The sequence below is a fragment of the Pseudomonas sp. HMSC065H01 genome (assembly GCF_001815235.1).
GTDB lineage: Bacteria > Pseudomonadota > Gammaproteobacteria > Pseudomonadales > Pseudomonadaceae > Pseudomonas > Pseudomonas aeruginosa.
The window spans coordinates 727-55,109 of record NZ_KV819930.1; the positions used below are offsets into that span (position 1 = coordinate 727).

Annotated in this window: 52 protein-coding genes, 2 tRNA genes, 1 pseudogene and 1 riboswitch; of the genes and pseudogenes, 32 read left to right on the top strand and 23 right to left on the bottom strand. The window is 65.8% G+C overall.

Going from position 1 to position 54,383, the window contains the following annotated elements:
- Positions 1-3,088 (bottom strand): annotated as a pseudogene (gene cdrA, locus HMPREF3014_RS27110) (two-partner secretion system adhesin CdrA); the annotation flags it as partial.
- Between the two features lie 320 nt (positions 3,089-3,408).
- Between cdrA and HMPREF3014_RS27115 the strand changes: the two are divergent.
- The 5 genes from HMPREF3014_RS27115 to HMPREF3014_RS27135 all read left to right on the top strand — a co-directional run bounded on the left by HMPREF3014_RS27115 (position 3,409) and on the right by HMPREF3014_RS27135 (position 8,537).
- Positions 3,409-4,380 (top strand): 2-hydroxyacid dehydrogenase, encoded by a 972-nt coding sequence (locus HMPREF3014_RS27115; protein WP_003146034.1) that lies wholly within the window; start codon positions 3,409-3,411, stop codon positions 4,378-4,380.
- 109 nt (positions 4,381-4,489) lie between these two features.
- On the top strand, positions 4,490-5,488 hold the full coding sequence (locus HMPREF3014_RS27120; protein WP_003117439.1) for a class I SAM-dependent methyltransferase: 999 nt from the start codon (positions 4,490-4,492) through the stop codon (positions 5,486-5,488).
- 94 nt (positions 5,489-5,582) lie between these two features.
- On the top strand, positions 5,583-7,046 hold the full coding sequence (locus HMPREF3014_RS27125; protein WP_023087815.1) for an amino acid permease: 1,464 nt from the start codon (positions 5,583-5,585) through the stop codon (positions 7,044-7,046).
- Between the two features lie 138 nt (positions 7,047-7,184).
- Positions 7,185-7,308: riboswitch (yybP-ykoY riboswitch) on the top strand.
- 90 nt (positions 7,309-7,398) lie between these two features.
- Positions 7,399-7,977, top strand: a complete 579-nt coding sequence (locus tag HMPREF3014_RS27130) for a TMEM165/GDT1 family protein (protein ID WP_003094926.1) — start codon at positions 7,399-7,401, stop codon at positions 7,975-7,977.
- A gap of 116 nt (positions 7,978-8,093) precedes the next feature.
- The gene (locus HMPREF3014_RS27135) at positions 8,094-8,537 is read left to right on the top strand and encodes a nuclear transport factor 2 family protein (protein ID WP_003099368.1); all 444 of its coding nucleotides are present in this window, start codon (positions 8,094-8,096) and stop codon (positions 8,535-8,537) included.
- A gap of 9 nt (positions 8,538-8,546) precedes the next feature.
- Here HMPREF3014_RS27135 and HMPREF3014_RS27140 read toward each other — a convergent pair whose 3' ends face one another.
- The gene (locus HMPREF3014_RS27140) at positions 8,547-9,572 is read right to left on the bottom strand and encodes an NAD-dependent epimerase/dehydratase family protein (protein ID WP_003121034.1); all 1,026 of its coding nucleotides are present in this window, start codon (positions 9,570-9,572) and stop codon (positions 8,547-8,549) included.
- 143 nt (positions 9,573-9,715) lie between these two features.
- Positions 9,716-10,537: a M48 family metallopeptidase gene (locus HMPREF3014_RS27145; RefSeq protein WP_003099360.1), complete on the bottom strand. Its 822-nt coding sequence runs from the start codon at positions 10,535-10,537 to the stop codon at positions 9,716-9,718.
- 162 nt (positions 10,538-10,699) lie between these two features.
- On the opposite strand from HMPREF3014_RS27145, the gene HMPREF3014_RS27150 reads away from it, so the two are divergent.
- Complete coding sequence (locus HMPREF3014_RS27150) at positions 10,700-12,838, top strand: methyl-accepting chemotaxis protein (RefSeq protein WP_003099358.1); 2,139 nt, start codon at positions 10,700-10,702, stop codon at positions 12,836-12,838.
- A 2-nt stretch (positions 12,839-12,840) separates the two neighbouring features.
- Here the strand turns inward: HMPREF3014_RS27150 and HMPREF3014_RS27155 are convergent, their stop codons facing one another.
- Entirely contained in the window at positions 12,841-13,455 is a 615-nt protein-coding gene (locus HMPREF3014_RS27155) for an SOS response-associated peptidase (protein ID WP_009875816.1), read from the bottom strand.
- 424 nt (positions 13,456-13,879) lie between these two features.
- Between HMPREF3014_RS27155 and HMPREF3014_RS27160 the strand changes: the two genes are divergently transcribed.
- Positions 13,880-14,584 (top strand): MgtC/SapB family protein, encoded by a 705-nt coding sequence (locus tag HMPREF3014_RS27160; protein ID WP_003457052.1) that lies wholly within the window; start codon positions 13,880-13,882, stop codon positions 14,582-14,584.
- 12 nt (positions 14,585-14,596) lie between these two features.
- Here the strand turns inward: HMPREF3014_RS27160 and HMPREF3014_RS27165 are convergent, their stop codons facing one another.
- Together HMPREF3014_RS27165 and HMPREF3014_RS27170 are read right to left on the bottom strand one after the other, a co-directional pair.
- Entirely contained in the window at positions 14,597-14,860 is a 264-nt protein-coding gene (locus HMPREF3014_RS27165) for a putative signal transducing protein (RefSeq protein ID WP_009875815.1), read from the bottom strand.
- Entirely contained in the window at positions 14,860-15,042 is a 183-nt protein-coding gene (locus tag HMPREF3014_RS27170; RefSeq protein ID WP_003094945.1) for a CPXCG motif-containing cysteine-rich protein, read from the bottom strand. Before HMPREF3014_RS27170 ends, HMPREF3014_RS27165 begins: the two co-directional genes overlap by 1 nt.
- A gap of 97 nt (positions 15,043-15,139) precedes the next feature.
- On the opposite strand from HMPREF3014_RS27170, the gene HMPREF3014_RS27175 reads away from it, so the two are divergent.
- Positions 15,140-16,300, top strand: a complete 1,161-nt coding sequence (locus tag HMPREF3014_RS27175) for a 1-acyl-sn-glycerol-3-phosphate acyltransferase (protein ID WP_003099351.1) — start codon at positions 15,140-15,142, stop codon at positions 16,298-16,300.
- Positions 16,301-16,420: 120 nt separating this feature from the next.
- Here the strand turns inward: HMPREF3014_RS27175 and HMPREF3014_RS27180 are convergent, their stop codons facing one another.
- A complete protein-coding gene (locus tag HMPREF3014_RS27180; protein ID WP_003114705.1) occupies positions 16,421-16,699 on the bottom strand; it encodes a hypothetical protein in 279 nt (92 codons plus the stop codon).
- A 283-nt stretch (positions 16,700-16,982) separates the two neighbouring features.
- Here HMPREF3014_RS27180 and HMPREF3014_RS35335 point away from each other — a divergent pair, with 283 nt between their 5' ends.
- Positions 16,983-17,189, top strand: coding sequence for a hypothetical protein (locus HMPREF3014_RS35335; protein WP_003094951.1), 207 nt, complete (start codon positions 16,983-16,985; stop codon positions 17,187-17,189).
- Between the two features lie 57 nt (positions 17,190-17,246).
- On the opposite strand, the gene HMPREF3014_RS27190 is transcribed toward HMPREF3014_RS35335, so the two are convergent.
- Positions 17,247-17,834, bottom strand: coding sequence for a YajG family lipoprotein (locus tag HMPREF3014_RS27190; protein ID WP_003094953.1), 588 nt, complete (start codon positions 17,832-17,834; stop codon positions 17,247-17,249).
- Between the two features lie 841 nt (positions 17,835-18,675).
- Between HMPREF3014_RS27190 and mqo the strand changes: the two genes are divergently transcribed.
- Positions 18,676-20,199 carry a malate dehydrogenase (quinone) gene (gene mqo / locus HMPREF3014_RS27195; RefSeq protein WP_003099345.1) on the top strand — a complete coding sequence of 508 codons (1,524 nt, stop codon included), beginning with the start codon at positions 18,676-18,678 and terminating at the stop codon, positions 20,197-20,199.
- 51 nt (positions 20,200-20,250) lie between these two features.
- On the opposite strand, the gene HMPREF3014_RS27200 is transcribed toward mqo, so the two are convergent.
- The 5 genes from HMPREF3014_RS27200 to HMPREF3014_RS27220 all read right to left on the bottom strand — a co-directional run bounded on the left by HMPREF3014_RS27200 (position 20,251) and on the right by HMPREF3014_RS27220 (position 22,891).
- The gene (locus HMPREF3014_RS27200; RefSeq protein ID WP_003094957.1) at positions 20,251-20,664 is read right to left on the bottom strand and encodes a VOC family protein; all 414 of its coding nucleotides are present in this window, start codon (positions 20,662-20,664) and stop codon (positions 20,251-20,253) included.
- Positions 20,665-20,932: 268 nt separating this feature from the next.
- Entirely contained in the window at positions 20,933-21,223 is a 291-nt protein-coding gene (locus tag HMPREF3014_RS27205) for a PA4642 family protein (protein ID WP_003099343.1), read from the bottom strand.
- An 82-nt stretch (positions 21,224-21,305) separates the two neighbouring features.
- On the bottom strand, positions 21,306-21,791 hold the full coding sequence (locus HMPREF3014_RS27210; RefSeq protein WP_003094962.1) for a hypothetical protein: 486 nt from the start codon (positions 21,789-21,791) through the stop codon (positions 21,306-21,308).
- A 67-nt stretch (positions 21,792-21,858) separates the two neighbouring features.
- Positions 21,859-22,332 carry a WbuC family cupin fold metalloprotein gene (locus HMPREF3014_RS27215; protein WP_003094965.1) on the bottom strand — a complete coding sequence of 158 codons (474 nt, stop codon included), beginning with the start codon at positions 22,330-22,332 and terminating at the stop codon, positions 21,859-21,861.
- Position 22,333: 1 nt separating this feature from the next.
- On the bottom strand, positions 22,334-22,891 hold the full coding sequence (locus tag HMPREF3014_RS27220; RefSeq protein ID WP_003094967.1) for a hypoxanthine-guanine phosphoribosyltransferase: 558 nt from the start codon (positions 22,889-22,891) through the stop codon (positions 22,334-22,336).
- Between the two features lie 167 nt (positions 22,892-23,058).
- On the opposite strand from HMPREF3014_RS27220, the gene upp reads away from it, so the two are divergent.
- The 8 genes from upp to HMPREF3014_RS27260 all read left to right on the top strand — a co-directional run bounded on the left by upp (position 23,059) and on the right by HMPREF3014_RS27260 (position 31,110).
- Positions 23,059-23,697 carry a uracil phosphoribosyltransferase gene (gene upp / locus HMPREF3014_RS27225; protein WP_003094968.1) on the top strand — a complete coding sequence of 213 codons (639 nt, stop codon included), beginning with the start codon at positions 23,059-23,061 and terminating at the stop codon, positions 23,695-23,697.
- Between the two features lie 2 nt (positions 23,698-23,699).
- The gene (locus tag HMPREF3014_RS27230; protein ID WP_003094970.1) at positions 23,700-24,983 is read left to right on the top strand and encodes a uracil-xanthine permease family protein; all 1,284 of its coding nucleotides are present in this window, start codon (positions 23,700-23,702) and stop codon (positions 24,981-24,983) included.
- 333 nt (positions 24,984-25,316) lie between these two features.
- On the top strand, positions 25,317-25,865 hold the full coding sequence (locus HMPREF3014_RS27235; protein ID WP_003099340.1) for a Csu type fimbrial protein: 549 nt from the start codon (positions 25,317-25,319) through the stop codon (positions 25,863-25,865).
- A 47-nt stretch (positions 25,866-25,912) separates the two neighbouring features.
- A complete protein-coding gene (locus HMPREF3014_RS27240; RefSeq protein WP_003099339.1) occupies positions 25,913-26,428 on the top strand; it encodes a Csu type fimbrial protein in 516 nt (171 codons plus the stop codon).
- Positions 26,428-26,970, top strand: coding sequence for a Csu type fimbrial protein (locus HMPREF3014_RS27245; protein WP_003099337.1), 543 nt, complete (start codon positions 26,428-26,430; stop codon positions 26,968-26,970). Before HMPREF3014_RS27240 ends, HMPREF3014_RS27245 begins: the two co-directional genes overlap by 1 nt.
- A gap of 18 nt (positions 26,971-26,988) precedes the next feature.
- Complete coding sequence (locus HMPREF3014_RS27250) at positions 26,989-27,777, top strand: fimbrial biogenesis chaperone (RefSeq protein ID WP_003099335.1); 789 nt, start codon at positions 26,989-26,991, stop codon at positions 27,775-27,777.
- A gap of 16 nt (positions 27,778-27,793) precedes the next feature.
- On the top strand, positions 27,794-30,166 hold the full coding sequence (locus HMPREF3014_RS27255) for a fimbria/pilus outer membrane usher protein (protein ID WP_023087816.1): 2,373 nt from the start codon (positions 27,794-27,796) through the stop codon (positions 30,164-30,166).
- Positions 30,163-31,110, top strand: coding sequence for a Csu type fimbrial protein (locus HMPREF3014_RS27260; RefSeq protein ID WP_003099330.1), 948 nt, complete (start codon positions 30,163-30,165; stop codon positions 31,108-31,110). The genes HMPREF3014_RS27255 and HMPREF3014_RS27260 overlap by 4 nt, the downstream gene beginning before the upstream one ends.
- Position 31,111: 1 nt before the next feature.
- On the opposite strand, the gene HMPREF3014_RS27265 is transcribed toward HMPREF3014_RS27260, so the two are convergent.
- The 3 genes from HMPREF3014_RS27265 to HMPREF3014_RS27275 all read right to left on the bottom strand — a co-directional run bounded on the left by HMPREF3014_RS27265 (position 31,112) and on the right by HMPREF3014_RS27275 (position 34,701).
- Positions 31,112-32,485, bottom strand: coding sequence for a spinster family MFS transporter (locus HMPREF3014_RS27265; protein WP_003099328.1), 1,374 nt, complete (start codon positions 32,483-32,485; stop codon positions 31,112-31,114).
- A 279-nt stretch (positions 32,486-32,764) separates the two neighbouring features.
- A complete protein-coding gene (gene hemH, locus HMPREF3014_RS27270) occupies positions 32,765-33,787 on the bottom strand; it encodes a ferrochelatase (RefSeq protein WP_003161397.1) in 1,023 nt (340 codons plus the stop codon).
- Positions 33,784-34,701 carry a TIGR01777 family oxidoreductase gene (locus HMPREF3014_RS27275; RefSeq protein ID WP_003457067.1) on the bottom strand — a complete coding sequence of 306 codons (918 nt, stop codon included), beginning with the start codon at positions 34,699-34,701 and terminating at the stop codon, positions 33,784-33,786. Before HMPREF3014_RS27275 ends, hemH begins: the two co-directional genes overlap by 4 nt.
- A gap of 413 nt (positions 34,702-35,114) precedes the next feature.
- On the opposite strand from HMPREF3014_RS27275, the gene HMPREF3014_RS27280 reads away from it, so the two are divergent.
- From HMPREF3014_RS27280 to phrB, 4 genes are all read left to right on the top strand, one after another.
- Positions 35,115-36,098, top strand: coding sequence for an NAD(P)/FAD-dependent oxidoreductase (locus tag HMPREF3014_RS27280; protein ID WP_003099318.1), 984 nt, complete (start codon positions 35,115-35,117; stop codon positions 36,096-36,098).
- Positions 36,099-36,250: 152 nt separating this feature from the next.
- Positions 36,251-37,207, top strand: coding sequence for a DUF523 and DUF1722 domain-containing protein (locus HMPREF3014_RS27285; RefSeq protein ID WP_003099314.1), 957 nt, complete (start codon positions 36,251-36,253; stop codon positions 37,205-37,207).
- A 9-nt stretch (positions 37,208-37,216) separates the two neighbouring features.
- A complete protein-coding gene (locus tag HMPREF3014_RS27290; RefSeq protein WP_003094990.1) occupies positions 37,217-38,116 on the top strand; it encodes a MerR family transcriptional regulator in 900 nt (299 codons plus the stop codon).
- Positions 38,113-39,558 (top strand): deoxyribodipyrimidine photo-lyase, encoded by a 1,446-nt coding sequence (gene phrB / locus HMPREF3014_RS27295; RefSeq protein WP_003121048.1) that lies wholly within the window; start codon positions 38,113-38,115, stop codon positions 39,556-39,558. Before HMPREF3014_RS27290 ends, phrB begins: the two co-directional genes overlap by 4 nt.
- Before the next feature lie 125 nt (positions 39,559-39,683).
- On the opposite strand, the gene pagL is transcribed toward phrB, so the two are convergent.
- From pagL to hemA, 6 genes are all read right to left on the bottom strand, one after another.
- Complete coding sequence (gene pagL, locus HMPREF3014_RS27300; RefSeq protein WP_003099307.1) at positions 39,684-40,205, bottom strand: lipid A 3-O-deacylase; 522 nt, start codon at positions 40,203-40,205, stop codon at positions 39,684-39,686.
- Between the two features lie 133 nt (positions 40,206-40,338).
- On the bottom strand, positions 40,339-41,136 hold the full coding sequence (murI, locus tag HMPREF3014_RS27305) for a glutamate racemase (protein WP_003099300.1): 798 nt from the start codon (positions 41,134-41,136) through the stop codon (positions 40,339-40,341).
- On the bottom strand, positions 41,126-41,884 hold the full coding sequence (locus HMPREF3014_RS27310; protein WP_023087817.1) for a molybdopterin-synthase adenylyltransferase MoeB: 759 nt from the start codon (positions 41,882-41,884) through the stop codon (positions 41,126-41,128). The genes murI and HMPREF3014_RS27310 overlap by 11 nt, the downstream gene beginning before the upstream one ends.
- Complete coding sequence (gene prmC, locus HMPREF3014_RS27315) at positions 41,878-42,708, bottom strand: peptide chain release factor N(5)-glutamine methyltransferase (RefSeq protein WP_003121049.1); 831 nt, start codon at positions 42,706-42,708, stop codon at positions 41,878-41,880. Before prmC ends, HMPREF3014_RS27310 begins: the two co-directional genes overlap by 7 nt.
- A 1-nt stretch (position 42,709) precedes the next feature.
- On the bottom strand, positions 42,710-43,792 hold the full coding sequence (prfA, locus tag HMPREF3014_RS27320) for a peptide chain release factor 1 (protein WP_003114692.1): 1,083 nt from the start codon (positions 43,790-43,792) through the stop codon (positions 42,710-42,712).
- A 17-nt stretch (positions 43,793-43,809) separates the two neighbouring features.
- A complete protein-coding gene (gene hemA / locus HMPREF3014_RS27325; RefSeq protein WP_023087818.1) occupies positions 43,810-45,078 on the bottom strand; it encodes a glutamyl-tRNA reductase in 1,269 nt (422 codons plus the stop codon).
- Positions 45,079-45,221: 143 nt separating this feature from the next.
- Between hemA and lbcA the strand changes: the two genes are divergently transcribed.
- From lbcA to HMPREF3014_RS34510, 10 genes are all read left to right on the top strand, one after another.
- Positions 45,222-46,994 (top strand): proteolytic complex protein LbcA, encoded by a 1,773-nt coding sequence (lbcA, locus tag HMPREF3014_RS27330; RefSeq protein WP_025982305.1) that lies wholly within the window; start codon positions 45,222-45,224, stop codon positions 46,992-46,994.
- A 4-nt stretch (positions 46,995-46,998) separates the two neighbouring features.
- The gene (lolB, locus tag HMPREF3014_RS27335) at positions 46,999-47,616 is read left to right on the top strand and encodes a lipoprotein insertase outer membrane protein LolB (RefSeq protein ID WP_003095005.1); all 618 of its coding nucleotides are present in this window, start codon (positions 46,999-47,001) and stop codon (positions 47,614-47,616) included.
- Position 47,617: 1 nt separating this feature from the next.
- Positions 47,618-48,466 (top strand): 4-(cytidine 5'-diphospho)-2-C-methyl-D-erythritol kinase, encoded by an 849-nt coding sequence (gene ispE / locus HMPREF3014_RS27340; RefSeq protein ID WP_009875808.1) that lies wholly within the window; start codon positions 47,618-47,620, stop codon positions 48,464-48,466.
- A 36-nt stretch (positions 48,467-48,502) separates the two neighbouring features.
- Positions 48,503-48,577 (top strand) — tRNA-Gln (locus tag HMPREF3014_RS27345).
- A 55-nt stretch (positions 48,578-48,632) separates the two neighbouring features.
- Positions 48,633-49,574, top strand: coding sequence for a ribose-phosphate pyrophosphokinase (locus HMPREF3014_RS27350; RefSeq protein ID WP_003099281.1), 942 nt, complete (start codon positions 48,633-48,635; stop codon positions 49,572-49,574).
- 116 nt (positions 49,575-49,690) lie between these two features.
- Positions 49,691-50,305, top strand: coding sequence for a 50S ribosomal protein L25/general stress protein Ctc (locus HMPREF3014_RS27355; protein ID WP_003099279.1), 615 nt, complete (start codon positions 49,691-49,693; stop codon positions 50,303-50,305).
- Positions 50,306-50,346: 41 nt separating this feature from the next.
- On the top strand, positions 50,347-50,931 hold the full coding sequence (gene pth / locus HMPREF3014_RS27360) for an aminoacyl-tRNA hydrolase (RefSeq protein ID WP_003099278.1): 585 nt from the start codon (positions 50,347-50,349) through the stop codon (positions 50,929-50,931).
- 40 nt (positions 50,932-50,971) lie between these two features.
- The gene (ychF, locus tag HMPREF3014_RS27365) at positions 50,972-52,072 is read left to right on the top strand and encodes a redox-regulated ATPase YchF (protein WP_003099270.1); all 1,101 of its coding nucleotides are present in this window, start codon (positions 50,972-50,974) and stop codon (positions 52,070-52,072) included.
- Between the two features lie 179 nt (positions 52,073-52,251).
- Positions 52,252-52,328 (top strand) — tRNA-Met (locus HMPREF3014_RS27370).
- A gap of 136 nt (positions 52,329-52,464) precedes the next feature.
- A complete protein-coding gene (locus tag HMPREF3014_RS34510; RefSeq protein ID WP_023087819.1) occupies positions 52,465-53,349 on the top strand; it encodes a hypothetical protein in 885 nt (294 codons plus the stop codon).
- Here the strand turns inward: HMPREF3014_RS34510 and HMPREF3014_RS27375 are convergent.
- A complete protein-coding gene (locus HMPREF3014_RS27375; protein ID WP_023087820.1) occupies positions 53,326-54,327 on the bottom strand; it encodes a phage integrase in 1,002 nt (333 codons plus the stop codon). The genes HMPREF3014_RS34510 and HMPREF3014_RS27375 overlap by 24 nt on opposite strands.
- Positions 54,328-54,383: the final 56 nt, after the last annotated feature.

Below are 54,383 nucleotides of genomic sequence, written 5' to 3' on the forward strand. Positions count from 1 at the left end.
CGCCGTTGAGCACGGCACCGGCGGTATCGCCGCGCTTGAGACCGGAGACCTGGTAGGTCAGCGCCGGATCCAGGTCGCCGTAGACCTTGGTCTTGGCATCGGCGATCACGTTCAGTTGTGCCGGGGTGATGCGCAGGTCGTTGCCGACGTAGCTGAGGGTGTAATTGGCCGTGTTGAGGCCCAGCCCGCCCTGGAGTATCCCGTAGTTGCCGACGTTCTCCCCGGCCACCCGGCCGAGGTTGCCGCTCAGCACGCCAGCGGCGGTATCGCTGTTCTTCAGGCCACTGACCTGGTAGGTAAGGGTCGGATCGGCGTCGCCATAGACCTTGGTCTTGGCGTCGGCGCTGACGATCAATTGCGCCGGCGTGACGGTCAGCTTGCCGTCCTGGCGCACCAGTTGGTAACGCTGGCTGAAATACTCGCTGCCATTGGCGTTACCGGTGATCGCGTACTGCCCGACGTTCGACGCCTGGGTCGCCGTGGTGCTGGCGGTCGCCTGGTAGAGGTCGTTGAACTGGCTGTTGACGTAGGCGTCGATGGCGTTGATGCCGGACATCGTGGCCGTCAGAGTCGGATTCACATCACCGTAGACGCGGGTAGCGTCATTGGCGGTCAGGGTGGCGGTCTGCTGGCGGGAAAGGATGTCGCCGGCAGTGGTGGTGGTCTTGAACATCTCCACCTGGGCGCGCTCGGCGAAGCTGTTGAACGCTCCCTCGCGCATGAACAGGTCCAGGCGGGTATCGACGCGGCTGGTCTTGCCGCCGAGGCCGAAGATCAGTTCCTCGGTCAGGCCGGTGCCGACGTCGTACTGCAGCTCGTCGGTCACGCCGATCACGCCGCCGAAGCCCTTGACGCCCCAACTGGTGCCCCAGTTTCCGGTCCAGGTGGTGACGCTGCCGTTGCCGGCGGCGACGGTGAACCCGCTGGGCGCACCGCCGTTCGGGGTGGCGGTGACGTTGCTGCCGTTGACCTGGTAGCGCAGGTTGGTCACCAGATAGTCCGACGAGTCGTTGGTCGGGAAGCTGGCGGAACCGCTGACCCGCCGATAGGGCAGCGCGGTGAACACCAGGCGGTCGAACTCGCTGTTGCCGTCGGCGGTCAGCGTGTAGTTGCCGGTGGTGCCGACGCTGTTGGCCTCGAGAATCCGCGTACCGACGCTGGAGACGATGTTCTGCGCGGTGCCGGTCATGCTCTGGTTGATGAACGGATCGAACACCGTGCCGCTCGTGGTCACACCGGTGGCGTTGCTCTGCCGGTACTTGAGCGTACCGTTGAAGGTCTGCAGCGCCAGGTTGCCGGCGTAGTTGTCCCAGGAAGCCAGGTCGATGCTACCGGCGCGGCCGGCGAGGTTGGCGGCGATCAATGCGGTACCGGCCTGCTGGCTGATCTTGCCGGCGGTGCTGGTCTGCATCCACAGGGTGCCGCTGCCCAGGTCGACGATGCCGCTGGTCTGCGGCGTGCCGCCGCTGAGGAAGCTGATGTTGCCGCCGGCGCGGATTGCCAGGCTGCCGTTGCGGAACAGGATCGGCGCAGAGATATCCACCGCACCGGCAGGTCCGGTGGCGATCAGCTCCAGGCCGCGACTGGCGCCGCCCAGGTTGCTGGTGATCAGCGGCGCTTCCACCGACAGCCGGTCGCTGGCGCTGAGGGTCACCTTGCCGCCTGCCAGCGCCCCGGTAACCACCGAGGCATTCACCGTCGCGTCGCCGCTGGCGCCGTTGGCGCCCCCCACCGAACCTGAGGTGCCGCCGGATGCGACGATGCGCAGGGTGGTCGGGTCGAGCAGCCAGGTGCCACCGTTGCCGTAGGGTGCGGCGACGCTGACGTAGGCGCTGTCGGCGATGCTCAGGTTGACCTTGCCGGAGGTCTCCACCAGGCCGCCGTTGCCGCCCTGGGCGCCGCCGCGCGCGAGGATCCGCCCGTCCATGCGGGTATTGCCGTCGGACCAGACCACCGCCAGGCCGCCATTGCCCTTGCCGGTAGCCGAGACGTCGATGCTGGCGCCCTTGGCCAGCGTAGCGTTCTTCGCTCGTGGCAGCTCGCCGCGGCCCTGGAAGTCGCCGCCGATGCGCACGCTGCCGCCCTGTGCGGCGCCGCGGGCGTCGATGCTGGCGGTGCTCGCCAGGGCCACCTGCTGCCCGCTGACCAGCACGTCGCCGCCGCTCTTCGGACCGCTGACGTCGATCTTGCCGGCGACCTGGATGTCCCCGGACTTGCTTACCAGCGCCACGCTGCCCTCGCGCACCTCGGTACCGCGGGCGAGGATCACGCCGGACAGGTTGACCGCGTTGTCGACCACCCGGGAAGCCTGCTCGGCGGTGATCAGCACGCTACCGCCGTCGGCCTGGATCGCGCCGCCGTTGCTGACCAGCGCCTGGGCATCCTGCGGCTTGCGGGTAACCGGGTCGGTCACGGCGATGGACACCAGGCCATCGCCGTAGAGGTCGATGGTCGCGGCGTTGCCGGCGGCCATCGCCACGGTGCCGAGACGGGCGTTGATCACGCCGTTGTTGGCCACGGACGGCGCGACGAAGGCCGCCAGGCCTTTCTCCGCGACGCTGATGCTGCCGTCGTTGACGATCCGCGCGTCGGGGTTTCCGGGCTGGTCGAAGATCAGCTTGCCCTGGCGGAAGTGTTCGTCGCTGATGTTCGCCGTGGTGGTGATCAGGGAGCCCACGTCGACCTTGGCCGAGCCGCTGAATACCACGCCGTTGGAGTTGTAGATGATCACCTGGCCGGGCGCGGAGATGCGCCCGGCGATCACACTTTCCTGGCCTGCGGTGACCCGGTTCAGGGTCGACGAGGTCACGCCGGGCTGGTTGAAGCGCACCGCCTCGTCGGCGGAGACGTCGAAGCCCTTCCAGTTGATGATCGCGCGCTGGGTGCTCTGGTCGATCAGCGTGGTCTTGCCCTGCTGGCTGATCTTGATCTCGTTGGGGTTGAACTGGGCACCGGTAGGTGCCGCCATGGCCGCGTTGATGCTGGCGATGGCGAACATGAGGGTGCTGCTGGCGGCAAGGACGAAACGCCCTTCCCTACCAGCTTTCGAAGAGGTGCGCTTGCCGCGCTGGCTATCCGGACGGACCATGAAAATCTCCCTATCTGCGTGGCGCACGTCAGTTTTCCAGCACTGCATTTCGTCAGTTAAATGACGAAAATCTGAGAAGCAATTCACATTGCGCCTTGTGTGCCAAAAAAATGCCTTTCAGATCAAAAATTGTCCACTTGAAAGGGCGACCGTTCGTCGGAGTGACTCAAAAATGACACTACAGAGGTTAAATATGTAATACCGTCAAAAAACCAACAATACTTTCTGGATAATCACTGTCAAGAAAACCGGAAGACCTCCCTGGCACGCGGGTTTGCTAGGCTAGGCAGCCCCCGTCCGCTGCCGCCAAGGAACCGTCCATGAGCCATGCCCTGCGCGCCGTTTTCCTCGACCATGCCTCCCTCGACCTCGGCGATCTGGACATGCGCCCCCTGCACGCCGCCTTCGACGAGCTGCAACTGCATGCCGCCAGCCAACCGCAGGAAGTCGCCGCGCGGCTGCACGGTGCGCGGGTCGCGATCAGCAACAAGGCGCCGATCGACGCGCAATGCATCGCCGCCTGCCCAGAGCTGGAACTGATCCTGGTCAGCGCTACCGGCACCAACAACATCGATCTCGCTGCCGCTCGCGAGCGCGGTATCGTCGTCGCCAACTGCCATGGCTACGGCACGCCCTCGGTAGCCCAGCACACCCTCGCGCTGCTGCTGGCCCTGGCTACGCGCCTGCCGGACTACCAGCAGGCGGTACGCGGCGGCCGCTGGCAGCAATCCAGCCAGTTCTGCCTGCTGGACTTCCCCATCGTCGAACTGGAAGGCAAGACCCTCGGCCTGCTCGGCCATGGCGAACTGGGCGGGGCGGTGGCGAGGCTGGCGGAGGCGTTCGGCATGCGTGTGCTGCTCGGTCAGTTGCCAGGACGGCCCGCCCGGGCGGACCGCCTGCCGCTTGGCGAACTCCTGCCACGGGTCGACGCCCTGACCCTGCACTGCCCGCTGACCGAGGACACCCGCGGGATGCTCGGCGCCGCCGAACTGGCGCTGATGAAGCCTGGCGCCTTCCTGGTCAATACCGCCCGTGGCGGCCTGGTCGACGAACAGGCGCTAGCCGACGCCCTGCGCGGCGGCCACCTGGGCGGCGCCGCCACCGACGTGCTCAGCGTCGAGCCGCCGAGAAACGGCAATCCGCTGCTGGCCCCCGACATCCCGCGCCTGATCGTCACCCCCCATAACGCCTGGGGCAGTCGCGAGGCGCGGCAGCGCATCGTCGGCCAACTGGCGGAAAACGCAGAGGCATGGAAGGCCGGGCGCGCCCTGCGGGTAGTCAACGCCGGCTGATACGGCGCTGCGGGCACCGCGCACGGATGAACGGCGATCCTCGCCGACAATCCATGCGGGTATGCCAGGCCCAAGCCTGTTAAGATTTCCCATTTTTTCCGGAGCCCGCATGGACCCTCGCAGTGAAGTGCTGCTGCGCCAGCGCCACCTCTTCGCGACCCCGCTGCTGCTGGCCGGCCTGCCCGCCGACGACCTGCTCGCCGAGCTACCGCAGGCCCAGGGCTGGAGCTGGCACGCCGGCGAGCAGGCGCAGTTGGACGCCCGCTTCCCCGACCGTAGCCGTTTCGACACGCGCGCGCCGACCGGCGCCTGGACTTCGGCCGTTCTGTTCCTGCCCAAGTCCCGCGAACTGACCGACTACCTGCTGGCCAGCCTGGCCGCCCGCCTGCCCGGCGGCGAACTCTTCCTGGTCGGCGAAAAGCGCGGCGGGATCGAGCGCGCGAGCAAGCAGTTGGCCGCCTACGGCAAGCCCCGCAAACTGGATAGCGCGCGGCATTGCCAGCTCTGGCAGGTGCGTATCGAACAGGCGCCGGCCGAGCCCGACCTGCACGCCCTGGCCCAGCGCTACAGCCTGCCGCTGGCCGATGGCGAGCTGCAGGTGGTGAGCCTGCCGGGGGTGTTCAGCCATGGCCGCCTGGATCGCGGCAGCGCGCTGCTGCTGGGGCAACTGCAAGCCCTGCCCGGCGGCCATCTGCTGGACTTCGGCTGCGGTGCCGGGGTACTCGGGGCGGTCCTCAAGCGTCGCTACCCCGCCAGTCGCCTGAGCCTGCTCGACGTCGACGCCTTCGCTGTCGAGAGCAGCCGACTGACCCTCGCCGCCAACGGCCTGGACGGCGAAGTGATCGCCGCCGACGGCATCGACGGCGCGCCGCGCGAACTCGCCGCGATCGTCAGCAACCCGCCCTTCCACCAGGGCGTGCACACCGACTACCAGGCCTCCGAGCGCCTGCTGCAACGCGCCGCCGAGCACCTGGCGCCGGGCGGCGAACTGCGCCTGGTCGCCAACAGCTTCCTGAAGTACCCGCCGTTGATCGAACGCCACCTCGGCCCCTGCCGGACACTCGCCGAAGGCGACGGTTTCCGCATCTACTCCGCCCGTCGCTCCTGATTTCTGCCTGGAACCCTGTGAATGAAGCTTTTCCTCTCCCTGCCCGCACGCCCGCAGCCAGACCCTTCCGTGGCCACCCGCCGGGAGGCCGCCGATGACTGACCTGAACGCCAGCCAGGGCCAGCAATTGCGGCGGGTGCTCAAGCCGCGCCACCTGAACATGATCGCCATCGGCGGCTCCATCGGCACCGGGCTGTTCGTCGCCTCCGGGGCCACAGTGGCCACCGCCGGGCCCGGCGGTGCGCTGCTTTCCTACGCACTGATCGGGCTGATGGTGTACTTCCTCATGACCAGTCTCGGCGAGATGGCCGCCTACATGCCCGTTTCCGGCTCGTTCTGCACCTATGGCAGCCGGTTCGTCGAAGATGGCTTCGGTTTCGCCCTCGGCTGGAACTACTGGTACAACTGGGCGGTGACCATCGCCGCGGAACTGGTGGCGGCGCAACTGGTGATGAGTTTCTGGTTCCCCGAGGTGCCGGGCATCTACTGGAGCGCGATCTTCCTGGGCATCATGTTCGGCCTCAACGTGATTTCCGCGCGCGGCTTCGGCGAGAGCGAATTCTGGTTCGCCCTGATCAAGGTAGTCACGGTGGTGATCTTCATCGGCGTCGGCCTGGCGACCATCTTCGGCATCATGCATGGCGTGGAGTCGCCCGGCTTCAGCAACTTCACCATGGGCGACGCGCCCTTCGTCGGCGGCTTCCAGGCGATGGTCGGGGTGGCGATGATCGCCGGCTTCTCGTTCCAGGGCACCGAACTGATCGGCATCGCCGCCGGTGAATCGGAAAATCCGCGGAAGAACATCCCGATCGCCATTCGCCAGGTGTTCTGGCGCATCCTGATGTTCTACATCCTGGCGATCTTCGTGATCGGCATGCTGATTCCCTACACCGACCCGAACCTGCTGAAGAACGATGCCAGCGACATCAGCGTGTCGCCCTTCACCCTGCTCTTCGAGCGCGCCGGCTTCGCCGCGGCGGCCGGGGTGATGAACGCAGTGATCCTCTCGGCGATCCTCTCCGCCGGCAACTCCGGCATGTACGCCTCGACCCGGATGCTCTACAACCTCGCCCTCGAGGGCAAGGCACCGCGCCTGTTCTCCCGCGTCTCGCGCAGCGGCGTGCCACGCAACGCGCTGTACGCCACTACCCTGGTCGGCGCCCTGTGCTTCCTCACTTCGGCCTTCGGCGACAGCACCGTCTACACATGGCTGCTGAACACCTCGGGCATGTGCGGCTTCATCGCCTGGCTGGGCATCGCCATCTCCCACTATCGCTTCCGCAAGGGTTACCTGGCCCAGGGCGGCCGCCTGGAAGACCTGCCCTACCGGGCCAAGCTGTTCCCCTTCGGGCCGCTGTTCGCCTTCGCCCTGTGCATGGTCATCACCCTCGGGCAGAACTACCAGGCGCTGGTGGGCGAACGCATCGACTGGATCGGCCTCCTCGCCACCTATATCAGCCTGCCGCTGTTCCTGGCGATCTGGCTGGGATACCGCTGGAAGAAGCGCGCACGCTTCGTTCGCTACCAAGAAATGGACGTCAGCCCGACCAATACCTGACTCACCCTGCCGCCCAGCGATTCCTCGCGGATCGCTGCGGATGCCGGCACGTTTCCTTGCGATCAGGCTCCCTCGCCGCCCTCCCGGACGAAAGTTTCCGTCCCGGGCTTGCCCAAGCCGCCCGGCTTGGGCAGAATGCGCCCCGTCCTAGGGGAGTAGTCTCCCGCGAGCGCCGCACCGGCCTCGCCCGGCACGCGTCAACACACTTGGTCCGCAGACCATGGCGCGCGCGACCCAAGCCTGCCCAGACAGGCCAAGGGTTTGACAAGACCTATGACACGCACGATCTGACCCGGGGCGGGCAGATGGCGCGTGTCATGGTGATTGGTCGACCCGCCCCTTAGGAAGCCTGATGGAATCGCTGTTCGTCCCTACCCTCATCGTTGCCCTCGCGGAAATCGGCGACAAGACCCAGTTGCTGGCACTCCTGCTCGCGGCGCGTTTCCGCAAGCCGTGGCCGATCATCGCCGGCATCGTCGCCGCCACCCTGGCCAACCATTTCGCTGCCGGCGCGGTGGGCGCCTGGGTCGCCAGCTTCTTCTCGGAAGCCACCCTCAGTTGGATCCTCGCCGCCTCCTTCATCGCCGTCGCCCTGTGGACGCTGGTACCGGACAAGCTCGACGACGAAGAGTCCGGACTGAAGAAATACGGCCCCTTCCTCACCACCCTGATCGCGTTCTTCCTCGCCGAGATGGGCGACAAGACCCAGGTCGCCACGGTCATGCTGGCCGCCCAGTATCCGCATTTCTGGCTGGTGGTGATCGGCACCACCCTGGGCATGCTGATCGCCAACGTACCGGTGGTACTGATCGGCAACCTGGCCGCCGACAAGCTGCCGCTGACCCTGATCCGCCGCCTGGCCGCGGCCGCCTTCGCCGCACTTGGCCTGTACGCCGCCTGGCACGCCGCGCAATTGACCGGCTGGCTCTGAAGGACTGCGCCGCCGGGCCCGGGATGGCTGGGCGGCCAATGCAAAATGCATAGGAACGGCTACAGTTCAGGCAGGCACCGGATGCCTGCCCCACCACTCGCCCTCGAGAGCCGGAGATGCCCTCACACGACCTGAAACGACTCGCCCGCCATCACATCGAGCTGTCCTGGAACAAGGGCCGCATGGCGTTGGTGGAGCAGTTGCACAGCAAGGATTTCCTCTACAAAAGCTCGTTCATCGGCCGTCCCCTGGATACCGCCGGCTATATCCGCCTGCTGCAGGACATCCGCACGGCGATGCCGGACCTGGAGGTCGTGGTCGAAGACTGCATCGGCGAGGAACGCAAGGTGTTCACCTGGAGCACGCTGATCGGCACCATCGTCCGGCCGACCCTGGGCTATCCGGCCAGCGACAAGGTGCTGAGCATTTCCGCGATGGGCTTCTGGGTGTTCAACCCGCAGGGCCAGTTGCAGGAGCTGTGCACCATGTTCGACATGGAGAGCTTTCGCGCCCAGCTGGGACTGCAGACCCGACCCTTCGCGGAAAAAGCGCTGCCCTAGCCAACCGTCCTAGGCATTGAAATAGCCGTTGTCGCGGAACCAGTCGATGGCGCGCAGCAGGGTGTCGTCGAGGGCGGTGGTGGAGAAGAAGCCGAGTTCCTCGCGGGCCTTGCGTCCATCGAGGAACTGCCCGCCAGCCATCACCTCGATGGCGGTTTCGTCGAGCAGCGGCAACTGGCCGCTGACCCGGTAGCGCAAGCGGCCCAGGGTGGCCAGCGCGCGAGCCATGGCCATCGACATCGGCTGCGGCGCAGGCTGGCCGAGCAGCTCGGCGATGCGCCGGGTCAGGTCGGCCATTTCCAGGTTGTGCCCGGTCAGCAGGTAGCGCTCGCCGATACGCCCGCGCTCAAGGGCCATCAGCAGTCCGCGCCCGGCTTCGGCGGCATCGATGACGTTACGCTGGCCGGCGACGTAGTGGGTCATCTCGCCATTGCCGATGGCGGTGATCACGCGCCCGGTAGTCGGGCCGATGTCCAGTTCGCCGAGTACCATGCCGGGAATCCCGATCACCACCGGCAGGCCGTTGCGCGCCTGCTCCCGGGCCTGCTCGTCGAGCGCCCATTTGCACAGCACGTAGGAACTCTTGCCGCTCGGCAGGCTGTCGTAGAACAACCCCTCGTGGCCCGGTAGTCCCTGGGGATGGCGGGGCATGGCATATGCCGAACCGACATAGAGGATGCGCGGCACCCTGGCCTGCAGGCAGGCGGCATAGAACGGGTTGGTCTGGCCCAGCGCGCTGGCCACTTCCTCCTGCCAGCGGCGCGGCCGCGAAGGATAGTAGCCGGCGCTAAAGATCACCCCGTCGAGGCCGCGCAGGGCGCGTTCCAGGCCGGCGTGGTCGAGCATCTCGGCGACCCGGCACTCGGGCTCCAGATAGGCGAGACGCTGGATCTGCGAAGAAGGACGGTGGATCAGCACCAGATCGTGACCGGCGGCCCTGATGGCGCGCGCGGCGTGATGTCCCAGCAGGCCGGTGGCTCCGAGTACGGCGTATTTCACATGAGCTCCAGGGCGTGAGAGTGGCTGTTCGTCCACGGGTCCCGCAAGCGGGTCGGCCAGCAGTCTAGGCCGAACACCGGCGAGATACCAAACAGCAGGTTACGGAAATACACAACAGGCGTTTCCGATGGTAAGCCTGTCGGCGCGCCGGCCGCCCCCCGCGACCGCGCGCCCTGGCCTCACTTGCCGCGCCTGGCCTGCTGGTACAGCGGCATCACCTTGGGAATCGCGGCCTGGAGATTGGCCATCCGCGAACTGTCGGAGGGGTGGGTGCTGGTGAACTCGGGCTGGCTGGCGCCGCCGCTGGCCCTGCCCATCTTCTGCCAGAGGGTGATCGCCGCTTCCGGGTTGTAGCCGGCGCGGGCGGCCAGCTCGAGACCGATCAGGTCGGCTTCGTTCTCGTTGGCACGACTGTTGGGCAGGGTCATCAGGTAGTCGACGCCGGTATTGGCCAGCTGCAGGCTTTCCTGGCCGAGGCCGGCCAGGGCGCCGATCTGGCTGGCCACCTGCACGCCGTAGGCCTTGGACATGGCCTCGCGCCCATGCTCGCGCAGGGCGTGGGCGATCTCGTGGCCCATCACCGCGGCTATCTCGTCGTCGGTGAGCTTCAGCTTGTCGATCAGCCCGGTGTAGAAAATGATCTTGCCGCCGGGACCGCAGTTGGCGTTGAGCTCGTCGCTCTTCACCACATTGACTTCCCAGTTCCAGCCGGTGGCGTCCGGGCGGAAGGCGGCGGTCTGCGGGATCAGCCGCTGGGCGATCGCCTTGACTCGCCGCGCGTCGGCGCTGCTGGTATCGAGCACGCCGGCGCTTTTCGCCTCGCCGAGAGTCTTCTGGTACGACTGGGCGTACATCTGGTCGACTTCCTGGCTGGACAACATGCTGAACATATATTGCTTGCGGTCGACGCCGACGGCGCCGCCACTGGTGGTGTTCACTGCCTGGCAACCGGCGAGCAGCAGCGCGCCGGCGAGGGTGGCGAATCGGAAGGGATGAGCCATGGTCCTTTGTTCTCCTCTGAAGGCCGAGCGCATGGTAGGCCGCGCCTCGAACGCCGGCAACAGCCGTTGGCGAGGAAATCTCCGACGGCCGATTAAGGATTTGCCGTCCTCCTGCCGATAAGCTCCTCAGAGACAATTCCAACAAGGGTCAGAAGTCCCATCATGAAGCTCAAGTCGATCCAGTTTTCTGTCGCCGCCCTCGCCGGCGCCAGCGTTCTAAGCGTCGTCGTGGTGCTGGTGCTGTACGCCCTGTTCGCCGGCGCGCGAACGCAGGAGCTGGTGCAGCAACGCACCCAGGGCCTGCTGGAGAAGGTCATCAACGAGCGCCTGGTGGCCCTGGCCCGCGCCCAGGTCAGCCAGATCCAGCGCGAGCTGGAGTATCCGCTGACGGTGGTCCACGGCCTGGCCAACAGCACCCGCCTGCTCGGCGAGCCGGGCGCCGACGGCATGCCGCAGCTGAACGCCAGCCGCGACGAAATCTCCGCGCTGCTGCGCAGCACCGTGCAGAACAACCCCAAGCTGCTCGACACCTTCATGGCCTGGGAACCCAATGCCTTCGATACCGATGCCGCCTTCGCCGGGCAACCCGGCAAGGGCTACGGCCCGGACGGCCGCTACCTGCCCTGGTGGTATCGCGGCGCCGACGGCAAGCCGATCGTGGAGGCCATGGCCGACAGCATCGATAGCGAAAAGCTGCTGCCCACCGGGGTGCGCGAGAACGAGTTCTATGCCTGTCCGAAAGAGAACAAGCGTCCCTGCATCATCGACCCGGCCCCTTACGAAATGGGCGGCAAGACCGTGATGATGTCGTCCTTCAACGTGCCGATCATGGTCGGTGACCAGTTCCGCGGCGCAGTCGGTGCCGACCTCTCGCTGGCCTTCATCCAGGACCTGCTCAAGCGCGCCGACCAGCAGCTCTACGATGGCGCCGGGGAAATGGCGCTGATCGCCAGCAACGGCCGCCTGGTGGCCTACACCCGCGACGACAGCAAGCTCGGCGAGCCCGCCGGCAGCGTCCTCGACGGCAACGAAGTGGACAACCTGAAGAACCTCACGGTCGACCAGCCGCTCTACGACATCGACGCCGAGCACGGCCACATCGAGCTGTTCCTGCCTTTCACCATCGCCGACAGCGGCGTGCGCTGGACCCTCATGCTGCAGATTCCCCAGGCGGCGGTATTCGGCGAACTGCAGCAACTCCAGGGCGAGCTGAGCGACCAGCGCCAGCAGGATATCCTCGGCATGAGCCTGGCCGGCCTGGTGGTAGCGGCCCTCGGCCTGCTGGTGGTCTGGCTGGTCGGCTACGGCATCGCCCGGCCGCTGCGCCAATTGGTCGGCATGCTCGACGACATCGCCCAGGGCGAAGGCGACCTCACCCGCCGCCTGAGCAGCGAGCGCGCCGACGAGCTGGGCTCCATCGCCAAGGGCTTCAATACCTTCCTTGGCAAACTGCAGAACATGATCGGCCAGGTGGTGCAATCGGTGCAGAAGGTCAGCGACTCCTCGGAGCACACCGCCGACATCGCCATCCGCACCAACCAGGGCGTGCAGCAGCAACTGGCGGAGATCGAACTGGTGGCCACCGCGGTCCACGAGATGACCGCCACCGCCCAGGACGTGGCGCGCAACGCCACCCACGCCGCCGAGGCAGCCAACCACGCGGACCAGGCCGCGCACCAGGGCAAGCAGATCGTCGAAAGCAGCTCGGCGGCGATCCAGGCCCTGGCCAGCGAGATTGGCCGCGCGGTCGGAGTGGTGCAGAACCTGGCCAAGGACAGCGAAAACATCAACGCGATCCTGGTGGCGATCCGCGGTATCGCCGAGCAGACCAACCTGCTCGCCCTCAACGCCGCCATCGAGGCCGCCCGCGCCGGCGAGCAGGGTCGCGGTTTCGCGGTGGTGGCCGACGAGGTACGCAACCTGGCGCAGAAGACCCAGCAGGCCACCGAAGAAATCCAGAGCATGATCCAGCAGTTGCAGCAGGGCACCCGCGACGTGGTGAAGGTCATGCAGGACAGCCAGGAGCGCACCGACGACAGCGTGCGCCATGCGCGCCAGGCGGCCGAGGCGCTGGAGTCGATCACCCAGGCGGTATCGGTGATCAACGACATGAACACCCAGATCGCCAGCGCCGCCGAGGAGCAGAGCGCGGTGGCCGAGGACATCAACCGCAACGTCGCCAACATCGGCCAGGTCGCCAACCAGGTGGCCGGCGGCGCCGACGAGGCCTCGCAGGCCAGCGCCGAGCTGACCCGCCTGGCCGAGCAGCAGCGGCGCCTGGTGAATCAGTTCAGGGTCTAGCGTCAGGCCGGGGTCAGGCACTCCGGCCCGTCGGCTTCAGGCTTGTTGACGAAGCCGGCCAGGGCCACGCTGCGCAGGTTCGGCTGGGGCTTGGCGAGCAGGCTTATCAGCGCCGGCAGCGGCGTGTCCGGAGCCAGCCAGGTATCCTGCTCGGCCTCGTCGAGCAGCAGCGGCCGGCGGAACTCGGCGGCCGCCTGGGATACCTGGGCCACGCTGAGCCAGGTTTGCCCATGCACCGGATAGGCCTCCCAGATGCCGGCGAAGAACAACAGGCGCTCGCCGGTGGAGACCCAGTACGGACGCTTACGCACCCCGCGCCATTCATAGAAGCCGTTGGCCGGCAGCAGGCAGCGGCGCTGCTGGAACGCCTCGCGGAACATCGGTTGCTCGGCGAGGGTTTCCGCCCGTGCGTGGCTGGGCGTACGCGACAGGTCGGTGAGCCAGGCCGGGGTCAGCCCCCAGCGCGCCAGGTCGGCGCGGCGCGCACCGGCGTCCTCGCGAACCATCAGCACCTGGTTCGCCGGAGAAATGTTCCACTGCGCCCGCCAATCCGCCGGAAAGCCCGGCAGGGCCGCCAGCGACAGATTCCAGCGGAACAGGGCGTAACGACCACTCATGCTTGGCACTGCCTGGTGAGGGAAAGCCGCACAGTGTAACCCGAAGCGCCACACTGGCCTTGCCGAACGCAAGCTGAATGAAACCCAATCTTAACTTGACGCGCCTATCCTCCAGGCTTAAGGTGCCGCCCGCATTCTGTAACCCGCACAGGAGTCCTGCATTGGACAACAGCCCTAGTCGATTGCGACAGGTCCATCCGGCGAGCTAGTCCAGCAGAACCCTCTGCCACTGCCTCGCCGAACATGGCGGACAGTGGCGATCCGCATCCCGTCCGGGATGACGCATCCCCATTTTCCCTTCGTGTCCCTTCCCTCGCGCCAACGCGCAGCGGGAAGCCGCGGTCCTGCGCAATCCATCGTCCCTTATCCGCGCGGACCGTCGGCCCGCGCCAGCTCCGGCCGTCGGCCGGCAACGAGGTGAAACATGGATTGGAAAGTATTTCTCCTGCGCGTCGCGGTCGCGCTGGCCCTGGGCGCCCTGATCGGCGCCGAACGCCAGCTGCGCCAACGCCTCACCGGCCTGCGCACCAACGCGCTGGTCAGCACTGGCGCCTGCCTGTTCGTGCTGATGACCCAGGGCGTGCCCGGCCTGGCCGGCGACGCTTCACGGATCGCCGCCTATGTAGTCTCCGGGATCGGCTTCCTCGGCGGCGGCGTGATCATGCGCGACGGCCTCAACGTGCGCGGCCTGAACACCGCAGCCACCCTCTGGTGCACCGCCGCCATCGGCGTCCTGTGCAGCATGGGCCTGCTGCTGGAGGCCACGCTCGGCAGCCTGGTGGTGCTCTGCGCCAACATCCTGTTGCGCGACATCGCCCAACGCCTGAACCGCCAGGACGTGTTGCCGGCCAGCGAGGCCGAGCAACGCTACGAAGTGCAGATCGTCTGCCGCGCCGAGGACGAGATCCAGGTTCGCAGCCTGATGCTGCACAGCCTCGGCAGCAGCGACCTGCGCCTGCAATCGCTGCACAGCGAGGATCTGGACAACCCGGCCAAGCTGGAAGTCCGCGCCGAACTGCTCGGCACCCCCGAAGCTCCGGCGCAGCTGGAACGCCTGGTCAGCCGGGTCAGCCTGGAGAAGGGCGTCAGCTCGGTGCGCTGGCAGGTCTTCGAACTGGCGGCCGACTGAGCGGCGGCCGCCTCAACACAACAGGCTGCCGGGGCCGCAGGGCTCCGGCGGCTCCTCGGCCAACGGGGCGGCGGCGTTGTAGGCGAGGATCAGTTCTCGCGCCCGCTCCGTCTGCCCGTCCGCCACCAACAACGCCAGCAGTCCGCCAGGCGGCAGTTCGCCGATGGCGCCGACCAGGTGGCGGCCGCTGACATGGGCGGCGATCCCTTCGCTGGCGAGCATTCCCACCAGCATCTCGGCCTCCAGCAGGTCGGCCGGCTCATATACGCGCTGCATCAGTCATCCTCCCGGCGGACGTTCAGTGACCAGTCCTGCCCATCGGTGCGCAGGTCGAACAGGATCGGCCGGCAGCACACCGGGCAGTCCTCGTAGTACTGCTGGTCGCCGGCGCTCAGGTCGAGCAGCGCCTCGGCCGGTTCCCCGCAGTAAGGGCAGCTATAGGCCTGGCTTTCGAGCATCGCTGCACCCCCTATGAGTTCCGTTTATAATCGCGCGGTTCAATTTTCGGCCACCCCCTTGGGCGGCCTTCGCAGCATCCATATGGAACCAGAAAGCATGATGGGCGAGTTCGAAGCCATCCGACCCTACAGTGACGCCGAAGTCCCCGCGGTATTGCAACGCCTCCTGAGCGACGACGCCTTCCTCGGCGCCCTGGTCCGCTACCGCTTCCCGCGCCTGGCCGGTCCCCTCGGTTGGCTGCTCAAACCTCTTATAGCCCATCGCCTGGCCCGCGAGGTCACCGGCATCCGCAGCGTCGCCACGCTGCAGGACAAGTTCGAGCCCTACGTCGACCACACCATCGAGAAGGCCACCGATGGCGTCACCTACTCCGGGGTCAATCGCCTCAAGCCAGGCTGCGCCTACCTGTTCATCGCCAACCACCGCGATATCGTGATGGACCCGGCCTTCGTCAACTACGCCGTGTACCACGCCGGCCTGCCGACCCCGCGCATCGCCATCGGCGACAACCTGCTGCAGAAATCCTTCGTCAGCGACCTGATGCGCCTGAACAAGAGCTTCATCGTGCACCGTTCGCTGAGCGGCCGGCGCGAGAAGCTCGCCGCCTACCAGACGCTCTCCGCCTACATCAACCACTCGATCCGCGAGGACCGCCAGTCGGTGTGGATCGCCCAGGCCGAAGGGCGGGCCAAGGACGGCGACGACCGTACCGACTCGGCGATCCTCAAGATGTTCCACATGAGCCGCAAGGACGAACCCTTCGCCGAAATGGTGCGCGCCCTGCATTTCATCCCGGTGTCGATCAGCTACGAATACGACCCCTGCGATCTGGCCAAGGCCCGCGAGTTGCACACCCGCGCCAGCACCGGCGAGTACCGCAAGGCGCCGGGCGAGGACGATGCCAGCATCGCCCTGGGCATCACCGGCTACAAGGGCCGCGTGCACATCAACTTCGGCGCCGAGCTGGAGGGCGAGTTCAGCGACGCCAAGCAGCTGGCCGCCGAACTGGACCGGCAGATCCTCGGCAACTACCGTCTGTTCCCGGTGCACTACCTGGCCTACGAGATGAGCGAGAACCGCGACCCGGGCCTCGCCGTCCCCACGGCCGAGAGCCTGTTCGGCAGCGAGGAGCTGGAGAAGGCGCGCAAGGAATGGAACCGCCGCCTGGAGCAATGCCCGGCCGAGCAGCGCCCCTGGCTGGTGCTGCAATACGCCAACCCGGTGCTCAACCAATACCGGATCAAGCAGCAATCCTGAAGACGAAAGCCCGGCGCCGCCGGGCTTCTCCATCGGGCAACGGCTTCGAACCCGCAGGCGATGGACGGATAACCGCGATACGCTTATCCGCGTGCGGTTCGGCTCGCCGAGGCAGGGCTCTCAGAGCCGCGTGCTGGCCCAGCTGACCAGCAGCGCCAGGCCCAGGCAGGCGGTGCCGAATCGGTAGAAGAACAGGTTGATCCGCAGGGTCGCCTCGTCCATCGGCAATGCCGCCTCCCCCGCCTCGCCCTCCGCGGCCCAGCGCGCCAGGGCGCGACGCTCGCGTGCGCGGGTGGCCAGCAGCAGCCAGGCGCCGGCGACACCGAAGAACAGCGCAAGGCCGTTCACGGCCTGGGCGGGATGGGCGAGGAACAGCGCCCACAAGGCTTGCAAGGACATCGATAACCTCCGCAACAGGACCACACGCCGGGGCTACCGAATAACGCCTTGGGTGAGCTGATGACAGGACGGACCGTCGGGGACGGCAGGGAAGGACTGGTCGAATTCTATCCAGAATGCATGAGCGACGGCCAGCGGCACCCGGGTTGTCGCGACGAAGCGCAGCGGTTAGCAGCAATCCGTCTAAAAAAGGCGCGGCCTCGCCAGAGTGACCGACTAGTCTGAAAGTGCTTTGCCGGTCACAGAACCCCACCCAGGCAAACGACAACACAGGAGAGTCGTCATGCTGGAAACCGCACCCCACGAACATAACTATCTGATCGACCACCTGGACGAGATCGAGGCCGTGATCGTCGATCTTTCCTTCAATGTCCAGGACGACCGCTGGCTGGTGTACTGCACCGCCTGCGGCCATGAACACCTCGACCTGCCTGAGACCGACGAACGCATCAGCATCGGCGAGCCGGACCCGTTCCACCAGGCCGCCTGAGTTTCCCGAGCGCATGAAAAAGCCCGGCATCCGCCGGGCTTTCTCGTTACCGCCGGCTCATTGCTGGCCGAGGGTCTGAGCGATGGTCGGGTCCTTGAATACGCGGGTCAGGGCGTCGCTGAGCACCTCGCTGACCAGCTTGCTGTTGGTCGCCTGGTTCGGCGCCATGCCGAAGCGCTGGTTCAGCGAGGCGCCATAGCGACCGGTGTAGCGCCGGCTGCTGTTCTGCACGTCGGCGCGGAAGGTCGCGGTGATGTCGGCCTGGGTGACGTAGACGCCGTCCTTCGGCGACTGGTACTTCAGCTCGGCCAGGGTCAGGGTCAGTTGCGGCGCGTTGTAGGCGTTGGCCGAAGGCGTGTAGCCGAGCAGGCGCACGGCCGTCTCGGCCTGGGCCTGGAGCTTGGGCACCACGTCCTCGCTACGGACGGTCAGGGTGCTGGTATCGGCGTAGAGGCCGCCGCGAGTGCCCAGGGACGGGCCGGGACGGCCATCGACCACCTTGACCACCACCGGCTGGCCATGGCCGACTGCGGTCAACGGTCCTTTAAGGACCGGTTGCGGGTCCAGTTGTTGCGGGCTCAGGGCGCAGCCGCCGAGAACCAGGGCGCTTGCGGTCATCAGGCTGAGCAACAGGCGATGCAGCATGCTCATCTCTCCATGGGTTGGGCACGAATGGCCGGCAGTATAACGGCGCCGCGAAAGCACCGCAGCATTGCCTTGGACGTTCGCCACGGGGCGCGGTTCCTCGCCTGTGGCAGGTGGCGCAGGGCACGCATGCCCGGCGTTTGGCAGATACGGCGCGGCGGATTGTCCCAGGGGGCTTTCGCCGGCGGGCACTTCGTGACCGGGAATGGGAAAAAAGTCTAAGGAGCGGGGTATTTTTTGATTTTCACCGTTATAATCGCCCCCCGATTATAAGGACGCCTCCTGATCGGGTTCCGGCCCCCGCGCCATCCCCCCACAGAGAGCCGCCAGTAGAGCGCTGCCCCATGAGGCAGACGCCCTGAAACGCCTGTAGCGAGTTTTTCGGCAAGGAATGCCGCATGACCCCGCACGATTCTGCGAAGGCATGCCCGCGACAGACGAGCCCTTCCGGCCCATGTCTCCAAAAGAGCGTGGATCGAAGGTATTTCACTACTTCACGAGAGTGTGGCGAGCAATGAAGAGTTTTGCGTCGGTAAGTGCGCCATTAGCGCTTGAAACAGCCCCCCGCAGACGCGACCGCAGCGGATACCTCATGACCAGAGCCTGACGGCCCGTTCCGTCGCGAATGTGCTTGCACGACCGGATGCCCGCATGGGCCAGCCAGGCTGCCAGATCGCCAGCCCCGCGCCCGGCATCCATAGGCGATGACGCCCGGCGTCCCGCCGTTGTTGCGAAGAATCGGACATGACGGCTCCCTCCGCCGCTGCCTGCCGGCCCGTACCGGCCTCGGCCCCGCCCCGTCTGTCGTCAATTTGGTGCTGAAGATTTTGGAGAAGCGTTAATGGCGCAAAACGATCACGAAACAGTCGACATGCTGCTGGTAGGCGCCGGCATCATGAGCGCGACCCTGGCGGTCCTGCTCAAGGAACTCGACCCCAACCTGAAGATGGAAGTCGTCGAACTCCAGGAGTCCGGCGCGATCGAAAGCTCCAACCCGTGGAACAACGCGGGCACCGGCCACGCCGGCCTGTGCGAGCTGAACTACACCCCGCAGTCGGCCGACGGCAGCATCGACATCAAGAAAGCCGTGGGCATCAACACCATGTTCGAGGTGTCGAAGCAGTTCTGGTCGCACCTGGTCGCCAAGGGCACCTTCGGCTCGCCGAAGACCTTCATCAACCCGGTACCGCATCTGAGCTTCGTGCGCGGCAGCGAAGGCATCGCCTACCTGAAGAAGCGCTTCGAATCGCTGACGAAGCACCACGCTTTCGAGACCATGGTCTACTCCGAGGACAAGGCCACCCTCGCCGAGTGGATGCCGCTGATGATGCCGGGTCGTCCGGCCGACGAAGCGATCGCCGCGACCCGCGTCGAGGGCGGTACCGACGTCAACTTCGGCGCCCTGACCAACCAGCTCCTGCAACACCTGGCGCAACAGCCGGGCGCGCAGATCCGCTACAACCAGAAGGTCACCCACCTGCGCCGCGCCGATAACGGCTGGCGGGTCACCGTCAAGGACACCCGCAACGGCGGCGACCGCGAGATCCAGGCACGCTTCGTCTTCCTCGGCGCCGGCGGCGGCGCCCTGCCGCTCCTGCAACTTTCCGGCATCCCGGAAGGCAAGGGCTTCGGTGGTTTCCCGGTGAGCGGCCAGTGGCTGCGCTGCGACAACCCGGAAATCGTCAAGCAGCACCAGGCCAAGGTCTACAGCCAGGCCGAGGTCGGCTCGCCGCCGATGTCCGTGCCGCACCTGGACACCCGTGTGGTGGACGGCAAGAAATCCCTGCTGTTCGGCCCCTATGCCGGTTTCTCCACCAAGTTCCTGCGCCATGGCTCGTTCCTCGACCTGCCGCTGTCGGTACGCCCGGGCAACATCCTGCCGATGCTCTCGGTGGCCCGCGACAACATGGACCTGACCCGCTACCTGATCGGCCAGGTCATGCAATCGCCGGAACAGCGCCTGGAAGCCCTGCGCAAGTTCTACCCCGAAGCCAGGGCCGAGGACTGGCGCCTGGAAGTCGCCGGCCAGCGCGTGCAGATCATCAAGAAGGATCCGAAGAAAGGCGGCATCCTGCAGTTCGGCACCGAGCTGGTGGCCGCCCACGACGGCTCCATCGCCGCCCTGCTGGGCGCCTCGCCGGGCGCCTCGGTGACCGTCTCGATCATGCTCGGCCTGATCGAGCGCTGCTTCCCGGAGCAGGCCCGCTCGCCGGAGTGGAGCGCCAAGCTGAAGGAAATCTTCCCGGCTCGCGAGAAAGAGCTGGAAAGCGACGCCGAGCTGTACCGCAGCGTCAGCAGCCGTTGCAGCGAGGTGCTGGAACTGACCGCGAAGAACGACGTGCAGGCCCCGGTCAACGCCGAGTGAGCCGCGCGCTATGGAACAAGCCGCCTTCGGGCGGCTTTTTCATTTGTGGAGTCAGGCGCCGGCCTCGCAATTGATCATCCAGGACACCCCGAAACGGTCCACCAGGGTACCGAAACAGGGCGACCAGAAGGTCTTGCCCAACTCCAGCTCGACCCGCCCGCCGTCCTCCAGCAAGGCGTCATAGCAGCGCCGCGCCTGCTGCGGGTCGCGGGTATTCAGTGAAAGGGAAATCCCGGAGATCGGCTGCAACGCCGGCCCGTGCCCGTCCGAGGCCATGATCTGGCTGTCGCCGATCTGCAGGTTGGCGTGCATCACCTTGTCGCACCAGCCTTCGGGCACCACCACCGGACCGGGCGCCTCGTCGAAACGGAACAGGAAACTCACCCTGGCACCGATGGCGTGTTCATAGAAACGCAAGGCCTCTTCGCAACGGCCGTTGAAGCAGACGTAGGGCTGGACGTACATGGGAACCTCAGCAGGCTGTTTTTCCTGTGAGTGTAGAAAAGCAGCAGCCGACAGGCAGCCTCTCGCAGAGCGAATAACGCAGTCCTGGCCATTCGCCCTTCCCCGCCGCCCTGGCGATCCGCGACCGCGGCGGGGCCCGCGCGGCGTCTATCGACCCTTGCCACCACCAGCCGCCATTCGGATGCTGGCGTTCTCCGACGGGCGTGACTCGGCGGACCGCGCAACGAAAAAACCCGCCGAAGGGCGGGCTTTTCGCTGCATGGCCGGCTCAGGCGCCCTTGGCCGCCTGCAGCGCTTCGATGTAGGGCACGGCCTGGCGCTGGTCGGCGACCAGGGCGACGAAGTCGTTGCCCTTGGCGTCGCGCGCGTCGAGATCGTAGCCGGCCTCGCGGAAGAAGGTGAGGAAGCGCTCGAAGTCGTCGATGCGCAGACCGCGATAGGCCTTGATCAGCTTGTGCAGCGAGGGGGGGGTGTCGTCGGCCGGCTCGACGCCGAGGAACAGCTTGATCGACTCGTCACTGATCTCTTCGCCAATGATCTGTTTCTTGTCTTTGCGCATCGCTTTCTCTCAACGGCTCTGGGGCCGGGCTCGCCCGGCGCGGGATAAGGCCAGGCAGTTTACTCCCGGCGCGCGGCGAGGCTCAACGCGCGCGTACCGCGCCGGTGTGCAGGTCCGCCCAGACATGGCCGTTGGGATAGGCGAGGAACTGGCAATAGACCGTCTGGTTGCGCAGCAGGTCGAGCAACGCCGGGTACTGCGCCAACGGGTAGTTGAGCGTGAGGGTGCGGGTCCCGGCATCGTAGACCGGCTTCTTCAGGCTCTTGCCTTCGCTGTCGAACTGGATCAGCACCTGGGCCAGGGTCGCGCCCTTGCTCAGCGGTTTGCCCTTCAGGCGCAGCAGGGTCGGCGTGGTGATCGGGATCGGCTGCTGGTTGGACTGCCGCTGGTTGCCCAGCACCACGCTGTACTCGGTGATCTGGATCAGTTGCTGCTGCTCCGGCGCCTCCTGGCGCAACTGGCCGTCGTCGGGCGGCAGGAAGCGCGCGTGCATCGGGGGATTCTCGGCGGCCAGGCCGGCCAGACTGACGAACAGGAGCAGGGAGCCGCACAGGCTACGGGCGAACATCGGGACCTCCGGACAGGGCGAGCCGGCACTCTAGCATGGCTGCCGACCCGCCGCCGAAGCGAAGCGCTCAGGCGAACTGGGCGCGCATCCAGTCCCGGTAGGCCGGCGCATCGGCGCTGCCTTCGGCAGGCGCCCAACTGGCGAACTCGCCTTCGCCGAGCGGGCGGTAAGGCCCGGCCTTGCATTCGAACAGGATGCTGTCCGGCTCCAGCACCACCAGGGCATGGAACACCCCGGGCGGCAGGTCGACACCGGGGCAGTCCCCAGCGGCGCTCAACTCGCGCTTGTCGAGGAGTTCCCCGTCCTCGGCGAAGACCAGCAGGCCGAGACGGCCCTTGAGCACGATCAGCGCCTCGGCCTTGCCCGCATCCAGGTGCCGGTGCGGCGGGATGTAGGTATTCGGCTGGAGGCCCACCGCCATGCGGTGGCAGGGCTCCTCCATGCGGTGGAAGTTGTGATGCTGGCGACCACGCGGCGCGTTACCCGCCCCGCTCGCCAGTTCGGCGAACAATTGCTGGTCGAGGTAGCGCGGTCCGGCCATCTCAGAGCCCCTTGACCGCGAAGATGCCCGCGGCGTTGCGCCAGTAGCCCTTGTAGTCCATGCCGTAGCCGAACACGTAGCGGTCGGCGCAGTAGAGGCCGGTGAAGCTGGCCTTGAGGTCGGGCCGGGCCTTGCGCTCGTGTTCCTTGTCCACCAGTACGGCGGTGTGCACCGCGCGTGCGCCGGCATGCTTGCAGAAGTCGATGATCGCCGAGAGGGTGTGCCCTTCGTCGAGGATGTCGTCGATGATCAGCACGTCACGGTCGATGAAGGAGATTTCCGGCTTGGCCTTCCAGAACAGTTCGCCGCCGGAGGTCTCGTTGCGGTAACGGGTCGCATGCAGGTAGGACAGTTCGAGGGGGAAGTCGAGCAGCGGGAGCAGCTTGCCGGAGAAGATCAGGCCGCCGTTCATCACGCAGAAGACCACCGGGTTGGTCTCGCCGAGATCGCGGTTGATCGCCTCGGCGACGCGACCGATGGCTGCCTCGACCTCGTCGTTGTTGAACAGGCAGTCGGCTTCCGCCATGACTTGGCGGATGTGCGCGAGATCGACGGACATGGTGCTTCTCCCTGGCTGGGCTGAGAAAAAGTCGGCAAAGGTACTCATCCGGTCGCCATCGGGCAACCCCCGGCGGTCGAGTGCGAATCAGAATAATGGTCCAGACTGTGCGGAATGCATTACGCTAGCGCAATTTTTTTGCCCGCCCCCGTTGGAGACAGTCGCCCATGCCCGTACATGAGATCCGCCACCCCCTCATCCGCCACAAACTGGGCCTGATGCGCCGTGCCGATATCAGCACCAAGAACTTCCGCGAACTGGCCCAGGAAGTCGGCGCCCTGCTGACCTACGAGGCGACCAAGGACCTGCCCCTGGAACAGTACGAAATTCCCGGATGGGCCGGCCCGGTGACGGTGGAGAAGATCTCCGGGAAGAAGATCACCGTGGTGCCGATCCTGCGCGCCGGCATCGGCATGCTCGACGGCGTGCTCAGCCTGATTCCCGGCGCCAAGGTCAGCGCGGTCGGCGTCGCCCGCAACGAAGAGACCCTGGAAGCACGCACCTACCTGGAAAAACTGGCGCCGGACATCGCCGAGCGCCGCTCGCTGATCATCGACCCGATGCTCGCCACCGGTGGCTCGATGGTCGCCACCATCGACCTGCTGAAGAAGGCCGGCAGCAAGGAAATCCGCGCCATGGTGCTGGTCGCCGCCCCCGAGGGCATCGAGGCGGTACGCAAGGCCCACCCGGACGTGATCATCTATACCGCCTCGATCGACGAGAAGCTCGACGAGAACGGCTACATCATTCCGGGCCTGGGCGACGCCGGCGACAAGATCTTCGGTACCAAGCAGAAGGAAGCCTGAACATGGGCGATGCCTTCCAGGAGCCGCTCTGGCGCCAGGTGCTGTCAGGCGCGCAGATGCTGTTCGTCGCCTTCGGCGCGCTGGTGCTGATGCCGCTGATCACCGGTCTGGATCCCAACGTCGCGCTGTTCACCGCCGGCCTCGGGACCCTGCTGTTCCAATTGGTGACCGGGCGCCAGGTACCGGTGTTCCTCGCCTCCAGCTTCGCCTTCATCACCCCGATCATCCTCGCCAAGGGCCAGTTCGGCCTGGCCGCGACCATGGGCGGGGTGGTCGCCGCCGGCTTCGTCTACACCTTCATGGGCCTGGCGGTGAAGATCAAGGGCACCGGCTTCATCGATAAACTGCTGCCGCCGGTGGTGATCGGCCCGGTGATCATCTCGATCGGCCTGGCGATGGCGCCGATTGCGGCGAACATGGCGATGGGCAAGGCCGGCGACGGCAGCGAGTTGCTGCCGTACCGCACCGCGATGATGATCTCGATGCCGGCGCTGCTCACCACCCTGGTGGTGGCGGTATTCGGCAAGGGTATATTCCGCCTGGTGCCGATCATCGCCGGCGTGCTGGTCGGCTTCGCCCTGTCGTTCGTCTTCGGCGTGGTCGACACCGCCGCGATCGTCGCCGCACCCTGGCTGGAACTGCCGAAATTCACCGCGCCGGAATTCAACTGGCAGGCGATCCTGTTCATCGTCCCGGTGGCCCTGGCCCCGGCCATTGAGCATATCGGCGGGGTCATCGCGGTGGGCGGCGTCACCGGCCAGGACTACCTGAAGAAGCCCGGCCTGCACCGCACTCTCCTCGGCGACGGCCTGGCCACCTCGGCTGCCGGCCTGTTCGGCGGACCGCCCAACACCACCTACGCGGAAGTCACCGGCGCAGTGATGCTGACCAAGAACTACAACCCGAAGATCATGACCTGGGCGGCGGTGATCGCCATCACCCTGGCCTTCGTCGGCAAGTTCGGCGCGATCCTGCAAAGCATCCCGGTACCGGTGATGGGCGGCATCCTCTGCCTGCTGTTCGGCACCATCGCCTCGGTCGGCATGAACACCCTGATCCGGCACAAGGTCGATCTCTCGGAAGCACGCAACCTGGTGATCGTCTCGGTGACCCTGGTGTTCGGCATCGGCGGCGTGCTGATCGGCAGCGGTACCGGCCCCGACGACATCGGCCTGAAGGGCATCGCCCTGTGCGCCATCGTCGCCATCGTCCTCAACCTGTTGCTGCCGGGCAACGACGGCTGGCAGAACAAGGCGCTCGACGAACAACACAAGGATTCACACTGAAAACAACGGACGGAACACTTCGCTGTTCCGTCCATTTTCCACCCGCCACGTTATTTTCAAAAGCATGTAGCCAATCGCTTACTACTTTGTAATTAAACTTCCCTGTATTTTCCAAATAATCACGTCATCTAACTGGCAGAGGCTTATTCGCGCTGCTATATAGCCAGTCAAGCATGACTGGCGAGCCGCTCTGCGCCGCACCCGGCGCGTCACCAGCCATGAACTTCGAGTTTGGCGGATATATAAGGCCGATCATTTAAAGTCGTGGGAACTTTATTTATCCGCCAACATCGTCCTGCGCCACCGACATTCGTTATCGACAGGAAGTTAGAGATGAATAAACGCATTCCGGCAGTCTTGTTGTTCTGTGCCTGCGCCAGCCTGCTGGGCACCGCCCAGGCCGCCGGTACGCTGATCGGCCAGGTCGGCGTGCAGATGGTCATCGGTGCCGGCTGCACCATCATCAACGGCAGCGTCAGCGGCGGTATCAACCAGTGGGGAACCCTGGACTTCGGCAGCCATTCCGACCTCACCAACGTGGTCGACGCGCAGACCGTCGGCACCAGCGGCAATATCCAGATCCAGTGCAGCACCGGCCTGACCCCGAGCCTGACGGTGAACGCAGGCCTGCACGCCAGCGGCGGCCAGCGCTACATGCAGAACACCACCACCACCAGCAGCACCATCGCCTACAACATCTATTCGGACGCCGCGCGCAGCGCGCTGATCCAGGCCAACACACCGGTGGACATCTCCTCGGTCTCCACCGGCACCGCGGTCAACATCCCCCTCTATGGCCGCGTGGTGCCCACCGGACAAAGCACACCCACGCCGACGGCGGGGACCTACACCGACACCCTGCTGGTCACCATCGCCTGGTAAGACGCGCCGCCAGGCGCGGCGCCAGGCAGCATGGTCCTGGGGGACCGATGAGCCTGAACCGCTACTTCACCGGAGGACTGCTCTGCCTGCTCGGCTGCAACCCGGCAAACGCGCAGACCGCCACCATCGTCCTGAGCGCCACGCTGCTCCCGGCCTGCGAGGCAGGTAGCGTCGGCAGCGGCGGCGCGATCACCTTCGGCACCCTCGACTTCGGCCAGTACGCCTCCCTGAACAACGCCATCAGCGCCACCAGCCAGCAAGGCGCAGGCTCCATCCGGGTCAGGTGCGTCAGCGGCCAGACCTATGCGATCACGCTCGACGGCGGGCTCTACGGCAGCGTCGCCACGCGGCGCATGGCGAACATCGCCAACACCGCCCTCACCCTGACCTACAACCTGTACAGCGACCGCCCCGGCGGCATCGTCTGGGACAACACCACCGGCGTTGCCGCCACCGGCAACGGCAACGACCAGTGGTACCCCATCTACGGCCTGGTGCCGGCACAGACCACGCCGGTCGCCGGGACCTACCGCGACACCGTCAACGTGACCATCAGTTGGTGATGCCGATGTCCAGCCGGCGTCTATTCCTGTCGCTTCTCCTGCTCCCGCTGCCGAACCTGGTCGCGCATGCCGATCCATCGCCGATCAGCCGCGCCTTCCAGGTCCAGGCGGTGGTCGCCAACGGCTGCGCCTTCGGCACCGCCATCAGCAACAACGCCTATGACCTCGGCACCCTGAGCTTCGGCACCCTCGGCAACCTGGCCAGTCCGGTTAACGTCGCCAGCAGCTCCGGGGCCGGCTCCATCGTCCTGACCTGCACTCCGGGAATGACCGTCTCCGTCGCCCTCGACTACGGGGTCAATGGCGGCAGCAGCAGCCAGCGCTACCTGAAGCGGGTGAGCGGTAACGAGACCCTCGCCTACCAGCTCTACCAGGATGCCGCCTACTCCCAGGTCTGGGGCAACGGGGCACTCGCGCGGACCATCGCCAACTTTCCCGCCAGCACCCAGACCTACACGGTATACGCGCGCCTGTTCGCGGTCGGCAGCCTGCCGTCCGCCGGCAACTACCGCGATACCGTCACCGTCACCCTTTCGTTCTGAGCCGTCATGGAGGATCACATGCCCAGTCCACACCTACCTCTCCGCCCCGGCCGCTGGCTTGCGGCGCTGCTGGCGCTGTTCCTGGGCGGCCCGGCACAAGCCGCCAGTGCGGTGCTGATCTGGCCGATCAACCCGGCCATCGAAGCCGACCAACCGGCCACCGCGCTGTGGCTGGAGAATCGCGGCAAGCAACCGGTGACCCTGCAGGTGCGCGTGCTCGGCTGGTCCCAGGCGGATTTCCAGGACGTCTATCGCAACCAGCAGGCAGTGATTCCCAGCCCGCCCTTCGTCAAGGTCGAGCCGGGCCGCCGGCAGCTGGTCCGGCTGATCCGCCAGGGCGGCCAGCCCAGCACGCCGGAGGACGCCTATCGGGTGCTGATCGACGAAGTGCCCGACGGCAGCGCGGGGCAGACGCAACGAAGCCCCGGTCTCGCCCTGCAGTTCCAGATGCGCTATTCGGTGCCGCTGTTCGTCAGCGCCGACGGCGTCTGGACCCAGCCGCGCAGCGATGTCGAGCGCGACCCGGCCGACGCGACCCGGCCGAAGCTGGCCTGGCGGCTGGTCGAGGAACAGGGCAAGCGTTACCTGCAGGTGCGCAACGAGGGTAGCGTGCACGCCCGCCTCAGCCATGTCCGCTGGGAGGGCAACGGCCGCAGCCTGGCGCTGCTGGACGGCCTGCTCGGCTACGTGCTGCCCGGCCGGCAGATGCGCTGGCCGCTGCCGCCGGGGCTGCTGCCGGACGCCGGCATGACCCTGAAACTGCAACTGGCGGACAACGACGCGCCGATCAGCGTTCCCGGCTACTGAGGCGGACGTCGGTCCCGTGCCTCGCCCGTGTCAGCGGCGCTCTCGCCACCACCGCTCGCTACTGATCGGCCTGGCGCTGCTCTCCCCTGTCCATGCGGCGGACTACCTGGCCGGACTGCCGCCGCCGCAACCCGCTCCGTCCGGCGGCAGCAACGTCCTCTACTACCTGGAACTGGTGATCAACGGCCGCGACAGCGGCCAGGTGGTGCCGGTCAACGCCGCCGATGGCCATTACCTGCTCGACGCCGCGGCCCTGCGCGAAGCCGGCGTGCGCCTGCCTGGCAACCCCGCCGGACAGGTCGCGGTGGACGCCCTGCCCGAGGTCCGGGCGGACTATGACAGCGCCAGCCAGCAACTGCACCTGCAAGTGCCGCCGGACTGGCTGCCGGAGCAGCGCTTCGACGATCCCGGACTGGTCGCCCGCGCCCCGGCGCGCAGCAGCCTCGGCGCGCTGTTCAACTACGACCTGTACTACTCGGACCCCGCCGACGGCGCCACGCCCTGGCTTTCCGCGCTGCTCGAGCAACGCCTGTTCGACGGCTTCGGGGTGATCTCCAACACCGGCGTCTACACCCGCTATTTCGGCGACGCCGACAACCTCGACAGCCGCTACCTGCGCTACGACACCTACTGGCTGTACAACGACGAACGCAACATGCACAGCTACCAACTGGGCGACTACGTCAACGGCGCGCTGAACTGGACCACCCCGGTACGCATGGGCGGCTTTCGCTTCGCCCGCAACTTCGGCGTACGTCCGGACCTGGTCACCTATCCGCTGCTGCGCTTCGACGGCCAGGCCGCCGTACCCAGCACCGTCGACCTGTTCATCAACGGCTACAAGGCCAGCAGCGCCGACCTGCAACCCGGTCCCTTCGCCATCAGCAACGTGCCGTACATCAACGGAGCCGGCGAAGCCACGGTGGTGACCACCGACGCCCAGGGTCGACAAGTGGTGACCAGCCTGCCGTTCTACGTATCCAACACCCTGCTGGCGCGCGGCCTGAGCGATTTCGACCTGTCCGTCGGGCGCCTGCGCGACGACTACGGCCTGCGCAACTTCTCCTATGCCGACAACGCCGCCAGCGGCATCTACCGCTACGGCGTCAGCGACCGCCTGACCCTCTCCACCCACGCCGAGGCCGCCAGCGACCTGCGCCTGCTCGGCATCGGCGGCGACATCGCCGTGGCCACCTTCGGCACCCTCAGCCTGGCGGCCAGCGGCAGCGACGGCCAGGGCGACAGCGGCCAGCAATACCTGCTCGGCTACTCCTACTATTCGCGACGGCTCGGCCTCAGCCTGCAACACATCGAGCGCAGCGCCGGCTATGGCGACCTCGGCACCCTGAACGGCGAGTACCAGTTGAGCCGGCGCACCGACCAGGCTACCGCCAGCCTGACCTTCGACGAGCAGGGCACCATCGGTACCGGCTACTTCGACATCCGCGCCCGCGACGGCAGCCGCACGCGCCTGGCCAACCTCTCCTACAGCCGCCCGATCGGCAGCCGCAGCAGCTTCTACCTGGCGCTGAACAAGGATCTCGACGGCGACGGCTACAGCGCGCTGATGCAACTGGTGATTCCCTTCGACATCAACGGCCTGCTGAACATCGGCGTCACCCGCGACAGCGACCGACGCTACAGCGAGCGGGTGATCTGGAGCCGCTCCACGCCGAGCCAGGGCGGCCTCGGCTGGAACCTCGGCTATGGCGGCGGCGCCAGCCGCTACCAGCAGGCCGACCTGACCTGGCGCATGCAGAACGTGCAACTGCAGGGCGGCCTTTATGGCGAGACCGGCAACTACACGCGCTGGGCCGATCTCAGCGGCTCGCTGGTATGGATGGACAACGCCGTGTTCGCCAGCAACCGGATCAACGACGCCTTCGTCCTGGTCAGCACCAAGGGTTATCCACAGGTGCCGATCCGCTACGAGAACCAACTGATGGGCAGCACCGACGACAACGGCCACCTGCTGGTGCCCTGGGTCGCGGCCTACTACCCGGCGAAGTTCCAGATCGAGCCGCTGGACCTTCCGGCCAACGTCAGCGCGCCCGAAGTCGAGCAGCGCGTGGCGGTACGCCAGGGCAGCGGCCTGCTGCTGGATTTCCCGATCCGTGCCGTAGTCGCCGCCAGCATCAGCCTGGTGGACGAGCGCGGCGAACCGCTGCCGCTGGGCAGCCAGGCCGAAGAAACCGGCAGCGGCCAGCGCGCCAGCGTCGGCTGGGACGGCCAGGTCTATTTCGAAGGATTGCAAAGCGACAACCAGCTACGCGTGGTCCGCCCCGACGGCCGGGCCTGCCAGGCACGCTTCCGCCTGGACACGCGCAAACCCACCGTCAGCCAGGTCGGCCCGCTGACCTGCTCGGCCCCGATCGGAGATACGCCATGAGCCGCCACTCCACGTCCGCCTGCCTGCTCGGCTTCGCTACGCTCTGCGCCAGCCCGTTGCTGCTCGCCGCCTGCACCACCAGCTCCGGCACCGGCAATTTCGGCAGCCTGAGCTCGTTCACCGTGGCCAGCACCGCCCAGACCATCACCGGCACCACCGGCTTCAAGTGCACCGGCAGCCTGTTGTCGATCCTCAGCACCAACACCATCGACGCGACCATCGCCAGCACCGCCAATCCGCTGGGCACCACGCCGCGGCTGTACAACGCCGCCAGCGGCACCTACCTGCCCTACAGTATCTGCAAGGACAACGGCTGCGGCACCGTCTACAACGTCGGCTCGACGGTACGCTGGAGCAGCACCACCTTCCTCGGCATCCTCGGCCTGTTCAACGCCACCGACGGCAGCCTGCCGCTGTACCTGCGCACCGCCACCGGGGTGACCCTGCCGGCCGGCACCTATACCGATACCATCGGCCTGAACTGGGCCTGGCACCTGTGCGCGGCGGGCATCGGCCCAGTCTGCGTATACGACGACGGCACCGCCAGCAGCAGCGTCAACGTTACCCTGACGGTGCTCAAGGACTGCTTCATCGACAGCGCTCCGGACCTCAGCTTCGGCAGCGCCGCGCTGGTCTCGGCCTTCACCGCGGTGAACCAGAACATTGGCGTGCGCTGCACCCTGAACGCCACCTATACCATCGGCTTCGACAACGGCAACAACTTCAGCGGCGGCTGGCGGCGAATGCTCAGCGGCGCCAACGCGATCCAGTACAACCTCTACAAACCGGGAGACTCGACGGTCTGGACCACCAGCAACACCCAGGCAGGCACCGGTAGCGGCGCCGCGCAGAACGTGCCGTACCGGGCCATCGTCAACCCGGCCCAGGGCAACGTCCCCGCCGGTACCTACAGCGATACCGTGCGGGTCATCCTCACCTACTGAGTCAGGCCGGCTGCCGGGACGCCTTCCAATCCTCGCCGCCCTCGCCTTCCCGTCGCAGGCTCCAGTCCTTCAGGTGCTCCAGGCTGGCGCGATAGGGCTTGAGGCCGATCCCCAGCAGGACCACCGCACCGAGCACCGCGGCCAGGGTCACCAGCAGCAGCGAGTAGCGCAGCGCCATGTCGTCGGCGAAGACGAAATCGGTGACCAGCGCCACCGCCGTCGGGCCCACGCCGAGACCGAACAGGGTGACCACGAACAGGTAGATCGCCGAGGCCTGGCCGCGCATCGAGTTGGGCATGATCTCCTGGATCGCCGCCGGGGCCACGCCGAACGGCATGCTCAGGAAGAACACCGTCGGCGCCATCAGCGCCGCCGCCCAATTGGCGTTGTCCAGCAGCGGATAGACCAGGGTGAAGGGAATCACCGCCCAGGCGGCGAGCAGCCCGACGCGCATGTTCGCGTCGCTGCGCCCGCGCTTCGCCCAGTAGTCGGCCAGGCGCCCGCCGAAGACGATGCCGAGACAGCCGAACACCGCGACGATGCTGCCGTAGACCACCCCGACATGACCGGCGTCCCAGCCGTGGGTGCGGACGAAGAAGGTCGGCACCCAGGCGCCGCTGCCGTAGCCGGCGAAGGACAGGCAGGCGAAACCGAAGTTGTGGCAGAGCACGGTCTTGCGGTTGGCCCGCAGGTAGGCGCCGACCTCGCCCAGCGGCACCGCCACGCCTGCGCCGACTCCGCGCCGGGCCGGCTCGCGGATAGCCAGCAGCAACAGGCAGAAGAGCACGCCGGCGGCGCCGAGGATGAGGAAGATCAGTTGCCACGGGCGCACCTCGCCGAACAGCGGCAGATGCACGTCGCCCTGGGCCGAGGCGAACTTGATCACCAGCCCGCCGAGCAGGAAGGCCAGCCCCGAGCCCAGGTAGATGCCCATCGAGTAGACGCTGATCGCCGTCGCCCGACGCTCGCGCGGGAAGCTGTCGGCGATCAGCGAATAGGCCGCTGGCGACAGCGCCGCCTCGCCGACCCCGACGCCGACCCGGAAGGTGAGGAATTGCCAATAGCTGCGCGCCAGACCGCAGGCCGCGGTCATCGCGCTCCACACCAGCACGCCGAACAGGATCAGGCCGCGCCGGCTGCGGTTGTCGGCCATGCGTCCGAGCGGGATACCGCAAAGGGTGTAGAACAGGGCGAAGGACAAGCCCATCAGCAGGCTCATTTCCGTATCGCTGATGGCCAGGTCGCGGCGGATCGGGCCGACCAGCAGGTTGAGGATCTGCCGGTCGATGAAGGACAGCACATAGGCGACCATGAGGATCGCCACCGTGGTCCAGGCCGCAAGGTTGGAGGGATAGCCGTTATTGTTGTTATGCATGCCGAACTCCTGGACGCCGCCGAAGCGGCGGATGCGAAGGGAGGGTCGACAGGCAGGATAAGCCGGCAACATCCGGGCTTATACCCAGGGCAAGGGACTATAGAACTGCTGAATGCGGGAAGCGGGTTCCGGCGAATGACCGCCAGGTCATTCGCCGCCGCATGCGCTCAGAGCCTGTCCAGCATCTCGCGAGCTGGGCGGGGAAGCGGAGCTGACGAGCGGCAAATGAGCACTTCAAAGCCGTCATACCGCGCCGCGCAGCGGATCATGAACAGGCTCTCAGAGCGGCCTGGCCAAGCGCCCGCTCATCTCGGCCAGGGCGCCGACCCAGGCGGGGTGGTCGTTGAGGCAGGGAATCAGCACCAGGTCCTCGCCGCCGGCACTGATGAACTGCTCGCGGCCGCGCATGCCGATTTCCTCCAGGGTCTCGATGCAGTCGGCAACGAACGCCGGACACATCACCAGCAGGCGCTTCACCCCGCGCTGCACCAGTTCGTCGAGCTTGGCGTCGGTATAGGGCTCGATCCACTTGGCGCGCCCCAGGCGCGACTGGAACGACACCGACCAGCGCCCCTGCTCCAGGCCGGCGCGCTCGGCGAAGGCCTCGGCGGTGCGCAGGCACTGGCTGCGGTAGCAGAGGGCGAGGGCTTCGGGGCTGACGTTGCGGCTGTTCTCGGCCTGCAGGTCGTGGGCAGGATCCTTCACCAGCTTGCGGATGTGCCGCTCGGGCAAGCCATGGAAGCTCAGCAACAGATGGTCGTGGGGCTGCTGCAGGTACGGACGCACGCTTTCCACCAGGGCATCGAGGTAGACCGGCTGGTCGTAGAACGGCGGCAGCGTGCTGACCTCCAGGCCCAGGCGATGGGCGGCGATCACCCGGCGCACCTCCTGTTCGGCGGTGGTCGTGGTGCTGTCGGCGAACTGCGGATACAGCGGCGCCAGGGTCACCCGCCGGATACCGCGGCGCGCCAGGTCGAGCAGGACCTTCTCGATGGCCGGCTGGCCGTAGCGCATCGCCAGTTCCACCGGTCCATGCGGCCAGTGCGGCTTCATCGCTTCCTGCAGGCGACGACTGAGGACGATCAGTGGCGACCCTTCGTCCCACCAGATCGAGCTGTAGGCGTGCGCCGACTCGGCCGGACGCTTGATCAGGATCAGCGACACCAGCAGGCGCCGCAGCGGCCAGGGCAGGTCGACCACGTAGGGATCCATGAGGAACTGGTCGAGATAGCGGCGGACATCCTCCACCCGGGTCGAATCCGGGGAGCCCAGGTTGAGCAACAGCAGGGCATTCTCGGTCATGCCTGATCCTTTCGTCGGGCGGCCAGGACATCGGCCAGCGCCACGTCCAGGTCGGTGAATTGAAAACGGTAGCCGGCGTCCTGCAAGCGTTGCGGCAAGGCTCGCTGGCCGCCGAGCAGCAATCCGGACATTTCTCCCAGCCCGAGGCGCAGGACGAACCCGGGGGTCGGTATCCGCGCCGGCTTGTGCAGCGCCCGGCCCAGGGCCTTGGCGAAATCGCGGTTGCGCACCGGGTTGGGAGCGCACGCATTATAGGGACCGCTGGCATCGGGCCGCCGCAAAAGAAAATCGATCAGCTCGATTTGATCCTCGATATGAATCCACGGCATCCATTGCCGGCCGTCACCCAGCGGTCCGCCCAGGCCGAGCCGGTAGAGCGGCAACAGGCGCCCGAGGAAGCCGCCCTCGGGGGCCAGCACCAGGCCGGTGCGCAACAGCACGACACGGGTGCCGAGCTTCTCCGCCTCGCGGGCGATCTGCTCCCAGGCGAGGCATAGCTCGCTGGCGAAATCCTCGCCGGCCGCCGCCCCCTCCTCGGTCACCGGGCGCTCGCCGCTGTCGCCATACCAACCCACCGCAGAACCCGATAACAGAAGGTCCGGGCGCTGCTCGCGAGCGTCCAGCCATTCCACCAGGCGCTCGGTAAGGCGTACCCGGCTTTCCCACAGCAGCGCCTTGCGCTTGTGACTCCAGGGTTTGTCCGCGATCGGCTCGCCGGCCAGGTTGACCACCGCGTCGAGCGGCTGGTCGCCGTACTCGTCGAAACGATCGATGCCGCGCACGCCGACGCCGCACAGCGATTCCACCTGCTGCGGCCGCCGGCTGAACACGGTCAGCCGGTGCCCGGCCTGTCGCCAGCGGGCGCACAGGCGGCGCCCCATCAGGCCGGTACCGCCGGTCAAGAGAATGTGCATGGCTGTCTCCTCGTTTTGCCTGCGTGCCCTTTCAGTCTGGACCCTGGACATCGATCTGCCCGATGACCGTGCATCCTCCCCCCATTCCAGCGTTATCCTGTGGATGGAAGATCCGTCGGCTCCGGCCGGGGAACCCTGGCGTCGTTTTCGACTCAGCCAAGGAACAGGGCTTGCATCGCACTGGTGCCTTAGTGAACGGCGCCAGCCGTCTATTCTTCAGATAACTCGGTTGATACTTCCGAACGGAACGTCTGAAGGTTCGACAGGCCAGGAAGCGAGCCGTGCGCCGCAGGCGCGCCATCGGCGCGATGCAAGGTGCGCCTCGAAGCACGCGCAATACTGTACATTAAATCAAGCTTGTACAAGAAACCTGATTCGCCTGTCCAGACGCTACACAACCAGAGAGGCATGTCATGAGCGTCCCCATCGCCATCATCGGTACTGGCATCGCCGGGCTTTCCGCCGCCCACGCATTGAGATCCGCCGGCCAGACCGTACAACTGTTCGACAAGGGCCACGGCAGCGGCGGCCGCATGGCCAGCAAGCGCAGCGAGGCCGGCACGCTGGACCTCGGCGCGCAATACTTCACCGCCCGCGACCGGCGCTTCCTCGACGCCTTGCAACACTGGCGCGAGGAAGGCTGGGTGGACGAGTGGAAACCCGCTCTCTACCAATACCGCGACGGCCAGCTGAGCCCCTCCCCGGACGAGCAGCCACGCTGGGTCGGCATCCCACGGATGAGTGCGATCACCCGCGCCCTGCTCACCGATCTGCAAGTGGTCTTCTCCTGCCGCATCACCGAGGTCTTCCGCGGCAAGCAGCACTGGCACCTGCAGGACGCCGAGGGACAGAACCACGGTCCGTTCAACCAGGTCCTGATCGCCATCCCCGCTCCCCAGGCCACGCCGCTGCTGGCCAGCGTGCCGAAACTGGCGGCCACCGCCGCGAGCGTGGTCATGGAGCCGACCTGGGCGGTGGCGCTGGGCTTCCGCGAGGTACTCGACACCCCGGTGCAGGGCTGCTTCGTGCACGACAGTCCGATCGCCTGGCTGGCCTGCAATCGCAGCAAGCCGGGGCGCGACACCACCCTCGACACCTGGGTGCTGCACGCCACCAGCCAGTGGAGCCGGCAGCACATCGACATGGCCAAGGAGGACGTGGTCGAGCACCTGCGCTGCGCCTTCGCCGAAGTGATCGGCTGCGCCGTACCGGAAGCCGCCTTCAGCATCGCCCACCGCTGGCTCTATGCACGCCCGGCGGAGGCCCACCAGTGGGGCGCCCTCGGCGATCCCGACCTGGGCATCTACGCCTGCGGCGACTGGTGCTCCAGCGGCCGCGTCGAAGGCGCCTGGCTCAGCGGCCAGGAAGCCGCGCGGCGCCTGCTGGAACATCTCTGAGGGGATCGGGCCGTCGCCTGGCGGCCCGATGTGACAAGAAAATACCTATACAAATACATTGACCTGTACAAGATAAGTTCTAGGATGTGTCGTATGACCGCCTGGCTGTCGAGCTGCGCGCGAACCTCCTTTCCCCTCGGGAGACGACACCGATGCACGAATCTCACCCTTCCCTGACGCCCCGACTCGGCATCAGCGCCTGCCTGCTCGGCGAACCGGTGCGCTTCAACGGCGGCCACAAGCGATCCGCGCTTTGCGAGGAACTGGCGCGACACGTCGAGTTCGTCTCCTTCTGCCCGGAACAGGCCATCGGCCTGGGCACGCCGCGCCCGGCGATTCGCCTGGAAGGCACTCCGGAAGCCGCCGAGGCGCGGAGCCGCGACGGCCTGGCGGTCGGCGGAGCGCTCGCCGAATATGCGCGGAGGGTGGCGCAACGGGCGGATACGCTGGACGGTTTCATCTTCATGCAACGCTCGCCGTCCTGCGGGCTGCAACGGGTCAAGGTCTATCCAGAAGGCGGCGGCGCGCCGCGCGCCGAAGGCCGTGGACGCTTCGCCGCAGCCCTTTGCGAAGCCTTGCCGGAGCTACCGGTGGAAGAAGAAGGCCGGCTGCACGATCCGGTCCTGCGGGAGAACTTCCTCACCCGCGTGTATGCCCATGCCCACTGGCAGGCCCTGCGCCAGCGCGGCCTCAGCCATTCGGCCATCGTCGCCTTCCATAGCCGCTACAAGTACCAGTTGCTGGCCCATTCGCCGGAGCACTACCGCAGCCTCGGCCGCCTGCTCGGCGAAGCCGGCCACTACCAGCCGGAAGCCCTCGGCACTCGCTACTTCGGCGAGCTGATGCAGGGCTTGCGCCGCTGCGCGACCCGCGGCAGCCATGGCAACGTGTTGCTGCACCTGAGCGGCTACCTGAAACGCGACCTCGCAACCGAAGACAGGCGTGAATTGCGCGAGCTGATCGAGCAATACCGGCATGGCAGCGTGCCGCTGGTGGTACCGCTGACCCTGCTAAAGCACCACTTCCGTCGCCACCCGCATGCATACATCGCCCAGCAGGCCTACCTGCAACCGCACCCGACCGAACTCGGCCTGCGCAACGCGCTCTAGGATTTCCCGATGAACTCGCCCCACCTCGAACGCGGCGGCCTGCCGATCCGCGAAGTCACTCGTCTGACCGGCGTCCATCCGGTCACCCTGCGCGCCTGGGAGCGCCGCTATGGCCTGGTGGTGCCGCAACGCACCGGCAAGGGGCACCGGCTCTACAGCGAAGAGCAGGTCGAGCGCATCCGCCGGATACTCGTCTGGCTCGAGCGTGGCGTCGCCATCAGCCAGGTGCGCGCGCTGCTGGAGCGTCCGGAGGAAACCCCGGCGGCGGATGTCGAATCCCCCTGGGAACGCCTGCACGAACAGCTGCTGGACGCCATCGCCGCGCTGGCCGAGCGACGCCTCGACGATCTGTTCAACCAGGCCGCGTCGCTCTATCCGGTAGCGACCCTCTGCGAAAAGCTTCTGCAACCCTTGCTGCAGCACCTCGAACGACGCTGGCAGGGACAGTTCGGCGCGCGCATGGAGCGGGCCTTCTTCTTCTCCTGGTTGCGCAGCAAGCTGGGCGCCCGCCTTTATCACCAGCAACGGCTGCAACAGGGCGCGCCGCTGCTGCTGGTCAACCAGTCCGAGCTGTCGCTGGAACCGAACCTCTGGCTGTGCAGTTGGTTGCTCGGCAGCGGCGAGGTGCCGCTGCAGGTCTTCGACTGGCCGCTGCCACCGGCCGAACTGGCCCTGGCCTGCGAACGCCTGGAAGCTCGCGGCGTGTTGCTGTACGCCAGTCATCGCCTCAATCCGGAGCACCTGCCGCGCCTGCTGGCAGGGGTGAGCTGCCCGGTGGTGCTGGTCGGACCGGCCGTGGAGATCCAGCGCGAAGCCTTCGAAACCTTGGCGCTAACTGGCCTGCTGCTGGCGAGCACGCCCCTGGAAGCCCGCCGCCTGCTCGGCGAACGAGGTCTGTTGAACCCATGAACGGACTTCCGATGAACCTGATCTGGTTTCGCTGCGACCTGCGAACCACCGATAACAGCGCGCTCCTCGCCGCCGCCGATGGGCGCCCTTGCGTGGCTCTCTACCTGCTCAGCCCGGCGCAGTGGCGGGAACACGACGATGCGCCCTGCAAGGTCGACTTCTGGCTGCGCAACCTGGGCGAGCTGCAACGCCAGCTCGCCGCGCTGAACATCCCGCTGCTGGTGCGCGACTGCGGCCACTGGCGGCAAGCCCCGGAAGTCATCGGCCGGCTCTGTCGGGAACTGGGAGTCGGCGCGGTACACGTCAACCAGGAATACGGGGTGAACGAGGAACGCCGCGACCAGGCCGTCGGCCAACGCCTGCGTGAACAGGGCGTGGCCTTCCACAGCCACCTCGACCAGCTGTTCTTCGCCCCCGGCTCGGTGCTGACCCGAACTGGCGGCTATTTCCAGGTGTTCAGCCAGTTCCGCAAGGTCTGCCACGAACGGCTGTACCAGGCCCTGCCGGGTGTCCGCCCGCGTCCGCAGCCCCAGCCACCGCACGCGCTGGCCAGCGACCCGCTGCCGGATGCCGTGCCCGCCTTCCCGCGGCCGGCCGATAGCTTGCGCCGCCTCTGGCCGGCAGGCGAAGAGGTAGCGCAGGAACGCCTGCGCGACTTCGCCGACCAGCATCTGGCCGACTACCATGAACGGCGCGACTTCCCGGCGCTTCCCGGCACCAGCCAACTGTCGCCCTACCTGGCCGCCGGCGTACTCTCGCCCAGGCAATGCCTGGACGCCGCGCTGGTTGCCAACCGCGGCGAGTTCAGCGGCGGCCAGCAAGGCGCCGCGACCTGGATCAACGAGCTGCTCTGGCGCGAGTTCTACAAGCACATCCTGGTCGGCTACCCCCGGGTCTCTCGGCACCGCCCCTTCCGCGAGGAGACCGAAGCCCTGCGCTGGCGCCAGGCCCCGGCGGAACTCGAAGCCTGGCAACAGGGGCGCACCGGCATACCGATCATCGACGCGGCAATGCGCCAGTTGCTCGCCACCGGCTGGATGCACAATCGCCTGCGGATGGTGGTAGCGATGTTCCTCAGCAAGAACCTGCTGATCGACTGGCGCGAAGGCGAACGCTGGTTCATGCGCCACCTCATCGACGGTGACCTGGCGGCGAACAACGGCGGCTGGCAGTGGAGCGCATCCACCGGCACCGACGCGGTCCCCTACTTCCGCCTGTTCAATCCGCTCTCGCAGTCCGAACGCTTCGATCCACGCGGCGAGTTCATCCGCCACTGGCTGCCGGAACTGGCCGGCCTGGAGCGCAAGGCGATCCACGATCCGTCCAGCCTGGGGCTGTTCGCCGGGGTCGACTATCCACGGCCGATGGTCGACCTGAAGGCCAGCCGCGAACGGGCGCTGGCGGCTTTCCGCAACCTGCCGCCGCGCGATGGTCGCGCGTAGGGCGCGTCAGCGAGCTATCGCCTCCCGCCAAATGGCTCGCTCTTTCCATAGGGCGGTGCGGCGTGGCGGAAGAATCGCAGGCATGAAAAAGCCGGGATGAACCCGGCTTTTTTCGCCCGTGCCGACTAGATCGGGATCTTGTAGAACAGGCTGTAGGACTCGATACCGTCGTTCGGCTGTTTCAGGCCGGCGTTGGAATAGTGGATCGCCCGAACGCCGACCGACTGGCCGTTGGCGAACTTCAGGCCGGCGCCGATGCGGTCTTCGAAGTTCAGGGAGGAACCCAGGTTCTGGTCGCCGACACGGGTGCCGGAGAACGCCGCCACGCCGATACCGGCCTCGATGAATGGCTTGATCGAGTCGCCGGCGAACTCGTAGACGAATACCGGAGCGAACGACAGCGAATGCTTGCCGGCGCCTTCATCGCCACCTTCCCAATAGGTGTAGCCCGCATCCCAGTAGCCGGTCAGGCGCCCGGTGGAGGTCTGCCACCAGCTCTTGTCCCAATCCCAGCTCAGGCCCAGGCGATAGGTCATGCCCGACTGGCCGGTCGCACCGACGGCGGCCGAGACGTCCGCCGCCTGGGCGGACGCCACGTGGACGGAGGAAAGTGCGGCCAGAACGGCCAGCGGAAGTAGTTTCTTCATTGAAACGTCCTTTTCGAAAGTTGCATGAAAGCCCCCGCATTCAAGCTGCGCATTATAAGAGCGCACTTACTAAAGCAGATACTAGACCAAACGCTTTAGTTCAAAAAATCGCTGACACGTCTGCCAGGAACGACTAAACGACTAATTTTCCTACGCTTTCCGGGCTTCCCCAGAGGATCGGCAGGATCCTTTCCATCTCCTCCGGCAGCGCGCTGGTCCAGAAACGCGGCGTCGCGGCCTGGCCAGAGGCCAGTAGCGCCCGCGCCGACAATACGCGCTCCAGCTGCCGGGCGACAGCCGCTCCCGTATCGATCACCGCCATCTCCGCCGGGATCAGCTCGGCCAGCAGGGGTTTGACGAAGGGATAATGAGTACAGCCGAGGATCAGCGTATCGCAGCCCTGTTCGAGGATGGGCGCCAGCAGGCGTTCCAGCAGTGCCCGGGTTTGCGGCCCATAGAGATCGCCGGCTTCGATGCGCTCGACCAGCCCCGGGCAGGGCTGGGTGAAGACCTGTACGTCGCTGGCGAAGCGGTCGAGCAAGGCGGCGAAACGCGCGCTCTTCAGAGTTCCGGTGGTGGCCAGGACGCCGACCCGACCGTTGCGGGTGGCCGCCGCGGCCGGCTTCACCGCAGGCTCCATGGCCACCAGCGGCACCTGCGGATAACGTTCGCGCAATTCCGCCGCAGCCGCAGCCGTCGCGGTATTGCAGGCCAGTACCAGAGCCTTGGCGCCCTGCTCCAGAAGGAAATCACCGATCCGCTCGCAGCGTTCGCGGATGTACTCCGCGCTCTTCTCGCCGTAGGGCACATGGGCGTTGTCGGCGACGTAGAGCAACGATTCGGATGGCAGGCGCGCGCGAATCTCACGCAATACGCTGAGCCCGCCGACCCCGGAATCGAAAACGCCGACCGCGGCCGACTCAACCGCCATGGCGTTGCCCGCAGACGGCACAGGAAGGATCGCGACGCACCCGCAATTCGCGGAAGCGCGTGCCGAGGGCGTCCACCAGCAGCAGGCGGCCCACCAGCGGTTCGCCGAAACCGGCCAGCAGCTTGAGCGCCTCCAGCGCCTGCAGGCTACCGACCAGCCCCACCAGCGGACCGATCACGCCAGCCTCGCTGCAGGTCAGCTCGGCCTCGCTGCCGTGCCCGTAGAGGCAGTGGTAGCAGGGGCTTTCGTCGCGGCGGGTATCGAATACCGAAAGCTGGCCCTCGAGACGGATCGCCGCGCCGCTGACCAGGGGCTTGCCGGCGCGCACGCAGGCGACGTTGACCGCCTCGCGGGTGGCGAAGTTGTCGGTGCAGTCGAGCACCAGGTCGACCGCCGCCACGGCGGCATCGAGGGAGTCCTCGTCCAGCGCGGCGCTATGGCTGACCAGGCGGATCTGCGGATTCAGCGCGCCCAGCCGGCGCATCGCCGACTCCACCTTGCCGACACCGACGCTGGTGCCATCGTGGATGACCTGCCGTTGCAGGTTGGTCAGGTCGACCGTATCGAAATCCGCCAGGTGCAGCTCGCCGACCCCGGCCGCGGCCAGGTACAGCGCCACCGGCGAACCCAGGCCGCCAAGACCGACGATCAGTGCGCGGCTGCGCTTCAGGCGCAGCTGGCCCTCGACGTCGACCTGCGCCAGCAGGATCTGGCGACTGTAGCGCAGCAGTTCCTCGTCGCTCAGCATGCCCATTGTCCGAGAGTGATCCGCTCGTTGCCGCCGAGGTCGCGCAACGTATGTACCCCGGCGAAGCCGCGGGCGCCGAGCAGTTCGCGCACCGCCGCCCCTTGATCATAGCCGTGCTCGAGCAGCAACCAGCCTTCGTCCAGCAAATGCTGCGGCGCCTGGGCGACGATCTGGCGGATATCGTCGAGGCCATCGCTACCCGCGACCAGCGCGCTCTTCGGCTCGAAACGCACGTCGCCCTCGCTCAGGTGCGGATCGCTGGCAGGGATATACGGCGGATTGCCGACGATCATCCGGAAGCGTCGGCCATCGAGAGCGGAGAACCAGTGGCTGCGGCGCACCTCGACGTTCTCCAGGAGCAGCCGCTGGCGATTGCGCTCGGCCAGCGCCACGGCCTCTTCCACGCGGTCCACCGCAGTCACCGTCCACAGCGGCCGTTCGCTGGCCAGGGCCAGGGCGATGGCGCCGGTGCCGGTGCCCAGGTCGAGCACGGTAGCGGTGTCCGCCGCGAGGGTCGCCAGCGCGGTTTCCACCAGCAGTTCGGTGTCCGGGCGCGGGATCAGGGTGTGTGGCGCGACCTCCAGGTCCAGGCTCCAGAAGCCCTGGTGGCCAAGTATGTAGGCCACCGGCTCGCCGTTGCGCCGACGGGCGATCCAGTCGTCGAACCGCTCGTTGGCCTCGCGCGGCACGATGCGCTCCGGCCAGGTACGCAGGAAGCTGCGCGGCTTGCCCATCGCCGCCGCCAGCAGCAACTCGGTGTCGAGCCGGGCGCTGGGCGAATCGGGCAGTTGGGAATCCTTGAGAAGGGTACAGATAGTGGTCATGTCAGTCGCCCAGGGCCGCCAGTTGATCGGCCTGGTATTCCTGCAGCAGCGGCTCGATCACCTGTTCCACCGCGCCCTCCATCACCTCGCCCAGGGAGTACAGGGTGAGGTTGATGCGATGGTCGGTGACCCGCCCTTGCGGGAAGTTGTAGGTACGGATGCGCTCCGAGCGGTCGCCCGAGCCCACCAGCAGCTTGCGCGTGCTGGCGATCGCCTGCTGCGCCGCGGCCTGCTGCTGGTCGTTGAGCTTGGCCGCCAGCCAGGCCATGGCCTTGGCGCGGTTCTTGTGCTGCGAGCGCTCTTCCTGGCACTCGACCACGATGCCGCTGGGAATGTGGGTGATGCGCACCGCCGAGTCGGTCTTGTTGACGTGCTGGCCGCCGGCACCGGAGGAACGGTAGGTGTCCACCCGCAGGTCGGCCGGGTTGATCTCGATCGCTGCCTGCTCGTCCGGCTCCGGCAGCACCGCGACGGTGCAGGCGGAAGTGTGGATCCGGCCCTGGGATTCGGTTTCCGGCACCCGCTGCACGCGGTGCGCGCCGGACTCGAACTTGAGCTTGGCGTAGACGTTGTCGCCCTCGACCCGGGCAATCACTTCCTTGTAGCCACCGTGCTCGCCCTCGTTCTCCGACAGCGTCTCGATCCGCCAGCCCTGGCGCTCGGCGTAGCGCGAATACATGCGGAACAGGTCGCCGGAGAAGATCGCCGCCTCGTCGCCACCGGTGCCGGCACGGATCTCCAGGAACACGTTGCGGCTGTCGTTGGGATCCTTCGGCAGCAGCATGCGCTGCAGGCTGTCGCCGAGGGCGGCGAGGCGGCCGCGCGCTTCGGCGACCTCCTCCTCGGCGAGGTCGCGCAACTCCGGGTCGCTGTCCTTGAGCAACGCCTGGGCACCCTCGAGGTCGGCCTGCACCTTGCGGTAGTCGCGGAACGCCAGGATCACCGGTTCGACCTCGGCGTACTCGCGGGAATAGGCGCGGAAGCGGGTCTGGTCACTGATCACCTCGGCGTCGCCGAGCAGCGCCGTCAGTTCTTCGTAGCGATCGCTGAGGACATCCAGCTTTTTCAGCAGAGAAGCTTTCATGCAGGCATAGGTACCGGTCAGTGGCGCGGCGCGCCCTCGTCGAGGGCGAACAGCTCCTGGGCCAGGGCCAGCGCGTCGATGCGGCCCTCGGCGGATATTTTCTTCATCTGCACGCTGGGCGCGTGCAGCAGTTTGTTGGTCAGGCCGCGGGCCAGCTGGGCCATCACCTCGGCGGGGTCGGCACCGTTGGCCAGTTGCCGCTGGGCCTTGCCCAGCTCCTCATCGCGCAGGCGCTCGGCCTGCTGCCGATAGGCGCGCAGCACGTCCACCGCGGCCAGCTCGCGCAGGCGCTGCATGAACTCGGCGACGCCGCTGCCGACCAGTTCCTCGGCGGCCTGGGCAGCGCCCTGGCGGCTCTTGAGATTCTCCGCCACTACTTCGTGGAGGTCGTCGACGCTATAGAGGTAGACGTCGTCCAGTTCGCCGACTTCCGGCTCGATGTCGCGCGGCACGGCGATGTCGACCATGAACATCGGCTTGTGCTTGCGCTGCTTCAGCGCGCGCTCCACGGCGCCCTTGCCGAGGATCGGCAACTGGCTGGCAGTGGAGCTGATGACGATATCGCTGTTGGCCAACTCCTCGGGTATCTCCGAAAGCAGCACCGCATGGGCGCCGAACTGCTCGGCGAGCAGGCTGGCGCGCTCCAGGGTGCGGTTGGCCACCACGATGCGCTTCACGCCTTGCTCGAACAGGTGGCGCGCGACCAGGGTGATGGTCTCGCCGGCGCCGATCAGCAGCGCCTGGCTGCGGTGCAGGTCGCTGAAGATCTGCTTGGCCAGGCTCACCGCGGCGAACGCCACGGACACCGGGTTCTCGCCGATGGCGGTATCGGTGCGGACGGTCTTCGCCGTACTGAAGGTGGCCTGGAACAGGCGGCCGAGCAGCGGACCGACGGTGCCGGCCTCGCGCGCGACGGCGTAGGCCGACTTCATCTGGCCGAGGATCTGCGGCTCGCCGAGGACCATCGAGTCGAGGCCGGAGGCCACGCGCATCATGTGGCGCACCGCGTCTTCGTCCTGGTGCACATAGGCACAGGCGCGCAACTCGTCGAGAGTCAGGCGATGGTAGTCCGCCAGCCAGGCGAGCACGTCGTCCGCGGTCGGATGGTCGATCTCCAGGTAGAGTTCGCTCCGGTTGCAGGTCGACAGGATGGCCGCCTCGCGGCTGGTGGTCAGGCGGCAGAGCTGCTGCAGCGCCTCGACCATCTGTTCCGGAGTGAAAGCCACGCGCTCGCGGACAGCCACCGAGGCGGTCTTGTGATTGATGCCGAGGGCAATGAAGGCCATGCAGGATCGCTGAGCTAATCGGGGAAACGCGCAATTCTCCTACTTCGCCAAGGGCAGGACAACCATTGCCGATATATTGACCCCATAGACAGCTTCGTCGACGCCCGTCCCGGCCCCCTTGGGCTTGCCGGACGGCTTATGTCATGATGGCGCCACCCTCGCAGGTTCAAGGCCGGCTTTCTTCCTCTATGAACAAATCCCTTGCGCTGCTGACCGTCACGCTGCTGCTCGGCGGCTGCCAGTCACTTATCCACAAGACTCCCGATGGCACCCCGCCGGTGGAAGACACCGCGGTCGAGACCAAGGCCAAGCCGGAAAAGTACGCCTCCTTCAGCGAGGACAGCCTGTATTCGCTGCTGGTGGCCGAACTGGCCGGGCAGCGCAACCGCTTCGACATCGCCCTGAGCAACTATGTGGTGCAGGCGCAGAAAACCCGCGACCCCGGGGTTTCCGAGCGCGCCTTCCGCATCGCCGAATACCTCGGCGCCGACCAGGAAGCCCTCGACACCTCCCTGCTCTGGGCGCGCAGCGCGCCGGACAACCTCGATGCCCAACGCGCCGCCGCGATCCAGTTGGCCCGCGCCGGGCGCTACGAGGAGTCCATGGTGTACATGGAGAAGGTCCTCAACGGCCAGGGCGACACGCACTTCGACTTCCTCGCCCTGTCTGCCGCGGAGACCGACCCGGATACCCGCGCCGGCCTGCTGCAGAGCTTCGACCACCTGTTGAAGAAATACCCGAACAACGGCCAGTTGCTGTTCGGCAAGGCCCTGCTGCTGCAACAGGACGGCCGCCCGGACGAAGCCCTGACCCTGCTCGAGGACAACTCCGCAAGCCGCCACGAAGTGGCCCCCCTGCTGCTCCGCTCGCGCCTGTTGCAGAGCATGAAGCGCAGCGACGAGGCCCTGCCGCTGCTCAAGGCCGGGATCAAGGAACACCCGGACGACAAACGCGTGCGCCTCGCCTACGCGCGCCTGCTGGTGGAGCAGAATCGCCTGGACGACGCCAAGGCCGAGTTCGCCGGACTGGTCCAGCAATTCCCCGACGACGACGACCTGCGTTTCTCCCTGGCGCTGGTCTGCCTGGAAGCCCAGGCCTGGGACGAAGCCAGGATCTACCTGGAAGAACTGGTCGAGCGCGACAGCCACGTCGACGCCGCCCACTTCAACCTCGGACGCCTCGCCGAGGAACAGAAGGACACCGCGCGTGCCCTCGACGAGTACGCCCAGGTTGGTCCGGGCAATGACTTCCTCCCGGCGCAACTGCGCCAGACCGACGTCCTGCTCAAGGCCGGTCGCGTCGACGAAGCCGCCCAGCGCCTGGACAAGGCGCGCAGCGAGCAACCCGACTACGCCATCCAGCTGTACCTGATCGAAGCCGAGGCGCTGTCCAACAATGACCAGCAGGAAAAGGCCTGGCAGGCCATCCAGGAGGGTCTGAAGCAGTACCCGGAGGACCTCAACCTGCTCTACACCCGCTCGATGCTGGCGGAGAAGCGCAACGACCTGGCGCAGATGGAAAAGGACCTGCGCTTCGTCATCGCCCGCGAGCCGGACAACGCCATGGCCCTCAACGCCCTCGGCTACACCCTGGCCGACCGCACCACCCGCTACGGCGAGGCCCGCGAGTTGATCCTCAAGGCGCACAAGCTGAACCCGGACGACCCGGCGATCCTCGACAGCATGGGCTGGATCAACTATCGCCAGGGCAAGCTGGCCGACGCCGAGCGCTACCTGCGCCAGGCGCTGCAGCGCTACCCCGACCACGAGGTCGCCGCGCACCTGGGCGAAGTCCTCTGGGCCCAGGGGCGCCAGGGCGACGCCCGGGCCATCTGGCGCGAATACCTCGACAAGCAGCCCGACAGCGACGTGCTGCGCCGCACCATCAAGCGCCTGACCGGCGCCGAGACTCCTTGAAACCATGCGTCTACGTCTTTTCCTCGCCGCCTCCGCGCTGGCCCTGCTCAGCGGCTGCGCCGGCCTGACCTCCCACGAAGCCCTGGAAGGCCAGGGCGATGCGCAGACCTGGAAAACCCACAAGCAGCAGCTCAGCGAGCTGGATGCCTGGCAGATCGACGGCAAGGTCGGCATCCGCGCCCCGCGCGACTCCGGCAGCGGCACCCTGTTCTGGCTGCAGCGCCAGGGCTACTACGACATCCGCCTGTCCGGCCCGCTCGGCCGCGGCGCAGCACGCCTGACCGGGCGTGAAGGCGCGGTGAGCCTGGAAGTCGCCGGTCAGGGCCGCTACCAGGCGGAGTCCCCGGAAGCACTGCTGGAAGAACAACTAGGCTGGCGCCTGCCGGTCTCGCACCTGCTCTGGTGGGTACGCGGCCTCCCGGCGCCGGACAGCAAGAGCCGCCTGACCCTCGACGCCGACAGCCGCCTGGCGCGCCTGGAACAGGACGGCTGGCAGATCGAATACACCCGCTACGCCGAACAGAACGGCTACTGGCTACCCGAGCGCCTGAAACTGCACGGCCAGGACCTCGACGTCACCCTGGTGATCAAGGACTGGCAGCCGCGCCAGCTCGGCCGCTGACATGAGCGTGCGCCTCAGCCTGCCAGCCCCGGCCAAGCTCAATCTGTTCCTGCATATCCTCGGCCGCCGCGACGATGGCTATCACGAGTTGCAGACCCTGTTCCAATTCCTCGACCACGGCGACGAGCTGCATTTCGAAGCCCGCCAGGACGGCCAGGTACGCCTGCACACGGAAATCGCCGGGGTGCCGCACGACAGCAACCTGATCGTGCGCGCCGCGCGCGGGCTGCAGGAAGCCTCCGGCAGCCCGCAAGGCGTCGACATCTGGCTGGACAAGCGCTTGCCCATGGGGGGCGGCATCGGCGGCGGCAGCTCCGACGCCGCCACGACGCTCCTGGCCTTGAACCATCTCTGGCAACTCGGCTGGGACGAGGACCGCATCGCCGCCCTGGGCCTGCACCTGGGCGCCGACGTGCCGGTCTTCACCCGCGGACGCGCGGCTTTCGCCGAGGGCGTGGGCGAAAAGCTCACCCCGGTGGACATCCCGGAGCCCTGGTATCTCGTCGTGGTTCCGCAAGTACTTGTCAGCACAGCAGAAATTTTTTCAGATCCACTGTTGACACGCGATTCTCCCGCCATTAAAGTGCGCACCGTTCTCGAGGGGGACAGCCGAAACGACTGTCAGCCGGTAGTCGAGAGGCGTTACCCAGAAGTTCGTAACGCTTTGATCTTGCTAAACAAATTTGTTTCAGCTAGATTAACCGGCACTGGAGGTTGTGTGTTTGGGAGCTTCCCAAACAAAGCTGAAGCTGATAAAGTCTCGGCCCTTCTTCCAGACCACCTTCAGAGGTTCGTCGCCAAAGGAAGCAACATCTCGATGTTGCACCGGAAGCTGGAAACTCTGGTCTGAGAAAGGAATGCCGAAACGGCATTCGAGCAATACCACAGGGGCGTCGCCAAGCGGTAAGGCAGCAGGTTTTGATCCTGCCATGCGTTGGTTCGAATCCAGCCGCCCCTGCCATTTTCCTCTTCTGTATTTCATCCGGATCCCTTCGGTCGACACAGGTACCTGTAGCGTGTCCAAGATGATGGTCTTCACGGGGAACGCTAACCCCGATCTTGCACGACGCGTCGTGCGTCAGCTGCACATTCCTCTTGGCGATGTTTCAGTTGGCAAATTCTCCGATGGCGAAATCAGCGTCGAAATCAACGAAAACGTCCGCGGCAAGGACGTATTCCTGATTCAGCCGACCTGCGCGCCGACCAACGACAACCTGATGGAACTGGTGGTGATGGCCGATGCCTTCCGCCGCTCCTCGGCCACTCGTATCACCGCTGTCATCCCCTACTTCGGCTATGCCCGCCAGGATCGCCGTCCGCGCTCCGCCCGCGTGGCCATCAGCGCCAAGGTAGTGGCCGACATGCTGACCGTCGTCGGGGTCAACCGTGTCCTCACGGTCGACCTGCACGCGGATCAGATCCAGGGCTTCTTCGATATCCCGGTAGACAACATCTACGGTTCCCCCGTGCTGGTGGACGATATCGAAGACCAGCGCTTCGAGAACCTGATGATCGTCTCCCCGGACATCGGCGGCGTGGTGCGCGCGCGCGCCGTGGCCAAGTCCCTGGGCGTGGATCTTGCGATCATCGACAAGCGTCGTCCCAAGGCCAACCAGTCCGAAGTGATGCACATCATCGGTGACGTCGAAGGCCGTACCTGCGTACTGGTAGACGACATGGTCGATACCGCCGGCACCCTCGGTCACGCCGCCAAGGCCCTGAAAGAGCACGGCGCCGCCAAGGTCATCGCCTACTGCACCCACCCGGTGCTGTCCGGCCGTGCCATCGAGAACATCGAGAAATCCGTACTGGACGAGCTGGTGGTGACCAACACCATCCCGCTGTCCGCCGCTGCCCAGGCCTGTGGCCGCATCCGCCAGCTGGACATCGCTCCGGTCGTTGCGGAAGCCATGCGCCGGATCAGCAACGAAGAATCGATCAGCGCGATGTTCCGCTGAGGCCCAGCCTCGGCGAACGCGCCTGAACGAAAACGCCCCGCTCCGGCGGGGCCTTTGAAATCGCCCGAACGCTGGTCGCAAGCGTTCGGGCGCATTGTTATTTTTGGAGATACACAATGGTCGACTTTATTCTGAATGCCCAAGTGCGTTCCGATCTGGGGAAAGGTGCGAGCCGCCGCCTGCGTCGTAACGCCGGTCTGGTTCCTGCTGTCGTTTACGGCGGCGACAAAGAGCCCCAGTCCGTAACCCTGGAACTGCGCGAAATCGCCAAGCTCCTGGAAAACGAGGCTGCCTTCAGCCACGTGATCGCCCTGAACGTTGGCGGCGCCAAGGAAACCGTACTGATCAAGGCCCTGCAGCGCCATCCGGCGAAAGGCTTCGTGATGCACGCCGACTTCCTGCGCGTGGTCGCCGACCACAAGCTGACCGCCCACGTACCGCTGCACTTCATCAACGAAGAAGTAGCCGTTGGCGTCAAGCAAGCCGGTGGCGAGATCTCCCACACCATCTCCGAAGTCGAAGTTTCCTGCCTGCCGAAAGACCTGCCGGAATTCATCGAAGTCGACATGGCCAAGGTCGAGCTGGGCCAGATCGTTCACCTGTCGGACCTCAAGGCTCCGAAAGGCGTCGAGCTGGTACAACTGGCCCACGGCAACGACCTGGCCGTTGCCAACATCCACGCTTCCCGCGTGGTGAAGGAAGAAGGTAGCGAAGAAGGCGCCGCCGAGTAATTCATTACTCGATCGCCTTTTTATAGAGAGGGGCTCCCGTCGTGACTGCCGTACAACTGATCGTTGGCCTGGGAAACCCGGGTCCTGAATACGACCAGACCCGGCATAACGCGGGGGCCCTTTTCGTTGAGCGCCTGGCGCATGCCCAGGGCGTCAGCCTCGTGGCTGACCGCAAGTATTTCGGCCTGGTCGGCAAGTTCAGCCACCAGGGCAAGGACGTTCGTCTGTTGATCCCGACCACCTACATGAACCGCAGCGGCCAGTCCGTGGCGGCGCTGGCGGGATTCTTCCGGATCGCCCCGGACGCCATCCTGGTGGCCCACGACGAACTCGACATGCCCCCTGGCGTCGCCAAGCTCAAGACCGGCGGCGGACACGGCGGGCACAACGGGTTGCGCGACATCATCGCCCAGCTCGGCAATCAGAATTCTTTCCATCGCCTGCGGCTTGGCATCGGCCATCCGGGGCACAGCAGCCTGGTTTCCGGTTACGTGCTCGGCCGCGCCCCGCGCAGCGAGCAGGAACTGCTCGACACCAGCATCGACTTCGCCCTCGGCGTGCTGCCGGAAATGCTCGCCGGGGACTGGACCCGGGCGATGCAGAAGCTGCACAGCCAGAAGGCCTGAACCACTTTTCTAGCGCCTGTCTGAGCGCGAGGGACATAGCATGGGATTCAACTGCGGCATCGTCGGCCTGCCCAACGTCGGCAAGTCCACCCTGTTCAACGCCCTGACCAAATCCGGTATCGCGGCGGAAAACTTCCCGTTCTGCACCATCGAGCCGAACAGCGGCATCGTGCCGATGCCCGACGCGCGCCTGAACGCCCTGGCCGAGATCGTCAAGCCCGAGCGCGTACTGCCGACCACCATGGAATTTGTCGACATCGCCGGCCTGGTGGCGGGCGCCTCCAAGGGTGAGGGCCTGGGCAACAAGTTCCTCGCCAACATCCGCGAGACCGACGCCATCGCCCACGTGGTGCGCTGCTTCGAAGACGACAACGTGATCCACGTGTCCAACAGCGTCGACCCCAAGCGCGACATCGAGATCATCGACCTCGAACTGATCTTCGCCGACCTCGACAGCTGCGAGAAGCAACTGCAGAAAGTCGCCCGCAACGCCAAGGGCGGCGACAAGGAAGCCCTGGCCCAAAAGGCCCTGCTGGAAAAGCTCATCCCCCACTTCACCGAGGGCAAGCCGGCGCGTTCGCTGCTGAAGAACCTCGGTGACGAGGAGAAGCGCCTGGTGCGCAGCTTCCACCTGCTGACCAGCAAGCCGGTGATGTACATCGCCAACGTCGCCGAGGACGGCTTCGAGAACAACCCGCACCTGGATGTGGTGAAGGCCATCGCCGAGGAAGAAGGCGCGGTGGTGGTGCCGGTGTGCAACAAGATCGAAGCCGAGATCGCCGAGCTGGAAGACGGCGAAGAGAAGGACATGTTCCTCGAGTCCCTCGGTCTCGAGGAACCCGGCCTGAACCGTGTGATCCGTGCCGGCTACGGCCTGCTCAACCTGCAGACCTACTTCACCGCCGGGGTGAAGGAAGTCCGCGCCTGGACCGTCCGCGTCGGCGCCACAGCCCCGCAGGCCGCCGGCGTGATCCACACCGACTTCGAGAAAGGCTTCATCCGCGCCGAAGTGGTCGCCTACGACGACTTCATCCAGTTCAAGGGCGAACAGGGCGCCAAGGAAGCCGGCAAATGGCGCCTGGAAGGCAAGGACTACATCGTCAAGGACGGCGACGTGATGCATTTCCGCTTCAACGTGTAATCCCCTTCCCGTCCCAGGAAAGCCCCGGCCAAGCGCCGGGGCTTTTTCGTTCCCGTCCCTCCTCACCGCCCGCTCTCCGGCGATCCGACCCCTTCCGTCTAAACGATTGAAAGATCAGAAAATTATCTAGCCCCAGGGGTTGACAGCCCCGCCCGAGATACGGAAAATGCGCGCCACTCGGCTACATAGCTCAGTCGGTTAGAGCGCAGCATTCATAATGCTGATGTCCCAGGTTCAAGTCCCGGTGTAGCCACCATATTTTTCAAGGGGTTAGCGCAAGCTAACCCCTTTTCTTTTGCCTGTAGTGACTACAAAGTGACTACGGCGCGCCTACGGCCTCCCACCGCCACCCACGACACCACCTCGATCTCTGGAACAGAAAAGGACTTTCCATGTCGGCTTTTTATATCCTTACCGCCCTCTACTTTATAACGCCAGCAATACTTGCTGTAGCTTCCAATAAAGCCGAGTCATTAAGACTCATAGAGAAAAATAAGCTCTTTAAACTCTCCGAGAATGCCAAGAGCACGAAAAACCTACTCTCCCTTACCATCTGGCTAAGCCTCTACATTGCCGTTCTCGCCACTGGTTATAAATTTTTTACGGGGGACCCATACCGAGGCGTAGCCTTAACTGCCTTTACGATAACCACTATATCCTCTGTAACTCTAAGCTTTGTGTACTTCAAAGGATTTACGATCTATAAAAACATATCCTTCTTGGCCAACATAACTTTGGCCTACATCACATTGTGGGTTACTTGGTATTGCGGAACCATCGCAAGTGAATATATCAGTCGAAAAACAGGACTAAGCGCAACGGAAATGCCTTCAGGTGTAGCGGGACTTACGCTACTTTATACCCCTGTGCTATGGGGAGTGATAATGGTCTATGCTTTTCTAATCCTCTATATCATAGCAGGCATAGTATTCACCCTTAAAAACCCACCAAAAAAAATAAAAAATCTCACGCCTAGTGAAAAACTTAACCACAGTCAAAGTGTATTTATTTCATTAAGCCTCTTCTGCGGCTTAGCCTTCTGCACAACTTTCGTAGCCAGCATAGTAATTGAAACCCCTAGAAGCGAACTATTCAAAAAAATTGAAATGAATATCCTCTATACTTCAGGCTACCCTTTAACAACAAACACATGCAGCCCAGAAGCTCCCAAAGAGCCAAATCGGAGATACGCCATACTTACCTCCGGAAAACTGGCAATCGCAGAAAAGAAAACGGAAACTAAATATTTATATTCAGTCACTGACTGTCGCCAGTAATTCCCCAACCTGAGCTAGCGGAGATAGAGTTAATGCGGATACCAGATGCTCCGGCGATAGGTGCGCATACCGCATGGTCATCGTGATCGATGAGTGGCCGAGGATCCGCTGTAGGGTCAGGATGTCCCCTCCCCCCATCATGTAGTGGCTGGCGAAGGTATGGCGGAGAATATGGGTCATCTGGCCCGGCGTCTGGAACCCGCAACGCTGATAGGCGCAGCGGAACGCGGCGCGGCAGGACATGAACAGGCGGTCAGATCCAGGCATGCCCACCTTGAATATCAACCTCTCCAACTCGTCCGGGATCGGCACTGATCGGCTCTGCCGATTCTTGGTCCGGTGATAGTGCACCTTGCCGCCATGCACAGCGCCCCGCGTCAGGCTTTCCGCCTCTTCCCAGCGGGCTCCCGTGGCGAGACACAACAGCGCGACCGGATAGGTATGGTTATTCGTACTGGCCTTGCACTCTTCCAGCAGTCGAGCGACCTGATCCAGGGACAGAAACGTCAGTTCGACCTGATCCGTCTTGATTTGCCGGACCTTGCCCAGCGGGTTTTCCTTGTGCCAGCAACCCAGGCGAATCAGTTCAGAGAAGACCGCCGACAAGTAGCGTTGCTCGTGATTGACCGTCTCAGGTTTCACCTCGGTCAAGCGACGTTGCCGGTAGCGTGCCCACGCCAACGAATCGAACTCGAACGCCAGGGGGTTCCCTAGCCGCTTCGCCAGCGCCTCGCAGCGCGCCAAGCGTTGCTTGCCATCCTTCAAGGTGCAGCCGTGGAGGTCATACCAAACCTTCACCAGATCGGAGAGACGGTCATCCAGCGGTCGGCCCGTCTCGCCCTTCACGGCGAAAAAATCCTGCTCATAGCGAATCGCGGCAGACTTGGTGGCGAAGCCTTTCTTGCGAATCCTGCGCCCGGAACGACCATTCTCATAGAAGTCAGCCGTCCACGTCTTGCCGTCCTTGCGTACCGTCATATCGCATATCCCTTGCGCAGATAGCGATCACACATCAGCTTGTGTATATGCCTTTC

Excerpts from the sequence above, each read along its gene's own strand:
- HMPREF3014_RS27215 (WP_003094965.1), bottom strand. The coding sequence starts at position 22,332 with ATGGCCGGACCGCGCTACCTCGACCAGCAATTGTTCGCCGAACTGGCG.
- HMPREF3014_RS27260 (WP_003099330.1), top strand. The coding sequence starts at position 30,163 with ATGAGCCGCCACTCCACGTCCGCCTGCCTGCTCGGCTTCGCTACGCTC.
- HMPREF3014_RS27205 (WP_003099343.1), bottom strand. The coding sequence starts at position 21,223 with ATGCGCAAAGACAAGAAACAGATCATTGGCGAAGAGATCAGTGACGAG.
- HMPREF3014_RS27130 (WP_003094926.1), top strand. The coding sequence starts at position 7,399 with ATGGAATCGCTGTTCGTCCCTACCCTCATCGTTGCCCTCGCGGAAATC.
- HMPREF3014_RS27250 (WP_003099335.1), top strand. The coding sequence starts at position 26,989 with ATGCCCAGTCCACACCTACCTCTCCGCCCCGGCCGCTGGCTTGCGGCG.
- mqo (WP_003099345.1), top strand. The coding sequence starts at position 18,676 with ATGGCGCAAAACGATCACGAAACAGTCGACATGCTGCTGGTAGGCGCC.
- HMPREF3014_RS27265 (WP_003099328.1), bottom strand. The coding sequence starts at position 32,485 with ATGCATAACAACAATAACGGCTATCCCTCCAACCTTGCGGCCTGGACC.
- prfA (WP_003114692.1), bottom strand. The coding sequence starts at position 43,792 with ATGAAAGCTTCTCTGCTGAAAAAGCTGGATGTCCTCAGCGATCGCTAC.
- HMPREF3014_RS27190 (WP_003094953.1), bottom strand. The coding sequence starts at position 17,834 with ATGCTGCATCGCCTGTTGCTCAGCCTGATGACCGCAAGCGCCCTGGTT.
- ispE (WP_009875808.1), top strand. The coding sequence starts at position 47,618 with ATGAGCGTGCGCCTCAGCCTGCCAGCCCCGGCCAAGCTCAATCTGTTC.
- HMPREF3014_RS27180 (WP_003114705.1), bottom strand. The coding sequence starts at position 16,699 with ATGTCCTTGCAAGCCTTGTGGGCGCTGTTCCTCGCCCATCCCGCCCAG.
- HMPREF3014_RS27155 (WP_009875816.1), bottom strand. The coding sequence starts at position 13,455 with ATGAGTGGTCGTTACGCCCTGTTCCGCTGGAATCTGTCGCTGGCGGCC.
- HMPREF3014_RS27125 (WP_023087815.1), top strand. The coding sequence starts at position 5,583 with ATGACTGACCTGAACGCCAGCCAGGGCCAGCAATTGCGGCGGGTGCTC.
- HMPREF3014_RS27150 (WP_003099358.1), top strand. The coding sequence starts at position 10,700 with ATGAAGCTCAAGTCGATCCAGTTTTCTGTCGCCGCCCTCGCCGGCGCC.
- pagL (WP_003099307.1), bottom strand. The coding sequence starts at position 40,205 with ATGAAGAAACTACTTCCGCTGGCCGTTCTGGCCGCACTTTCCTCCGTC.
- HMPREF3014_RS27115 (WP_003146034.1), top strand. The coding sequence starts at position 3,409 with ATGAGCCATGCCCTGCGCGCCGTTTTCCTCGACCATGCCTCCCTCGAC.
- HMPREF3014_RS27290 (WP_003094990.1), top strand. The coding sequence starts at position 37,217 with ATGAACTCGCCCCACCTCGAACGCGGCGGCCTGCCGATCCGCGAAGTC.
- HMPREF3014_RS27120 (WP_003117439.1), top strand. The coding sequence starts at position 4,490 with ATGGACCCTCGCAGTGAAGTGCTGCTGCGCCAGCGCCACCTCTTCGCG.
- phrB (WP_003121048.1), top strand. The coding sequence starts at position 38,113 with ATGAACGGACTTCCGATGAACCTGATCTGGTTTCGCTGCGACCTGCGA.
- hemH (WP_003161397.1), bottom strand. The coding sequence starts at position 33,787 with ATGACCGAGAATGCCCTGCTGTTGCTCAACCTGGGCTCCCCGGATTCG.
- HMPREF3014_RS27240 (WP_003099339.1), top strand. The coding sequence starts at position 25,913 with ATGAGCCTGAACCGCTACTTCACCGGAGGACTGCTCTGCCTGCTCGGC.
- HMPREF3014_RS27285 (WP_003099314.1), top strand. The coding sequence starts at position 36,251 with ATGCACGAATCTCACCCTTCCCTGACGCCCCGACTCGGCATCAGCGCC.
- HMPREF3014_RS34510 (WP_023087819.1), top strand. The coding sequence starts at position 52,465 with ATGTCGGCTTTTTATATCCTTACCGCCCTCTACTTTATAACGCCAGCA.
- HMPREF3014_RS27135 (WP_003099368.1), top strand. The coding sequence starts at position 8,094 with ATGCCCTCACACGACCTGAAACGACTCGCCCGCCATCACATCGAGCTG.
- upp (WP_003094968.1), top strand. The coding sequence starts at position 23,059 with ATGCCCGTACATGAGATCCGCCACCCCCTCATCCGCCACAAACTGGGC.
- prmC (WP_003121049.1), bottom strand. The coding sequence starts at position 42,708 with ATGACCACTATCTGTACCCTTCTCAAGGATTCCCAACTGCCCGATTCG.
- HMPREF3014_RS27280 (WP_003099318.1), top strand. The coding sequence starts at position 35,115 with ATGAGCGTCCCCATCGCCATCATCGGTACTGGCATCGCCGGGCTTTCC.
- HMPREF3014_RS27220 (WP_003094967.1), bottom strand. The coding sequence starts at position 22,891 with ATGTCCGTCGATCTCGCGCACATCCGCCAAGTCATGGCGGAAGCCGAC.
- murI (WP_003099300.1), bottom strand. The coding sequence starts at position 41,136 with ATGGCGGTTGAGTCGGCCGCGGTCGGCGTTTTCGATTCCGGGGTCGGC.
- HMPREF3014_RS27210 (WP_003094962.1), bottom strand. The coding sequence starts at position 21,791 with ATGTTCGCCCGTAGCCTGTGCGGCTCCCTGCTCCTGTTCGTCAGTCTG.
- HMPREF3014_RS27355 (WP_003099279.1), top strand. The coding sequence starts at position 49,691 with ATGGTCGACTTTATTCTGAATGCCCAAGTGCGTTCCGATCTGGGGAAA.
- ychF (WP_003099270.1), top strand. The coding sequence starts at position 50,972 with ATGGGATTCAACTGCGGCATCGTCGGCCTGCCCAACGTCGGCAAGTCC.
- HMPREF3014_RS27230 (WP_003094970.1), top strand. The coding sequence starts at position 23,700 with ATGGGCGATGCCTTCCAGGAGCCGCTCTGGCGCCAGGTGCTGTCAGGC.
- HMPREF3014_RS27245 (WP_003099337.1), top strand. The coding sequence starts at position 26,428 with ATGCCGATGTCCAGCCGGCGTCTATTCCTGTCGCTTCTCCTGCTCCCG.
- HMPREF3014_RS27375 (WP_023087820.1), bottom strand. The coding sequence starts at position 54,327 with ATGACGGTACGCAAGGACGGCAAGACGTGGACGGCTGACTTCTATGAG.
- lolB (WP_003095005.1), top strand. The coding sequence starts at position 46,999 with ATGCGTCTACGTCTTTTCCTCGCCGCCTCCGCGCTGGCCCTGCTCAGC.
- HMPREF3014_RS27200 (WP_003094957.1), bottom strand. The coding sequence starts at position 20,664 with ATGTACGTCCAGCCCTACGTCTGCTTCAACGGCCGTTGCGAAGAGGCC.
- HMPREF3014_RS27170 (WP_003094945.1), bottom strand. The coding sequence starts at position 15,042 with ATGCTCGAAAGCCAGGCCTATAGCTGCCCTTACTGCGGGGAACCGGCC.
- lbcA (WP_025982305.1), top strand. The coding sequence starts at position 45,222 with ATGATGGCGCCACCCTCGCAGGTTCAAGGCCGGCTTTCTTCCTCTATG.
- HMPREF3014_RS27275 (WP_003457067.1), bottom strand. The coding sequence starts at position 34,701 with ATGCACATTCTCTTGACCGGCGGTACCGGCCTGATGGGGCGCCGCCTG.
- HMPREF3014_RS35335 (WP_003094951.1), top strand. The coding sequence starts at position 16,983 with ATGCTGGAAACCGCACCCCACGAACATAACTATCTGATCGACCACCTG.
- HMPREF3014_RS27160 (WP_003457052.1), top strand. The coding sequence starts at position 13,880 with ATGGATTGGAAAGTATTTCTCCTGCGCGTCGCGGTCGCGCTGGCCCTG.
- HMPREF3014_RS27165 (WP_009875815.1), bottom strand. The coding sequence starts at position 14,860 with ATGCAGCGCGTATATGAGCCGGCCGACCTGCTGGAGGCCGAGATGCTG.
- HMPREF3014_RS27310 (WP_023087817.1), bottom strand. The coding sequence starts at position 41,884 with ATGCTGAGCGACGAGGAACTGCTGCGCTACAGTCGCCAGATCCTGCTG.
- HMPREF3014_RS27145 (WP_003099360.1), bottom strand. The coding sequence starts at position 10,537 with ATGGCTCATCCCTTCCGATTCGCCACCCTCGCCGGCGCGCTGCTGCTC.
- hemA (WP_023087818.1), bottom strand. The coding sequence starts at position 45,078 with ATGGCCTTCATTGCCCTCGGCATCAATCACAAGACCGCCTCGGTGGCT.
- HMPREF3014_RS27235 (WP_003099340.1), top strand. The coding sequence starts at position 25,317 with ATGAATAAACGCATTCCGGCAGTCTTGTTGTTCTGTGCCTGCGCCAGC.
- HMPREF3014_RS27175 (WP_003099351.1), top strand. The coding sequence starts at position 15,140 with ATGATGGGCGAGTTCGAAGCCATCCGACCCTACAGTGACGCCGAAGTC.